The organism is Bacillus sp. FSL W8-0640 (assembly GCF_038007725.1).
In the GTDB taxonomy this organism is placed as follows: Bacteria; Bacillota; Bacilli; order Bacillales; family Bacillaceae_G; genus Bacillus_A; species Bacillus_A cereus.
Genome location: NZ_JBBOXT010000001.1, coordinates 422,844 through 480,514 on the forward strand (window position 1 = coordinate 422,844; position 57,671 = coordinate 480,514).

The window sequence follows — 57,671 nt, forward strand, 5'->3', positions numbered from 1 at the left end:
CTCAACCTGATCTGGATAATGCCAGCGTAGGGAGTTACTTAAAGTGATGTAGCATATGTTATTCTGTAATAACTTGCATACAAGGCTTTCCTACGCAGTAGGAAAGCCTTTTCTTATTTTTGAAATTTAATTTTATAAGGGGGATTTTATTATGTCACAACAAGTTACAATGTCATTTTCAGTAGTACCACAAGCGAAAACGAAAGATGTATATTCTGTTGTCGATAAAGCAATTGAAGTTGTGCAACAATCGGGAGTTCGTTATGAAGTAGGGGCAATGGAAACAACTTTGGAAGGAGAATTAGATGTACTTCTTGATGTCGTTAAACGTGCGCAACAAGCTTGCGTCGATGCTGGAGCAGAAGAAGTGATTACTTCTATTAAAATCCATTATCGTCCAAGCACTGGTGTAACGATAGATGAAAAGGTTTGGAAGTACCGTGATGAATATGCAAAACCAGAAGCAATCTAAACTTATTACAACTATTTGGCTTATCCTTCTCATTGCGATATGGGAAGGATCTGTTTCATTATTTAAAATCGAACCGTGGATTTTACCAAAGCCTTCTGCCATTGTTCAAGAATTAATTGGGATGAAAGATTTACTATTACCAAATACGATGCAAACACTGCAGGAAGTTATAATTGGACTATTCTTTGCAATTTTATTGGGGACGAGCATCGCAATTATTATGGATGTTATACCGTTATTTCGTATTTTAATAAATCCATTGCTCGTTATTTCGCAAACAATTCCAATTGTTGTACTTGCACCGCTATTTATTATTTGGTTTGGATATGGGATGTTGCCGAAAGTAATGGTCGTAATACTCGTTTGTTTCTTCCCAATTGCGCTTAGTATTTTAGAAGGTTTTCAAACAGTAGATAAAAATATGCTGAAACTGTTACAAACAATGAAGGCGACGAAATGGCAAGTTTACCAGAAGGTAAAATTTCCAGCAGTGCTCCCATACTTTTTCTCAGGTTTAAAAATTGCAGTTACATATAGCGTAATGGGGGCAATTATCGGAGAATGGCTCGGTGCAAGTGAAGGATTAGGCGTTATGCTTACGAGGGCTACAAAATCCTTTTTGACTGCCCGAGTATTTGGTGTTGCAGCAATCATCGTTATGGTGACATTATGCCTGTATTTTATCGTAGAGTTTATGGCAAGAATAACAGCACCATGGATATATAGAAAGGACGGCAGAAAATGAAAAAAGGTTTGAAAGTTATGTTAGCTGCCTTAGTAGCGGTAGGTGTGGCTGGATGTAATCCGGCGAAGAAAGAAGAAAGTGCAAGTAAAGATCAAAAAGTAAAAGTAGTATTAGATTGGTTTCCAAATACGAATCATACTGGCTTGTATGTAGCGAAAACGAAAGATTATTACAAAAAGCAAGGATTAGATGTAGAAATTATTCAACCAGGTGACAATGTAACAGCAGAGCAAATGATAGCATCAGGAAAAGCAGACTTCGCAATAAGTGCACAAGAAAATGTAACGTTAGCTCGTGTAGAAGGAATTCCTGTTGTATCTGTAGGAGCGATTATTCAGCATAACACTTCAGCGTTTGCATCGCTTAAGAAAGACAATATGACGTCACCGAAAGATTTTGAAGGTAAACGTTACGGCGGCTGGGGAGGACCAGCAGAAGAAGCGACATTAAAGACGATTATGGATAAACATCAAGCTGATTTTAATAAAGTTGAAAAAATCATCTTAGGACAAACAGATTTCTTTAAATCAATTGGCCGTGATGCAGATTTCGAATGGATTTATTACGGTTGGGATGGTATTGAAGCGAAGCGTCAAGGAAAAGAGTTAAATACGATTATGGTGAAGGACTTAGATCCAGCGCTTGATTTCTATAGTCCTGTTATTATTACGAGTGAAAAACATACGAAGCAAGATAAAGACTTTGTGAAAAAGTTTATGAGTGCAACGACAGAAGGTTATAATTTTGCAATTAAGGAACCGAAAGAGGCTGCTGATATTTTAATTAAAGCTGTTCCAGATGTGAATAAAGATTTAGTTCAAGAAAGCCAAAAATGGTTAAGTACGAAGTATCAAGATGATGCTAAAGCATGGGGAGTACAGAAGGAAGAAATTTGGACGAATTACATGAATTTCTTATATGACAACAAAGTTATTAAAAAGAAAATCGATGTAAAAGATGCTTTTACAAATGAATTCCTTCCAAGTGAAAAATGAGCGGATTACAAATAAAAAATATAGTGAAATCTTTCGACGGAAAGAATGTATTAGAGAATATTAGTGCCTCTATACAAGAGGGAGAGTTTGTTTCCTTTGTAGGACCGAGTGGTTGCGGGAAAAGCACATTATTAAACATGATTGCAAATGTTGAAAAACCAACAAGCGGGAACGTAACGTATAACGATAAGCAAGTACAAGAGCAAGATGTTGTTAGTTATATGCCACAACAAGATTTATTACTACCGTGGCGATCAGCTTTGCAAAATATCGTTCTTCCGTTAGAAATTGAAGGAAAGCCGAAAAAACAAAGGCTGACAGAAGGAATGGAAGCATTAAAGCAGTTCGAACTAGATGAATATGCAAACCATTATCCAGATGAATTGTCTGGTGGTATGCGTCAAAGAATTAGTTTTCTGCGCACATATTTATGTGAAAAGCCAATTATGCTGCTTGATGAGCCTTTTGGTAAATTAGATGCATTTACAAAAATGGAAGTACATAGCTGGCTTTTAAACTCTTGGCATCAAGAGAAGCAAACAATCGTTATGGTTACACATGACTTAGATGAGGCAATCTTGCTTTCAGATCGCGTATTTATTTTATCTCAAAGACCAGCGTCAATAGTTGGCGAGGTACAAGTGAAATTACCTAGGCCGAGAACGATGGATATGTTAACATCACTCGAATTAAAAAAGGATAAAGAAGAGATTTTAAGTGTGTTAGCTCCTTATATGAAAAAATAGAAAAAGCTGATGTTTTAATTTTAGACGAACGGACTAATCATTTGGATGTAGAAACTAAGATGGCTTTACAGGAAGCGTTACAACAATACAAAGGAACGGTTTTAATTGTCTCACATGAACCTTCTTTCTATGAATCGTAGATAACAAAATTATGAAATATAGAAGAATGGAATACTCAACAATATGAATAAAGAAAAGGCATTAGCTTTTATGAGCTAATGCCTTTTCTTTGTGATTAACATGATTTTCGAGAACTCTTACATGAGAATTGTATGAAGAAGCACTCTTATGGTGCGCTTATAAGCGTGCTTTTTCTTTTGTTATATTTATAATACGAAAGCCTTTCCCTAACAGGTGACTATCTTTCTTTATATATATAGATAGTTCAAAATGGAATAAAAATAATTCCTTTATGTAAAGGATAATATGGATATTATAGGAAGACAATAGAAATTAAAGGAAATTCATGTAAAATTCAAATGAACTTCATATAAACTTCATATTAGAAATTAAATATAATTATAATAGGTTATTGTGATATTTTTGATTTTTCATAAAATTAAAAGTTTGAATTTAGGAGGTATTGCTCAAACCTAAATTCAAACTTTATTGAAGTAATTAATGGATATTACGTCTAGTTTTCGCTAATGACGGCATTTAAAAGTTCGGCAGGATTACCTGTTCCTGCACCGCCAATTGTAATAGATCCACCAGGAGGAATTTCACCATTCCATCCTGCGTTCGTAATTACATAATGATTATTTGTTTTACTACTAATTTTAGAATCCCAAACTTGTGTTAAATTGCCGCTATAATCAAATTCTAATTTCCAATTTTTAATAGGAGTCGTTCCATTATTTTTGATTATAATCGAGAAGTTATAACCGCTGCCCCAATTCGAAGTGACTGAAAATGTAGCAGTACCATTTCCATCAGGAGGTGTCGTATTAGCTTCATCCGTTTTGACAGTAAGAGCGGTAGGTTGTGATTTATTTCCAGCAGCATCTTTGGCAATTACCGAAAATTTGTATTCCGTATTAGGTTTTAAGTTTTTAATTGTAATGCTATTTGTTGTTGTACTCCATTTCTCTTCTCCAGCAGTAATTTCATATTCCGTAACTCCTACGTTATCAGTAGATACAGTCCAGTTTAATTGAACTGAGTTTGAATTTTTATTCGTAACTACAATGTTTTTAACATTCGTTGGTGGCTCAGTATCTTTTTGACTAATAGGTCCACCAAGTAATTCTTTTACTAGCGTATCAAGTAATTTTGGACCACTGCAACTATATTTTGGACTTGTACGGCAATCTCCGCTTAGTTCCCAAAACATTGCTCCACTTAAACCTTTCGTCTTTATATAGTCTGTTTTGTATTTCATAGATTCATTGTCATCGTAGCTAATAAATGTGCCTGTAGTTGCATTATATAAGTAAGGTACTTTAGCTGTGTCATTCCAGTAGCGTACAAAACCATTTTTATTAACGTAATTGGCTGCTAAATCACCGTAATCATACACACCTGTGTCACCGGTAGAGTAATCATCCCAAGTACCTTTAGAAGCAAGTTTCCCATCACTACCTGGTTTGCAAGGTTGATATTGTCCGTTATTTTCTTTGCCACAACTTTTCCAGCCACGTCCGTAAAAGGGTACGCCTAATACTAGTTTATCGACTGGAACACCTTCATTTGTATAAACATTTATAGCACCATCTACGTAAAAATTCGTATTTGCTGCTGGGTCATTTGGATCCTTATATAGAGCTGCATTATGATTAGAAGTAGCTTCCCATCCGCCGTGGAAATCATATGTCATAATATTAATCCAATCGAGTATTTGAGAAATTTTCTTTAGTTCTGTATGATCAGCGTAGCGTTGACTTGCACCTGAAGCGATTGTTAGTAAATATTGTTTGCCATCTTCAGCACCTGCTTTATTCAAAGCATTTCGGACGTCTTGAAGAAGGAGAGTGAAATTTTGTTTATCTTCAGGACGATAACTACCACCAGGAATCGTTTCAACGCCCGGATATTCCCAGTCTAAATCTACGCCATCAAACCCATATGCGCGAAGAAAAGCTACTGTAGATTCAGCAAATACTTTTCTTGTTTTTTCATCAGCGGCCATATCAGAAAAGCGGTTAGACCAAGTCCAGCCACCAACGGAAATAATTGTTTTTAAGTGAGGATATTTAGCTTTTAATCGTTTTAGTTCCCCGAAATTTCCGCAACGGGCATATTTATCGCAATCTTCCCAAGTTGTCCCTGAGCCAGGATACGATTTGGTAACATCAGCCCATGGTTCACCGAGTACAAGAGTACCATTAGGAACCTCTTTATTTTGCAATGGTACACCAGATTCTTTACAGTTCCACGTTTGTTTATTTGGATTATCAGGATGAGTAGAAGGGTTTCCATGTTTTCCATTCCAACAAATATCCGCGAAAGCATAGTTAAGGTGAGTAAGTTTTGATGCATCAATGTCAGCAACTTGATAATTACGTCCGTAAACGCCCCACGAAGGAAAGTACCCAACAATTTTTTGACTTTGCTTTGGTGAATCTGCTAATGCGAGATTTGGAGTAATAAAATTTGTGAGAAAAAGAGGTAAGAAAAGTAGTAGGGATAGTAATAGCAGTGTGAATTTTTGAGACCTCATAGCCATTTCTCCTTTCAAAATAAAAGATATATTTAAAGGCATACGCCAATAAATCAAAATGAATCTAGACGTGTGAAACGTCTAGATAAAATGATCAGACATCACGAAGTCTATACAAGGGAGCTGGGGGTGATTAAATCGTAACAAATGTAAGATTTAGTGTAAACGCTTTATTAAGTTAAAAAAGACTTTCTCAATACAAAAAGGCTTGAATACAAACTATATATGAAAACGAAAGATTGGTATGGGAGGAAAAAGCTTATTATAAATAAATTTGAGAAAAAATTGTATGGAGCCAATTATTAAAGACGTAGAAAGATAAGGAAATATCATGTAAAATAATAGTAAAAATATGTAAAGGAGGGAATGGTGTGGATGTGTTTTTGAACATTGCTGAAGAAAAAATTCGACAAGCAATACGGAATGGTGATCTTGATTATCTTCCGGGAAAAGGAAAACCACTACAATTAGAAGATCTTTCAATGGTACCTCCAGAACTTAGAATGAGTTATAAAATTTTAAAAAATGCGGGAATGATTCCACCAGAAATGGAACTACAAAAAGATATATTAAAAATAGAGGATCTAATTGCTTGCTGTTATGATGAAGAAGAGAGAAAGAGATTACGAGAAGAGTTAACAGCAAAAACGCTTCGTTTTCAGCAGGTAATGGAAAAGAGAAAGATTAAAGATAGTTCAGCTTTTCGTATGTATCAAGACAAAGTATTTCGTAAATTACGCTAAGAGGGATAAGATGACTACATTTAAAACGATAGAAGAATTAGCGACCTATATCGAAGAACAACAATTGGTACTTCTGTTTATTAAAACGGAAAATTGTGGTGTTTGTGATGTTATGCTAAGAAAAGTAAATTGCGTATTAGAGAATTATGATTACGTAGAGAAAATAGAGATATTACTACAAGACATGCAGGAGATTGCGGGGCGATATGGAGTATTTACAGGGCCAACAATTTTATTATTTCATAATGGAAAAGAAATTCTTCGTGAATCACGCTTCATTTCACTTGAAAATTTAGAGAGAACCATTCAATTATTCGAGGAATAAGGGAGGCTTTTAAATGGAATTTATTATTGTCATACTATTATTTGTTGTAGTTGGAACAATCGTAACAGCAGTTCGATCGAACAAAAAGAAGGTAAATCTTACAAAACAAAATAACATTCATAATTCATCTAACAGCTCATCACCATTATTTTTCTTTGCTGGATCTGATAATGATAGCTCGCATGATGGCGGCTCACATGATTGTGGAGGATCTTTTGGGGGAGATAGCGGAGGAAGCTGTGGTGGCGGTGGTGATTGATAAAAATGCGCCTTATATAGGCGTATTTCTTTTTAAACAAACGTTTGATTAGTCGGCTTACATATGCATAAACACAGTTAAACAAACGTTTGTTTAATATTTTTAACATACTAAGGGGAATGGAAATGAAAAGGGAACCGAAAGTGAAAAATAAGGGGAAAGTAGTGTTATTTTTATTAGCTGCAGGAGGCGTATTTCTTGTTAAATTAGCATTTAAATTTGGAACCATACATATGATTCGAACTTGGTTTGAAAGTACGTTTTCTTAAATAAGGAATATAGCCTCTTGCGATAGAGGTTTTTGATTTGTTATTATTAGACTGAACGGTCGGTTTAAAGAGGTGTGAATATGAGAAGAAGCGCAGAAGAGATAAAGAAAGAAATTGCATATAAAGCAGAAAGTCTATTTTCACAGAAGGGCTACGCAGCTACATCTATGGAAGAGATTTGTGAAATTACAGAGCGAAGTAAAGGAAGTATTTATTATCACTTTAAAAGTAAAGAAGAATTATTTTTATTTGTAGTGAAACAGCATACGTATGATTGGATTGAAAAATGGAATGAAAAAGAGAAGTTGTATAGCACTAGTACTGAAAAACTATATGGTCTCGCGGAATATCATGTAGAGGACATACAGCAACCAATTTCAAATGCAATAGAGGAATTCTCTATGAGCCAAGTTGTAAGTAAAGAGATTCTGGATGAACTGTTAGCTTTAACTAGAGAATCATATGTTATGTTTGAGAAATTAATTGAAGTAGGTATACAGTCTGGAGAGTTCCGTGAAGATAATACTCGTGATCTTATGTATATTGTAAACGGATTATTATCAGGACTTGGAGTGCTTTACTACGAATTAGATTATAAAGAGCTGAAACGTATTTATAAAAAGGCAATAGATGTATTGTTAAAAGGAATGGCAGCTGAATAATAGGTCAGTTGCTTTTCTTACAAAATAAATTAGACCGAACGGTCGGTTTATGAAAGGGGAATGAAAATGAACGCTTTATTTAAAAACCGAGCATTTATGCTCGTTATGGCGTCTGATATTTTACAACAATTTGCAATTTGGATCAGAAATATGGCTCTTTTGTATTTTATAATGGAGCGAACGAATAATGATCCAGTTTCTGTTTCGTTGTTATCAGTTATGGAATATGCACCTATTTTTATTTTCTCGTTTATCGGTGGTGCGCTAGCTGATCGCTGGAATCCGAAAAGAACAATGGTCGCTGGAGATGTATTAAGTGTACTGTCTATTATAGGAATTGTCTTGTTGTTAAAGCTGGATTATTGGCAGGCTATATTTTTTGCAACACTCATTTCCGCGATTGTAGGTCAGTTTTCTCAGCCCTCATCTTCGCGTATATTTAAGCGCTATGTAAAAGAAGGAGAGGTAGCAAATGCGATTGCATTTAACCAAACATTACAGTCATTATTTCTGATTTTTGGACCAGTGGTGGGATCGCTTGTGTATACACAACTTGGTTTATTTACATCACTATATAGCTTAATCATTTTATTTTTGTTATCTGCTATCGCCCTTTCATTCTTACCAAAATGGGTTGAAAAAGAGCAGGTGGCGAGAGACTCATTAAAAAATGATATAAAAGAAGGTTGGAAGTATGTTCTTCATACGAAAAATTTACGTATGATTACGATCACTTTTACAATTATGGGTTTAGCTGTTGGATTAACGAATCCATTAGAAGTATTCCTTGTAATTGAACGTTTAGGTATGGAAAAAGAAGCTGTTCAATATTTAGCGGCAGCTGACGGAATAGGTATGTTACTCGGTGGTATTGTTGCTGCAGTTTTCGCTTCAAAAGTGAATCCGAAAAAGATGTTTGTATTCGGTATGGGTATATTAGCCCTTTCATTTTTAGTAGAAGGGCTATCTACATCATTTTGGATTACTAGTTTCATGAGATTTGGAACAGGTATTTGTTTAGCTTGTGTTAATATTGTTGTCGGTACGCTTATGATTCAACTTGTACCAGAAAATATGGTTGGAAGAGTAAATGGAACGATTTTACCACTGTTTATGGGGGCAATGCTAATTGGAACTTCATTAGCTGGAGGATTAAAGGAACTAACTTCACTAGTTACTGTGTTTTGTATAGCGATGGCACTTATTTTATTAGCGATAGGGCCAGTTGTACGTATGCAAATAAAGAAAGAAGATATCGCTAACAAAGAGGCACTAACAAATTCATTAGCTTCAAAATAACTATTGTAAGGGAGCAATATTGCTCCTTTTTTCTTTGAGGAACTTTTGACAACTATATGAGCCAATTATATACTGATGTTGTAAAAACGATTTTACAGGTTAGGAGCAATGGTGTGAAAAATCAAATCTATGAATTACGCACTGAAAATAATATTTCACAAGGCGCATTAGCTGATAAATGTAAGGTTTCTAGACAAACGATAAATGCAATTGAGAATAATAAATATGATCCAAGCTTAGCGTTAGCGTTCCGTTTAGCTGAAGTATTAGGAACAACTGTTGATAAATTATTTTTGTACAAGCAGTAGAGTCGTTCATTATAAGGCGCACCTTTAAAAATAAAAAAGATCCTCTTCTTATGAGAAGAGGATCTTTTCTTATAGCGTTTTAGTCTTTGGACTAGGTGGTGTAACGGATGTATTATTTTCTGGAACTCTAGTTAGTAAGAATCCTCCGATAATAAATAGAACAATAATACTAAGAACACCAGCGTTTGTTTTTCCTGTTAATTGCGTTGTAACACCGACTAATACCGGACCCATAATTGCGGCAAACTTCCCAAATATATTATAAAATCCGAAGAATTCATTAGCAGATTCTTTTGGTACTAGTTTTGCAAAGTATGAACGACTTAGTGCTTGAATACCACCTTGAGATGTAGCAACTAACATTGCTAAAATCCAAAAATCAAGTGTCGTTTTTAAAAAATAAGCATATGTGCAAATAATGATATAAATAATGATACCGACATATAGCATTTTTTTGCCAGTAAATGTTTCAGATAATTTTCCGTATAGTAAAGCAAATGGACAAGCGACAATTTGTGTTACAAATAATATGATTAATAGATTCGTTGCACTAATACCGAGATCGGTTCCGTAAGCGGTAGACATAGTAATAATTGTATCGACTCCGTCAATATAGAAAAAGTAAGCGATTAGAAACATAAATACAGTTTTATATTCTTTAATATTTTTAAAAGTATCAGCAAGACGTTTGAAGCTCATTCTAATAGGTCTTGGATGACGCTCAATATAGTGTGTTTGCTCTACGTTTTTTAGCATTGGAATTGTAAATAACCCCCACCAAAGAGCTGTTATTGCAAAGGAAATTTGACTAGCAATGCCGACCGATAAGGGAATAGTTCCTTTTTGAGAAAGAATAATAAGAGCGATACAACCGATAAAAGGAATTGTACTCCCGATATAACCTAATGCAAATCCTCTTGTAGAAATTCGGTCCATTCTATCTTCAGAAGTGACGTCTACTAAAAATGCATCATAGAAAATGTTTGCTCCAGCAAAGCCGATTAAGGCGAGCATATAGCACCCTAGCAATAAGTACCACTGAGAGGTTGGAACGACTGCTAACATACTTGTAAATACGATACCGAGTCCAAAGAAGAATGTGAAAAAACGTTTTTTAAATCCTTTATAATCAGCAACTGTGCCAAGAATAGGAGCAAGTATAGAAATTAAAAGTGTTGCGAATGAGTTTGCATATCCCCAATATGCTGTTGAAGTTGCCCCAGATAGTCCAGCTTCTTTTGCAGCTGCTTTAAAGTAAATTGGAAATAATGCAGTTGTAATGACGAGCGAGTATACAGAGTTCGCCCAATCGTATAATATCCAGCTTTTTTCTTGTCTGGACATTTTTTTCATATAATGTTCCCCCTTAAATTTGTTTTACTAACAGTGTACAAAAATAAAAATTATAAAAAGAGAAACAGTGATGAATTTTACATAACTTTTACATATATACACAGTTCTTTACAATTGGAGTAAATCCTCTACAATTGCTCCGTCTGTTTCACCTAAGTGTAAACCGAGTAGTCTAGCGATAGTTGGACCTTCATCAATAAGTCTCATATACGGGACGGTAAAGCCACTTTTTATTCCTTTCCCAGCAGCGATAAAAATTGTTTCATAGTTAGGTTTTGTTGGAGAGTATCCATGCGTACCAAATGTATATTTTTTACTAGGCGTAACATCTTTTTCAGTAATTTCTTTTATAAAATCTCCTGTATAGTTTTCAGTGAAATAATACCCTTCTCGTGCTTCTAACATGAATAAACAATTACCGTCTGCACCGCAGTCTTTGGCAGCTTCATCATGAAGTATAAATTCAATTCCGTTTTGTTTATTTTGAAGTAGTTCTTCAAGGAGTAGTTGTACCTCCCGGATTGTATCCATATCATTTTTGTCCTTTACATATACATAGGCAGAGCCGTCGCAACTTTGGCAATAGGCTTTCCAGTCTACTAATTTTCCTTTTTTATTAAGAGATATAAGTCCTCTTTGATGGAATAGCACATTTAATTGGATGGATTTGTTTTCACTTAAAGCGCTATGATCACCAAGGGCAATAATTGTACTTTCTTCGTATAGGTTACTTTCTTTTAGTGCTTGAATAATTTTCCCTAGACGTTTGTCGTGTCTCTGGATAGCAGCTGTTGTTTCGTTAGATTCAAAGCCGTGATAGTGTCTTTGTGTGTCTAGATCGGTGAAATGTACGAACATGACATTAGGCTTTTTCGTCTGGATTGTATGCACAGCAGAGGCGAGGACGAAATCATCCAGCTCTGGTTGTGATAAACCATTTCTTATATGGCCGAAACGACGATTTAAATCTAATTGGTATAGTGGGCTACCGCTAAATAAGGAAACTAACACTTGATTTTGCCAAGGTCTATTGGGGGAAATTTCTGGTAAATTGTAATCGATGTTCGCTCTTCCAGTAACAGGCCATAGAAGGGCAGCTGTCGTTAAATTTGCTTTGCGCGCTTCATCATACAATGTTGTTCCTTTTATTGATTTTCGGTACCAATGCCAATCAGGTGATTCACGCCCTGGTTGAAGTAACGTATTGCTAACAACACCGTGCTTGTTAGGGTAATTACCAGTTACGATTGTTGAGTGGCTTGGATATGTTACAGAAGGATAAATTGGTTCTACTTTTTCGACAACCGTGCCCTTTTTTATTAGAGATTGGAAATGAGGTAGTTTTTGTAGTATAGGAAAATCTAAAGCTGATAAACAGTCGAATGATAAAATGATGACGTGGTTTGTTAATGCTTTATCCATAAAGTTCCCTCCTGATTATATAAAACCTATTATTATATATTACTATTAACACCTAGTAATAAATATATATTTTTAGGTGAAAGTTTATTATTTATTTTCAGAAAAATTAAACATATAATTAAGTATAAGGGAATCTATGGAGGGAGGGAACACTATGGATTGGTTAGATGGATTTGGTATTTTTTACATCATTGGCGGAATCACGATTATCCTTGTATTTGCTATTTCATATTTACTAAAGAAACGGTTTCCAGACAAACAGTTTGATATTATATTTGCACTTAGTTTAATACTTCTTTGCTTAGCGTCCTTTCCCGTTACAATGATGGTTATTGGTGGGTGGGAAGGAATGGGATATGGATTTATTGGTTTCTTTGTCCTACTTGGTACACTTATCGGTATGATTGCACATCAACTTGTGAAAATTACGCGGAAAAGCTACGTATAAAACTGCAAAAAATGAAAAGGATATATAAAAATAAGAAAATTAGCTATTGTTTTAAAAAAGAATTTGTATTATGATAATCAACAAATTTATTTCGTTATAACGATGAAAAAGGACTAGTACATGTTCAACCTTTTTAGCAGAGAGAGAATCCGTCAGGCTGAAAGATTCTTAAAAAGGCAATATGGAACCTGCCTTTGAGTTCTGCATATGCAGCGGGAATTTCCCGTTATCAAAAAGAGAGCATGCGCAATTTTTGTGCATGAATCAGGGTGGTAACGCCGGCAAAGCTCGGTCCCTATTTAGGGACGCGGGCTTTTTTGTATTTTCTAGAAGGAGGAAGACTGACTATGGCAAAAGAACAAGTGCAAGCCATTACGAAGATGGAAGAGGACTTTGCGCAGTGGTATACCGATATTGTAAAAAAAGCCGAACTTGTTGATTATTCAAGTGTAAAAGGGTGCATGATTTTACGTCCGTATGGTTATGCCTTATGGGAGAATATGCAGAAGGTGATGGATGAGAAGTTAAAAGGAACTGGCCATGAAAATGTATATATGCCAATGTTTATCCCAGAGAGTTTATTGCAAAAAGAGAAGGATCATGTTGAAGGATTTGCTCCTGAAGTAGCATGGGTTACGCATGGTGGAGATGAAAAGTTAGCGGAAAGACTTTGTGTACGTCCTACATCTGAAACTTTGTTCTGTGAGCACTTTTCAAAAATTGTGCAATCCTATAATGATTTGCCAAAGTTATATAATCAGTGGTGTTCAGTAGTTCGTTGGGAGAAGACAACTAGGCCATTCCTTCGTACGACTGAATTTTTATGGCAAGAGGGTCATACAATCCATGAAACGGCAGAAGAATCGCAGGCTGAAACATTAAATATTTTAAACTTATATGCTTCTTTCTGTGAGGATTATTTAGCAATACCAGTTATTAAAGGACAAAAAACAGAAAAAGAGAAGTTTGCTGGAGCAAAGGCAACTTATACAATTGAAAGTTTAATGCATGATGGAAAAGCACTTCAAACAGGAACCTCTCATAACTTTGGGACGAATTTCTCAGAAGCATTTGATATTAAGTTTTTAGATCGTAACGGTAAGTGGCAATATGTGCACCAAACATCTTGGGGTGTATCAACAAGAATGATAGGCGGGCTAATAATGGTTCATAGTGATAATAATGGACTTGTAATGCCACCAAAAGTCGCTCCAGTGCAAGTTGTTATTGTACCAATTGCTCAGCATAAAGAAGGAGTTTTAGCAAAAGCAACAGAGTTACAAGGACATATTCAAAAGGTTGCACGAGTAAAAATAGATGCTAGTAATAAAACACCAGGCTGGAAATTTAATGAGTATGAAATGAAGGGGATTCCAATTCGATTAGAAGTTGGCCCTAAAGATATTGAAAAGAATCAAGTTGTACTTGTAAGAAGAGACACGAAGGAAAAAGAGTTTGTATCAATGGATCAATTAGAAGAACGTATTCCAGCATTACTTGAAGAAATTCATATTGCTTTATTTGATAAAGCAAAAGCATTTCGCGATGAGAATACGTATGTTGCGACAAATTTCGAAGAGATGAAAAAAATAGCTGACGAAAAGCAAGGCTTTATTAAGGCAATGTGGTGCGGGGAATTAGCTTGTGAAGAAAAACTAAAAGAAGAAGTTGGAGTATCTTCACGTTGTATGCCTTTTGAGCAAGAGCATTTAGCTGATGAATGTATTTGTTGTGGTAAAGAAGCTAAACAAATGGTGTATTGGGGAAAAGCGTATTAATACTTTTTCTGATAGGTGATAAAAGGACTTTGGGCTGCATAATAAAATGCAATCCAAAGTCCTTTTTAGTTTTATAAAGTATTTCATGTATTCTTTAGATGGAAGTATGTTGCTCTTATTTTACGTTTTTACGACGAATAAACAGTAACATACCAATTAGGAATATTGAAAGACCCATTAAAATAGATATAGGGTAATGCGTTGCGGTATTCGGTAATTTATCACCTTGTTTTTTCGTATTATCTTTTACATTACCCCCTTGAGAACCGTTGCCCTCCTGAGAATTGCTATCGCCTTTAACACGATTGCCACCTTGAGAGCCATTACCGCCGTGTGAGCCACTGCCACCAGAACCATCGCCACCAGAACGGTTACCACCAGAGCCGTTGCTACCAGAACCGTTACCGCCAGAACCGCTGCCACCAGAGCCGTTGCTACCAGAACTGTTACCGCCAGAACCACTGCCACCAGAGTCATTGCCACCAGAGTCATTGCCACCAGAACCGTTACCGCCGGAACCACTGCCACCAGAACCGTTACCGCCGGAACCACTGCCACCGGAACCGTTACCGCCAGAACCACTGCCACCGGAACCATTACCGCCGGAACCACTGCCGCTAGAACCGTTGCCACCAGAACCGTTATCGCCGGAACCATTGCCGCCAGAGCCACTGCCATCAGAACCGTTACCGCCGGAACCGTTGCCGCCATCGCCACCAGAACCGTTTTCACCAGAGCCGCTGCCACCGGAACCACTATCGTCCTGAGAACCGTTATTTCCTGGAGGTTTATTATTATCCTTTGAGTTTCCTTCTGCAAAATGATCGCTATTTTGTACAATAGCGTTTGTTAATGGTTGGAAGTTTTCAGTTGCAGCATTACCGATATTTAAACCGCTAAAAAAAGATAGAGAGAGTGTTGATGCTAAAATGAAGATTTTCGTCATGGTTTTCCTCCTAAGAAATGAATGTTCCATCTAAAATACATCCCTTTGTAATATTTCTTAGGAAAAAGAGTTTTATGCAAAAAAAACTATATATAGAAAAAGGTGGTATATTTGTCAAAGCAGAAAAGAGTTAATGTAGATTTCCTACAAATAATAGAGGTGGAGAATTTACATTCATAACGGTAGAGGAAGTGGCAGTAGATGAAAGAGTATATAGCGTTTGATATTGGCGGTACGCAAATTAAGTATGGCATTATTTCAGAAGCAGGGAGAGTATTAAAGCGTAAAACAGTTGCAACAGAAATTCACTTAGGCGGAGAACAAATTATTCAAAAACTCATTCTTTTATCAAAAAAATTAATGAATGAACATACTATTGCCGGAATTGGTATTAGCACTGCGGGAATTGTTGATATTAATAAGGGAATTGTGACGGGAGGCGCGGATCATATTCCGGGATATAGTACTATTCCTATTATTGATAGATTGCAAGAGATATTAAAAGTTCCGGTATCGATTGACAATGATGTGAATTGTGCAGCGTTTGGAGAAAAGTGGAATGGTAGTGTAAGAGAGAAAGAGAACTTTATTATGCTCACCATTGGAACAGGAGTTGGGGGAGCAATTTTTATAGATGGAGAATTGTACCGAGGACATTCATTTAGTGCTGGTGAATGGGGGAATATGCTAATAGAAGGAAAAACGTTTGAAGAGGTTGCTTCGATTTCAGGATTAATTCGGCTTGTAAGAAAATATAAAGGCAAAGGCGAGTGGAATGGGAGAACAATTTTTGAGTTGTATGATAAAGGAGATAGAGAAGTTGCTCAAGCAGTTGGGATTTTCTTTAAACATTTGGCAATCGGAATTAGTAATCTTGCTTATATTTTTAATCCAGAAACAATTATTATTGGGGGAGGAATTACCGATAGAGGAAATGAGTTTTTAAAAGAAGTAAAAGAAGAGGTCAGTAAATACTTAAATCAAGAGATTTATAATAATTGTGAGATTGAACTTGCACAAAACGGTAATTGTGCAGGAATGATTGGTGCTATTTACCACTTATTACATCATCGTAAGTAAATTATATGAATGTTTTCATATAACTGAGAATTTATCCTTTTTATCAATAGGTAAATAATGCTACAATATAAGAGAAGAATACAATATTTTCCGATATGGAAAATGCTTTGTAGAAAGGGAGAAACTTCATGCCTATTATTTTAGAAAAAGGTCAAAAGATCGATTTAACGAAAGGACAACCAAAAGTAGCAAAACTACAGGTTGGCTTAGGCTGGGATCCAATTGGGCAATCAGGTGGATTTCTGTCTTCATTATTTGGAAGTAAACCAAATATAGATTGTGATGCATCTGTTGTTATGTTAGAAGGAGATCGTTTTTTAAACAAAAATGATTTAGTTTACTTCGGAAACAAACTTTCTACTTGTGGTAGTATTATTCATTCAGGAGATAATTTAACAGGTGAAGGCGAAGGTGACGATGAAACAATCTTTGTAGAATTACATAAAGTCCCAAGTCGTATTAACCGTTTAGTATTCGTTGTAAATATTTATGACTGTGTAAACAGACGTCAAGACTTTGGTATGATTCGTAACGCTTATATTCGTATTCAAAATCCTCATACAGGTGAGGAATTAGCACGTTATAATTTATCAGAAAACTATGCTAGTAAAACAACTTTAATTGCAGGAGAAATGTATCGCTACGAAAATGAGTGGAAGTTTTCAGCAGTTGGAGAAGGCACGCAAGATAAAAACTTAAGTGAGATTGTATCACGTTATCAATAGGATAAACTAAGGAGGAATTTTTAAATGGCATCTATTTCTTTAAAAAAGGGACAAAAGGTAGATTTAACAAAAACAAATCCAGGTTTATCAAAGGTACTTGTAGGGCTTGGCTGGGATACAAATCGTTATGATGGACAAGCTGATTTCGATTTAGATGTTAGTATCTTTTTAGTAGGTGCGAACGGTAAAGTTTCAGGAGCAGAAGATTTCGTTTTCTATAATAATCCCAAAGGTGCGAATGGTGCTGTAGAGCATTTAGGAGATAACCGAACTGGTGAAGGCGAAGGCGATGATGAAGCGATTAAAATCGATTTAAAAAATGTTCCTGCTCACATCGAACGTATTTGTTTCACAATTACAATTTATGATGGAGAAGGCCGCAGCCAAAACTTTGGTCAAGTTTCTAACTCATTCGTACGTATTCTCGATGAAGAAAAGAATGCAGAGTTAATTCGTTACGATTTAGGAGAAGATTTCTCTATTGAAACAGCGGTAGTAGTAGGTGAATTATACCGCCATGCAGGTGATTGGAAGTTCAATGCAATCGGAAGTGGATTCCAAGGTGGATTAGCGTCTCTATGTAATAACTTTGGTTTAGATGTAGAGTAATAGATTCAATTTATATATCCATTGGTGAAATGCATGTTTACTGATGGGTATATTTTTAAAGATAAAAATATAGAGGTGAATATAAATGGCTATTCAGTTACAAAAAGGACAGAAGATTGATTTAGGTAAGACGAGTCCTGGTTTAACAAAAGCAGTAATTGGTCTTGGATGGGATATTAAATCTTATGATGGCGGAGACGATTTCGATTTAGATGCATCTGCTTTTTTATTAGATGCGAACGGGAAATGTACGAAGGAAACTGATTTTATCTTCTATAATAATTTAAAGTCTCCTTGTGGATCAGTTTTACATACTGGCGATAACAGAACAGGTGAAGGCGAAGGCGACGATGAGCAACTTGTTGTAGATTTGAAAAAGGTTCCAGCAGACGTTCATAAAATTGCTATTACAGTTACAATTTATGATGCGGAAGGCCGTAATCAAAACTTTGGACAAGTAGGAAACGCATTCGTTCGTTTAGCGAATGAAGAGACGAACGAAGAAGTTCTTCGTTTTGATTTAGGGGAAGACTTCTCTATCGAAACAGCAGTTGTCTTTTGTGAATTATACCGTCATAATGGACAGTGGAAGTTTAATGCAGTAGGAAGTGGATTCCAAGGTGGTTTAGGTGCGCTTGTAAGAGCGTATGGCTTGGATGCATAGAAAGGAAACGATATTCGTTTCCTTTTTTTGACCTTTCTATAAATCTAGCAAAGAATAGGGGATAAAGGTAAGATGAGTATTTTGCAAGGAATCCTTGATACGTATGCTCAGTTTTTCGACTTGGACATGTGGATTAAAGTGTTGCAAGATCCAGTATCTTGGGGATTAATTGGTACACTTGTTGTACTTGAAGGGTTGTTATCTGCTGATAACGCACTTGTGTTAGCGGTAATGGTAAAACACCTTCCTGAAGAGAAACGTAAAAAAGCATTATTCTATGGACTTATTGGAGCTTATATATTCCGCTTTATTGCAATTGGAATCGGAATGTTCTTGATTAAATTATGGTGGGTAAAACTTCTTGGTGCACTTTACCTTGCTTGGTTATCAGTAAAATACTTTATTGATAAGCGTAAAGGTGCAGGTGAAGAAGAGGAAGCTCATGGTATGAACCAAAACAGTATTTTCTTCAGAATGTTCGGTGTCTTCTGGGGAACAGTTGCAATGGTCGAATTAATGGATATCGCATTCTCTGTAGATAGTGTACTTGCTGCATTTGGTGTATCTAATGAAGTTTGGATTTTATTATTAGGCGGAATGCTAGGTATTTTAATGATGCGTGGTATTGCCGGTGTATTCTTGAAATTATTAGAGCGTATTCCAGAGCTTGAAACGACAGCATACATTTTAATCTTAATTATTGCATCGAAAATGTTACTGTCTTTAATCGAGATTGAGATTAGTCATACACTATTCTTTATTATTTTAGTTGTAGCATTTGGAGCAACATTTATAATTCACTACATGAAGAATTCTGGACAAGCTAAAGAAGAAGTTGCAGCTACTAAAGAAGATAATAAATAATTGAAATGGGTTTGCTCGTTTTGCGAGCGCCCATTTTTTATAACAAAAAATAGTTTATAATAGAAGAAGGACTTAGAAAAAACGTAACTGTTTTTGGAGGTGAACTGTTGTGTTTTCACGTTTTACACTTCAACCATATGCATTAAAAGATGAATCAGATTTAAAGCAATTTGAAACGCTTTTAGAAAAACGTCCACAATATGAACTGACAGAGAATGAGATGAAATTTAGTTATATAGCATGTCGAATCCTTGGCGTTCCTAATGATGTAGATGAATATTTTAATGAACTGTTTGATTATAGTGAAGCGAAAGAAATCGAAGTTTTACACGAACAAAATTTAAACAAAGTGATTGATTCGGAAAAGCTTCGTCATATTCAAGAAGTGTTCGGATTACATCAAGAAGCACCAAATGGTCTGACAGTAAATAGGTTAGTTGCACACTTATCTGGGAAACAACTTTTACCGAAAGTAGACAATCCTGATTTACAGCATTACATACATACGACGTTTATTTCACTATTGAAATTATATGAGAAACAACATAATCAGTCGTTAAAGACAGAAGGCTTCCGTCGTTTCTTAATCGACATAATTAAACTAAGCGAAAATTATGTAGCGAAGTGGTTTTCTACGATTAATTATAAGAAACAGATGCCGCGTATCGTTTGGTATGGTGATGCACAGGAAAGCCGTATATATTTCTTATACTTTCTTATTATGCTCGGTTGTGATGTGCTTTATTATCACCCAGAAGGAAAAGATGGATTTGAGAATGTTGATGAAGAGGGAAGGACCTTTATTGTGTCTCATCCAGGCCGTATTTCTCTTGAACCATTTCCAGATCGCCGCCGCGAGCGTGTGGCAACAGTAGCGTATCAAGCTTCAAAAGAAATTGAGCAAGTACTTCACCACGATAATTCACTGCTGTACAAGCCGTGGCAATTCCGTTCCTATACGCCTGTAGCTCGTACACTAAAAACAACATATGATGAGCTCTTTTTAATTACGAAAGAAAAGGCGTTTGTACGCCCGACATTCTTTGTTGAAAATAAACATATTTATATCCCTTCTTTATTTGCGAAAATATCAGGCGTTTCAAAGAATGATAAAGAGTATTTTCAACGATTAAAGGCTGTTACATCATTTGATAACAGTATACTAGTTAATACATTCCCATTTACGAAAGAGCAAAAAGCAAACTTCCAATATCATTATCGAGATGCATTAGACCGTGGGGGGAAATTACATCCTGATCTAATTATGAATAGCCATTGGTGGCCGCATAAGCGTTTACCGGAAGGTTTACAACATGGGATTGCAGAAGCGATTATCCATACGTGTGAAAGTGAAATGTGCAAACCAATTGCGAAAGAGACAAAACAAGATGTAGCGCTATATGTTTTCGCGCAACTTTCTCAAATACCACCGAATATTTTAGAACAGCTTGAGAAATTTGATTATTCACAAGATGTGCCGAAAATTGTTATATTTAATAATGAGAAGAGTGGAGAGTTAACTCGTTCTGATGCTGTTTTATTACTATTTTTAAATCAAATTGGAGTAGATGTATTCCATTTCAATCCAACGGGAAGAAACGATATTGAACCGTATATTGAAGCGGGGGCATTTGATTCCCATTGGCTTGAAGAGGTTAATTTCGATCTTGAGTTTCATGGTTCATCAGCCTATAAAAATTTATCACAAACAATAAAAGGACTATTTCGTCCATTTTTATAAGGAAAGGGAGAATACCATATGAATAACCCAGTCGTACTAGATCCGAAAACAGAATTAAATGAGCAAACAGCACAAGATGTTCGCTTGCAACTTAGACAAGATGCGGATGTACAACGTATTTATAATGCGGTAGATATTAAAGATCAATTAGAATTAATTGAACTTGGAAAAGAACCTTCTATGGAAATTTCACGTTTTGCTGATCAAATTTTACATACAATGTCATTATCAAAGATAGAAGATTCTGGTGAATTATTAAAACAGCTTGGTAAAATTATGGACAGATTTGATAGCAAAGACTTTGCGGAAGAGAAAAGTGGTTTCTTCTCACGTATGTTCAAAAAAGCGGATAAAATGATTGAACAAATCTTTAGCAAGTATCAAACGATGGGCCGTGAAATTGATAAAGTGTATGTGGAAATTACGAAGTACCAAGATGAGATGAAAAAATCAATTGGTACGTTAGATGGCTTGTATGAGCAAAACTTAAAATATTATTTAGACTTAGAGAAGTACGTAGTAGCAGGAGAAATGCTATTAGAGCGTTTAAATACAGAATTAGTTCCGATGTATGAAGAGCGTGTGCGTAATAATGATCAATTAGCAGGTATTGAATTAGAGTCGCTTAAAAACTCGGTTGAAATTTTAGAGCAACGTATTGATGATTTAGAAAAAGCGCGTATGGTTGCACTACTTACAGCACCACAAATTCGTATGATTCAACGTGGTAATAATAAATTAATTGGTAAAATTAATACAGCATTTATTACAACGATTCCGATCTTTAAAAATGGTATCATTCAAGCGGTAAATGCGAAGCGTCAAAAGCTTGTTGCAGATTCTATGGCTGAACTGGATCGCCGTACAAATGAATTACTTAAGAAAAATGCACAAAATATCGCAACGCAAAGTGTAGAAGTAGCGAGATTATCAGGTTCTTCTAGTATTAAGATGGAAACACTTGAGGAAACTTGGAACATTATTTCAAGAGGTATGCAAGAAACACAACAAATTGAAGAACAAAACAAACGTGAGCGTGAAGAAAGCCGCAAGCGTATGGCTACATTAACTGAAAACATTAAAAAAGAATTACAAGGATAAAGTGAAACTTTAATCAGTGGGGTTTTGTTCATCCCCACCGATTATTAGCCTTCACCAATTGGACATTTATGGGCAGTTAATCTACCACCTAACTTCTTTGCTCAAACTGAATTTTGAGGTGGGAGTTTTACTGCACGGAAAATAGTAGGGTAAATGAAAAGGCAATGAGGAATAGTCCTCATTGCCTTTTAGTTTCTCTTCACTAATTTAATAATCTCATTCACAATAAGTGGAATGATACTTAATAAGAGAACAAATCCCCAATCTCGCATCGTTAATGCATGTACACCGAATATATTTGCAAGGGGCGGGATGGAGATGATACAAACTTGCATAAGAACACCGATAAGAAGGGAGAAGACTAAATATTTATTGGTAAAGATCCCAATTGAAAAAATTGATTTCGTTCTTGAACGCAAGTTAAATGAATGAACAAGCTGAGAAAAACTAAGAACGACAAATGCCATCGTTTGAGCGTGTAATAGAGCATCGTCATCAATTCGTTCTGGGAAAAGAGGGAATAAATTTGTATCTCCAGTATAGAATTTTGCTCCGGCGATAAAAGCTATTAGCGTTAACAGTCCAATGATAACCCCATTGAAAATCAGAAAAGGAATGCTACCACTAAATAAACTTTCTTTCGCATGTCGTGGTTTTTCCTTCATCACATCTGGATCTTCAGGATCAACCCCAAGTGATAATGCAGGAAGTGTATCTGTAATTAAATTCACCCACAAAATGTGAATAGGTCGTAGAGGTGTTGCCCAGCCAAGTAAAATGGCTAAAAATAAAGCGATAATTTCTCCGAAGTTACAAGAGAGTAGGAAGAGGATTGATTTTTTTATGTTACGATAAATATTTCTACCTTCCTCAACAGCCTTCACAATAGATGAGAAATTATCATCTGTTAACACGACATCTGCTGCCCCTTTTGCAACGTCTGTTCCTGTAATGCCCATCGCTACGCCAACATCCGCTTGCTTTAAAGATGGAGCGTCATTGACACCATCACCAGTCATAGAAACGATATTTCCCTTTGCACGCAATGCCTTTACAATTTTTACTTTATGTTCTGGAGAGACTCTGGCGAATACATTTAAATGATTAATTTTGCTTGCTAGCTCTGTATCTGAAATGTTATCTAATTCAGTTCCGATCATAATTTCAGATATTTCTTCAGCAATACCAAGTTCTTTGGCAATTGCAAAGGCGGTATCTTTATGGTCACCAGTAATCATAACTGTGCGAATACCGGCTTTTTTACATTCTTTAATTGAATCTTTCACTTCAGTTCGCGGTGGATCAATCATACCGACAAGACCAATAAAGATAAGGTTTTCTTCAAGATGATTTATATCCACATCGTTTGAATCGTATTGTTTAAATGCGAATGAAAGTACTCTTAAAGCTTCTTGAGACATTGATCCGGCAGCTTCTAATATTTGATTTTTATCAGAATCAGTTAAAATCTCGATTTTGCCGTTTTTAAAAATATGGGTACATCGAGGTAAGAGCTTATCAATAGCGCCTTTCGTCATGCTATAGTAGCTTCCATCGTATGTATGTACGGTTGACATCATTTTACGATCTGAATCGAAAGGTACTTCGTTAACACGTTCATGTATTTTTTCTAAATAATCTTTTTGCATGTTAAAAGTGGTTCCAGCAACGAGAAGTGCAATTTCAGTCGGGTCTCCCGTTTGTGATTCGTTATTGTAAGACGCATCATTACATAGCACCATATTTTCTAACAATAGACGTTGCGCATTATTATTTACATTTAAACTTTCTAAGCGATCGTATGTGTTATCACTATAAAAGTGAGTAACGGTCATTTTATTTTGCGTTAACGTACCTGTTTTATCTGAACAAATAATTGTGACAGAACCGAGGGCTTCAACAGCTGGTAGTTTCCGAATGATAACGTTTTGTTTAATCATACGTTGCACACCAATTGCAAGAACGATGGAAACGATAGCTGGCAAGCCTTCTGGAATAGCTGCAACGGCTAAACTAATAGCAGTCATAAACATTTCTAACGTATCCCGGCCTTGTAAAAAACCGATGAGGAACATAATGATACAAATAGCTACAGCGACAAAGCCTAAATATTTTCCGACTTGTGCTAAGCTTTTTTGAAGTGGTGTCATATCATCGTCTGCTTCATGTAAAAGGGTAGCAATCTTACCAATTTGTGAGTTCATTCCAGTTTCAACAGCAACACCGACGCCTCTTCCGTATGTTACAAGAGTAGACATAAAGGCCATGTTTTTTTGATCGCCGAGTGGTACTTGTTCATCGCTTTGCATGGAAGGGTGGTAGATTGCATCTTTATCAACAGGGACAGATTCACCAGTTAGAGCAGATTCTTCAACTTTTAAATTTGCGGTTTCAATAAGGCGTAAATCGCATGGGATATATCGTCCGGCATCGAGCATAACGATATCCCCTGGAACGACGTGTTCAGATGGAATTTCTTTTAGTTCACCATGTCTCTTGACGATAGCTTTAGGTGTTGCCATCTTTTTTAGTGCCTCTAAAGCTTGTTCTGCTTTAGATTCTTGGACAACACCGATAACAGCATTTAAAACTACAACAAGCGCGATAATACTGGCATCCGCCCATTCACCTACAAAGGCAGAAATAAGGGCAGCAATAATAAGGACATATACGAGGACGTCATTAATTTGGGCGAAAATACGCTGCCATAAAGTGCGTTTTTGTTTTGTAGCTAATTCATTAGAACCGTATTGCTTTAAACGTTCACTTACAATTTCATCTGTTAAACCGTGTTGTTCGTTTGTTTCTAGGTCAATTAATGTTTGATCTTTCGTCTTACTGTACCAATTGCTCATAAGTAAGCACCTCCAGTAAAAACAGTTAGCAATGGTAGTGTTGCTATTATTTGTGAGTAGTATGTATGGAGAAAAAATCTAAGATGAGGTTCTACTTCTATTGTACAATATTTTACAGTTGGTTGAGGGAAAGAGATGAGTTGTCATGAATTTGTTGGAAATAAAAAAGAGCCTCATATAAGAGAGGCTTTTTTACTTTTTAATTAATGTACCTAATTCTTCTGTAATAGCTTGCATTTCACTAATGCTGAATGTTTCACGTTTCATAACATGATCATAAATGTCACGTAAATCTTCGTACATTTCTTCGTTAAAACTAGCAGCTCTCATCGCTCCAGCATTAACCATACGTAATTTTTCTTTAATAGCTTCGACCATATATTCAACGTTTTCTTCTGACTTTACGGATAAATCCACCGAAGTGTCCCCCTTTAAAATAACATAAGGCTATCTTAACATTTTTTATCATTTTCGTTAATGAATCTTTTCAATCCCATTAAATTAGTAGGGATTTCCTTTATATTTAATAATTGGTTGTTTATACTATAAGTATATATTAAGAAATGCACCAAGAAGGGAAGAAACAAAAGTATGGTTCAAGTATTGTTTGTTTGTCTTGGGAACATTTGCCGTTCTCCGATGGCAGAAGCGATTTTTCGAAATCTTGTCGTAAAAGAGGGACTTGAAGAGAAAATTGTCATTGATTCTGCAGGAACTGGAGATTGGCATGTTGGCCATCCGCCACATAAAGGAACACAAAAAATTTTAAAAGAAAATGCAGTCACTTTTGAAGGAATTAAAGCAAGGCAAGTAGAAAAAGAAGACTTAACAAAGTTTGATTATATTATTGCCATGGACAACAAGAATATAGCAGATTTAAAAAGTTTAGGTAAAACTGGAGGCTATATTGGTAGGCTGTCCGACTTTGTTCCAGACGGTGGCTGGACAGACGTTCCTGACCCTTACTATACAGGGAATTTCCAAGAAGTATATGACCTTGTAACAGAAGGGTGTGCAAAGCTATTAGCTTTCATTCGAAATGAACAAGGAATATGAGGAAGCTTAGAAAGAAATACTTTCTAACATAAGAAATGAAAGGGTGAAGGAATATGGCAAAGAAAAATAATATTGCTCGAAACATTGCGATTGGTGTAGCGGCAGGTGTAGCTGTATCCATGTTAAAGAAAGAAAACCGTGAAAAAGTAAAAAATACAGCAGAAAAAGCAAAAACAAAGATGATTGAAATTGGTGAAAATGCAAAGATCAAAGAAAAAGTGCAAACTGTTACAGATAAAGGACGCGAACTTGCTGATTTCAATGTGGTAAAAGCGAAAGTAGCAGAAATTAAAAAATTAACGCCATCTGTTGTAGAGACGTTAAAAGAAACGAAAGAAATTTTTAGTAAGAAAAAAGTTGAGCCAGAAGAAAAGCCAGAAACGATTGAAATTCAAGCTGTATCTCCAAAGGTAGATGAGCTGAAAGCAGAAGAAGAGCCAGTAGTTGCTGAAGATGGTGGTATGAAAGAAGCGCGTGAATTATTTATGAAAGACTCAAATGCAGTGGAAAAAAAAACTGAAGCGTACATTGAGTTAAAGCAAGATAAAGAAGAGAAGAAAAGCGTTTAAACATATATGAGAAAAATTTTAGAAAAGGTGAGAAGAAATCGTACTTATTCGTTTGGTAAAGATTTATATGACCGGACGATGCGCGATGATGTAGCGGGCTTGGCAGCACAGCTCGCTTATTTCTTCTTGCTTGCAATTTTTCCTGGGCTCGTTTTCTTAATTACGCTTCTTGGATTTATTCCCATTCAAACAGAGGATGTGCTTAGTTTATTAGAGGTTTATGTACCAGATGATGCAATGAACTTAATTGAGGTAAATGTAGATAAAGTTGTAAACCAGCAAAATGGTGGTTTATTATCATTTGGTTTATTATCCATGTTATGGTTTGCCTCAAATGGTGTTAATGCGGTTATGAATGCTTTTAACCGCGCTTATGACGTGAAGGAAACACGTTCTTTTATTACAACAAGAGCGTTATCAATTGTGTTTACATTAGCTATTATTTTTATGATTGTCTTTGCGTTAATTGTTCCGGTATTCGGACAAGTTATTGGAGCAGCAGTGTTTAAAGCACTCGGTTTATCAGATAGTTTTTCTTTCGTGTGGAGCATTACACGATTAGTAGCGAGTTTCTTCGTGCTATTTGCTTTGTTTAGTTTCTTATATACATTTGCCCCAGATCGAAAGTTAAAAAGAAGAGAAGTTATTTCAGGGGCGTTATTTGCTACTGTAGGATGGATTGTGGTATCGTACTCATTTGCTTATTATGTAGATAAGTTTGCGAATTACGCCAATACATATGGTGGTCTCGGTGGTATCATTATTTTAATGTTATGGTTTTACTTAACTGGATGGGTAATTTTACTTGGCGGTGAAATTAATGGTTTACTCCACCATTATAGAACCGGTGACAATAATTCCCGTAATGAATAATGAGCTCTTGTTCCATAATAAAAAGGAACAGGGGGGATATTTCATGAGTAATAATAAAAAGAACCATAATAATAAAAGTAATAATAAACAAAAGAGCAGTTCGCATCCAAAGCATAAAACGAGTAGCAGTGCGAACGGTCATAATAGCTATCATTAAAAAAAACGGGTCCTCTATGAGGGACCCGTTTTATTTGCTGCCTTTTAATAATCGTAAGCCATTCAAAATGACAAGAATCGTACTTCCTTCATGGCCAATAACACCGAATGGAAGAGCTAAAAATTGCAAGAAGTTTGAACAAATTAGCATGGCAATAACGGCTAGCGAAAAGATTACGTTTTGCTTCACAATACGGTTCATTCGTTTTGATAAACGAATTGCTTGGGAAAGACGAGATAGTTCGTTCTTCATCAGTACAACATCCGCAGTTTCTAAAGCTACATCTGTTCCTTCTCCCATTGCGACACCAATGCTAGCAGTAGCTAGTGCAGGTGCATCATTTATACCGTCTCCGACCATTGCTACTGTACCGTATTTTTCTTTTAACTTTTTAATCGTTTCAACTTTTGTTTCTGGTAAACATGATGCGTAATATTCCTTTATATTACTTTCAGAGGCAATTGCTTTTGCCGTTTCTTCATTATCTCCAGTAATCATAATTGCTTCGACACCAATGCTTTGTAATTCACGAATAGCAGCTATTGTTTCTTGGCGAAGCGTATCTTTTAAAGCGATAAGTCCAAGAATGCCTCCCTCATCACTAATATAAACGACAGTTTTACCTTCCTTTTCAAGTGAGGCAGAAATACCATTATGAAATGTTTTTGTTTCTTCACCGATAAAATCAGCTTTACCTATTTTATAAGCGTTGTTTTCGAATATTCCTTTTAGCCCAAAACCAGTTACATCTTCAACCTTTTCAGGTTTTTTTAATGTAATGTCGTACGCATGTTGTGCATATTTAACAATAGATGCAGCCAAAGGATGTGTAGAGTGACTTTCAATGGATGCTGTAATAGAAAGTACTTCTTTTTCTGTCATATTTTCTCGAACATATACATCTGTTACGGTAGGTTTTCCTTCTGTTAATGTTCCTGTTTTATCAAAGGCGATTGCTTTTACTGAAGCGAGGCGTTCTAAATGTATGCCACCTTTAAAGAGAATTCCATTTCTTGCTCCATTAGAAATTGCAGATAACGTTGCTGGTGTAATGGCAGCAACGAGTGCACAAGGAGATGCGACTACAAGTAAGATCATAGCGCGATAAAACGTTTCATTCCAGCTCCAGTCAAGTAAGAAATGAGGAACGAACATCATAAGCGCAACAACGAGTAGTACACCTTTTACGTATGTTCCTTCAAACTTTTCGATGAATAGTTGTGATGGTGATTTTTCACTTTGTGCACTTTGGACGAGACGGATAATTTTTTGGAATAATGTTTGATCGCTTGGCTTCGTAATTTTAACTTCGATAGCACCACGTAAATTTACAGTACCTGCAAATACTTCATCGCCATGTCTTTTCTCATTTGGAATAGGTTCTCCCGTGATTGCTGCTTCATCAATATTTGTTTCACCGTTATGAATCGTACCGTCAGCGGGAACACGTTCACCTGGTTTAATTAAAATAATGTCGTTAATTTGTAACTCTCCAACAGGAACACGTTCCTCCGTTCCGTTGGAAATGCGTAATGCTTCTTCGGGTTGTAAGTCAAGAAGAGCGGAAATTTCTTTTTGGCTCTTACTTAATGTATAAGATTCCATAGCACCGCTGAGCGCAAAGATAAAGATTAAGATAGCCCCTTCTGCCCAGTAGCCAATAATTGCAGCACCAATAGCTGCAAAGAGCATTAGCATTTCAACATTTAGCTCTTTTTCTTCAATCGTATCTTCAATGCCTTCTTTCGCTTTTGCATATCCACCAACTATATAAGCAAGGATATAGCAAGTAATACCTACATTCATTACATCGTTCTTTGTGAATAACCAGCCAACTAAAATAAAAATACCAGATGCTACTGCAAATACAAGTTCATAATGTTTTTTTAATGTGTCCCATAAAGAGGGATGAGAAATTGTTTCTTTTGACTGTAACGTTTTTACTTCTGAGTTCATTACTACCCGCTCCTTCCGCATTCTTATTGAGAAAAATAATCAAAATCGAAACCCCTATAAAACGACGAAAGCTGCCATCCATAATGGATAGCAGCATTTCTGTTGAATCTGTTTTTAATAGTTCTTATGTTGTAATTATTCTATAGTATATCATATGTTTTTATGAGATGGTACGGTTTTGTTTCAAGTATAAACGGAAAACTTGTGTTTTCGCAACTCCTCTGGTATATATGAATATTGTTCATAAAAAGATCGGAAAGGAAGACAACAAGTGAAGACAGAGAAAATTTTTACCCATCCGATTGGCGTATTTATTGCTGCAATAGTAGCAACTTTTTTATGGGGAAGCGCATTTCCTTTTATTAAATTAAGTTATGTTGAACTTGGAATTCAACCACAAGAAGTTGGAGAGCAAATATTATTTGCCGGTTATCGTTTCTTTTTATCTGGAGTCATGCTCTTATTATTCTTTAAAGTGTTAGGAAAAGATATGAGCTTCAAAAAAGGAACAGGGAAACAGTTAATACAAATTGGTTTATTCCAAACGTTTCTTCAATATATCTGTTTTTACATTGGAATGAGTTATAGTTCAGGAATTGAAGGAGCTATCATTTCAGGAACATCATCATTCTTTCAAATTTTACTCGCCCATTTTTTATATAAAGATGATGCTCTCAATATGAGAAAATTAATTGGGGTATCTATTGGTTTTTGTGGCGTCATTTTAGTAAATGTGCCGAGTGATGGTAGCTTATCATTTCATTTTGGGATTGGAAGCTTATTACTTCTTAGTGCAGCAATGCTGTATTCATATGGAAACATATTAGCAAAAGAAGGTAGTAAAACATTAGATGTTGGCTATATGACAGCATACCAAATGATTTTTGGTTCTATAGGATTATTATGTATAGGGGCTTTACAAGTTGGATTCATGCCATTTACATTTAGTCTACATGCACTACTTATGCTAATTTATTTATCTTTCTTATCTGCAGCTGGTTTTTGCATTTGGAATACAATTATGAAGTATAACAAGGTTGGAAAAGTATCTATGTATATGTTCTTTATACCCGTATTTGGTGTGTTATTATCGAGCATGATTTTAGGTGAAGCAATTCATTCATTTGTGCTACTCGGTTTAGCATGTGTAGCCGCGGGAATCATTGTGGTAAATAGGACACCAGCTAAGCAAAAAATGGAGCAAGAAAAACAAGTAGCATAGAGAGCAGAAAAGCGATTACAATGGAAGAACAGTACTGTTCTTCTTTTTTCATAGAAAAAGGATAATAGACTAAGTGTAACGAAAAAAGATACAAAAAGCATTTATTGAGGAGAAAATATTATGAATCTACTTTACGTGGTGTTAATTGGGCAAATATTTCTTTTTTTTATTGGTGCAATTTATGCAATGGGGCAGACAAAAAGAACGAAAGATAATATGCCGTTACCTTTAGCAATTCGTCTTATTCTTAGTTTTTCTTTAACAGGTAGTGCAATTTGCATATGGTTACAAGATCCATCTGTAGAGTATAGTACGTGGGTTGCACTTGGTATGACTTTATCGACTGTGGGAGATTTGTTTATGGCTGGGCTGATTCCAATTGGTCATCGATTAATTGGAGGGATGGTTACTTTCGCTCTTGCTCATTGTTTTTATGTAAAAGCATTTTTGCAAACAGGAATTTCATGGAATGGTTTTTGGATTGGCTTACTCGTATATGGGCTCTTTCTAATTGTAGGATGGTTCTTCTTTATCCGAAATGATAAACAGGATAAGTTGTTTACGATAGGAGCTCTAATTTACGGATTGTGGGTTGGAGGAATGGCTTGCTTTGCATTCGCCTTATATTATGAAAATACAGGGATATGGTGGATACCAGCGTTTGGTGGCTTACTGTTTGTAATTTCTGATTTCATTATTGGCGTGACAGATATCGGAGGACGTAAATTGAAGTATGAGCCACTTTGGATTTGGCTTACATATGTAGCTGCTCAAATGTGTATTGTATATGTGGGATTATAAAAAGATACTCTCAAAAATAGTGGATAGACTATTTTGAGAGTATCTTTTTTGCTTGTTAATTTGATCAGTATTTTTATTTTTAAATTTCTAATATTATAATTTTATAATTCAGAATTTTGTAGAAAATCACCGGTCGTATTATTTATAATAAAAGTAAAAAGATGATGAGTTGGTGAAATGATGCAAAAGAAAAAACGTTGGCGTGAATTCTTTGGAACTATTGCAATTGCATGTTTATTGGTGTTTTTGGCGAAAATTTTTGTGTTTTTTCCGACGACTGTAAAAGGAGCATCTATGAGGCCAACGTTGCAAGATGGAGATAGGGTGATTGTTAATAAGTTAGCAAAACAATTTGAAAGCTATGGGAGAGAAGATATTATTGTTGTGAAAACAGATAATTTTTATGTCAAAAGAGTGATTGGATTGCCTGGAGATATAATTGAGATGAGAAATGATCAATTATATGTAAATTCTGAAGTGAAAGATGAAGAGTATTTGGATAGTAATAAAAAACAAGCAGAAAAAAAACTTATGAATTTAACAGAGGACTTTGGACCGATTACAGTTCCTAAAAATAAGATTTTTGTTATGGGAGATAATCGCTTAATAAGTAAAGATAGTAGAAATGGTTTAGGTTTTATTGATAGAGAAGATGTGTTAGGAAAGTTAGCAGGCATTTATTATCCGTTTGAACATATGAAAATAATAAAGTAAAAAAAACCAAGCAAATTTTAGTTTGCTTGGTTTTTTTGTTAAACAGTAGGAGATTCGTTTGATACAGAGATATCTTCATGTTTCTTTGTAGTACTTAAAACAAATTTATGTTGTAGTAATTGTAGTTTAAATAACGCCAAAGGATCATGATATGTTTCTGGATTGCTTCTTAGCGTCGCTAATGTTTGCTCGTCTTCCTGTATCTCAAGTTGAGCTGCATCTACATTTTGTTTCAATATATTAAGTGGATCTTTGAAGAACATCATGATATCACGTTCTAATGCACCTTCAAATACTTCAAATTGAAGGAAGAATTGTTTGGAAATTGTGTGAGCAATTTCTGTATAGTCTTCTGTTTCAATATATTGTTTATATTTGTTGGCGAGCATAGATTGGTTTTTTTGCATATTACCAAATAATTTTCCGGCACTTTTTAAGAAAAACTGTGTCGGTGTAAAGCGTAATAAAATATTGATGTTCGTTACTGTAATTCGATTTGTCATTCGTGCAACATCTCGATTCCAATCATCTAATAATTTGAAATCGCAAGGAAGTTTCATACGTTCTTCTTTATATAATTTATTAAACGTTTCACTCATTTCATCTAAATAAGCTTGAGCTTGAATAAATTCATTATGTGCTGTTTCAATCCATTCTTGAATAGACCCAGTAAATTTAGGAAGAAGTACCTGTTGTACATGCTTTTGAACACGTTCATTCATTGCAGCATTTAATTCTTCATGAACTAGTTTGAAATCACTATCTTCTTGAACAAGATCAGAGCAACTCTGTAATAATTCAGGAATTTGAGAATGTATATCTCGTGTAATTTCTTCTTTCGTTAAAAGATAGGATTCGGTAATAGAGCGAATTTTATCTTTTTCAAGAGCAGTAAGGTTATTAATAAATCCAGTAAGTTTCACTGAGATGTGTTTATTCCAGCGTACGGATTTTACTAATGTATTTTCTAATTCCACACGTTCATTTATGAGATAAGCAATTGTCTTTTGTGTAAACCATATTAGCTTTTCTATACGTTCTTTTTCTATATCGCGTTTTGCAAGATTAGAGAGAATAGATTCTGTTACATCTCCAAGTTGCTGGCTACTCTCTTGCGAAGGAGAGTATGGGAAGAATTGTGCATCTGGAAAATGTACTTTAAGTTTACTAATTAGTTTTTCATTAGTAGTCGTATTATTTGTGTGTAATACGAAGTGAATTTGTAAGTTTGGTACTTGTTCACGTAAATAAATTAATGTATCAATTTCTTTACTATGCAATGGTGAAGAAGAATTTAATACGTAAACAAGACTATCTGCTGCTTGTAAGTATTCAAAGTATGCATTGTTTTTATCCAATTGCTCTTGAATGGATGGTGTAAGAAGAAATGTAAACTTATTTTTTCTTAAAAACCTACTTGGTAGCTTAATTTCTATACATTTTTTCTCAAGTTCTGACTGAGCAGATGTAGCCGTTATTTGATGGAATTCATCAAGGTTAGGGATATTTCGTATATCTAACTCGGTAAATTCTGTTATTTCAGTTTGACTAGCGTCTTTAAATAGAATAGGAGTTGTTAAAGTTTCAGTTAAGATGTTCTCTCCCAATATTGAATTAACAAATGATGTTTTATCATGGTCACTAGTTCCAGCTATTAGTAGTGGTGTGACATTTAAATCACATAGTTCATGGACTAGTAGCGTAAATTGATGACTTAAATCTACATCATTTTTCTCAGCCCATACAGCGATTGTTTCGAATAAATGAGAAACTGTTTCCATATTTACATCTGCTTCAGCTGATGTATTAGAAAGTAAGGATCCAGCACTTTTTACGAGTAATGATTCTAAAGTTGTAGGTGAGACTTCATTCCATGCTAACACTGCTGCAGAGACAACTAGAGAATCTTTTGCTTTCGTTAAACTAAACCAATTTGTTAATAAATTTGGTACAAGTCCGTTTAATTCATGCATAAAATGATTTCCGGTAATTAATGCAAAGTATGTTTCTTGATAGCGAGTAGAAATTTCATTCCAATCGTCATTATTGTCTGTTTCAATATGCAAGAATAAATGATTAATACTTTGAATCCAAGGAAGGTATAAGGATTCATGTTGATAGCTATTCCAAAGAGCAATAACAAGCTCTTTAAATTGAGCTTGATCAACAGCATATAGAGCTTTTAAAGACTCATAGAAATATTCAGGCTTAATATTTTTTGTAAATCCTTTGTTTATGTAATTTATTAACGTATCAAACCAGTGTAAAGATTGTGTTCGAATACCTTCTTGAACAGCTAGTTCGATAGCGTTGTTCCAATCTTCTTGTTTTTCATAGAAAGAACGTGCAATTGCAGTAATATTTGGATAATCCGGTTGGAATGCAACAGCTTCACTAATCGTCTTAAAAGCGAGTCCTAAACGATCTTGTTCGATATAAAGAGAAAGAAGTTGTAAGGAAACCTCCATCGTAAGAGTTGTATCTTCCGTTTGAATAGATTGATAAATTTCTTCTGCCTTTGGTAAGAATCCTAGTTCAAAATAAGCATCTGCAATATTTTTTGTCGCCCAAAGTGCAAGAGCATTATTTACTTTTTCCCATTTAAATATAGCTGCTTCAAAATCTTTATTTTGATAATAAAATTCACCTTGAGCAAATCGAATATTAGAAATGTTGGAGAATTCATTTTTAGATTCATTTATATATGCTTCACCGAGTACTTCCGATGCAGGAGTAGAAGTTTCTTCTGTTAAAAATGTTTTATAGTAAACTTTTTGAATAAATTGATTTTCAATGGTCATGTTCGTTCCCCCCTGTATAATTTAGAAAAATGATGTCGTATGTAAAAGGGTGTATGTTCTTTTAATAGGTAGAAGTTGCATTATATAGACCAAACTATGTTTTTGCTAGATATATCATTTTTCTTGAGAGTTAAACCGTTGCGAAAAGTAACTTTCCTTTATTGTAACAAAAAAACACGCATATGAATTTTTATTTTTTATCGGGTTATTTGCGGGCAGTAAGAATCTAATCTCAAAATTGTTGAATGTAAGTAAGTTATGTGGGAGTCGGGATGTCTGTAGAAGCAAGATTGGCATAGGTTAATAATTAGTAGAGGATGAACAAAACTCCCACTGATTAAAGTTTCACTTTATCTCTGTTAAAGGAAAGAATAGAAGTAGAGTTCATTATAAAAACAATGTATAGTGAATATGTATACCATGTTTGCCTTAAAGATAGAAAGGGTACAATGTGGAATAACGATCGTGCATAGGATGTGTCTTCCGAATGGAACAACATATTGGCGAGTTAATCGCGCATTATGGCTATTTTGGAATTGTTATAGCTTTGGCTGGTGGTATTGTCGGATTACCGATACCAGACGAGTTTTTATTGACCTTTGTTGGTTATAATGTTTCAAAAGGAGTTATGTCAGGAACTGCTGCTTTTTTAAGTGGGATGGCTGGTGCGATGTTAGGGATCACGTTAAGCTACATATTAGGTTTAAAACTTGGGCTCCCTGTTTTAAAGAAATATGGGCCGAAAATTAGAATTAAAGAACATCACATTGAAAAAACACATATTTTATTTGAAAAATATGGGCCATTTCTTTTAATGATTGGTTATTTTATACCGGGAGTACGTCATTTAACGGCATATTTTGCTGGGGTATCAAATTTGACACTTTGGCGTTTTTGTTTGTACGCTTACGGTGGTGCGCTCATTTGGATAAGTGTTTTTATTGGGCTTGGCTGGAAGTTAGGCGAGAAGTGGCGCTTCGTTGAGTATAGTTTACATCATTATGGAATATGGATTTTATTAATTTCAGCAGTTGTTACATGTGTTGTATGGTTGTACATAAAGAAAAAGAAAAACCGCTAATAGCGGTTTTTTTAGCTGAAAGCAATAAATAATACACCAGCTGTAATAAAGACTACACCAACACCGGTCATAAAGTTTAACTTTTCACCGAGGATAATCATAGCGAGAATGATAGAAAATACGACGCTTAATTTATCGACAGGAGCTACTTGTGAAACCTTTCCTGTTTTGAGGGCAAGAAAATAAAATAGCCATGACGAAGCACCTGCAACCCCACTTAATGTGATAAATAGCAGTGCTTTTTTATTTAGCAGTACGTCGCCGATATTTTGAAATTTACCTTGTATGATAATAACGCCTATCATAAATAATGCCATAATAATAGATCGAATTGTTGTTGCAACGTTTGCATCGATGCCGTCTAAACCAAACTTTCCAAAAATAGATACAAGGGCAGCAGCAATTGCTGATAATAGTGCAAATAAGAGCCACGAACTCATAGTAAAATTCCTCCAATCTTACAGTATTATACATGAAAATGATTCTCATGTATAAAGTTGAAGCAATTGAGCTTTATAGAAAGCGCGACTTCAACTTAACTTCTTGCTCCACCTGAATTTTAAGGTGGGAGTTTTACTGCCTGTAAATAGTGGGCTAAATAACGAAATAATCCCCACCTTATATTTTTAATAAGGTGGGGATTATTATACTACTCTGCAATTTCCTCATATAAAAAGTACGTTACATTATAAATATGTTCTACTTCATCGTCTGTCATAAACAGTAATTCGTCACGCTCAATCCCTTTTTTCTTTTCAATAAACTCAATCATATTTTTGCGTTCTTCTCTCTTCATCAATTTTATTTCTCCTCTCATTCTGTTTTAATACAGTTTATTTAAGTTACTGCTATTATATAACAGGATCTTTAGAAAGTTCCACCTATTTTATTATTTTTTTTTAAAGAACTTTTCGACAAAACAAGCCCACCTAAGGGGGGGCTTGTTTTATTTTATAGTCGTAAAAACTCAGGCTCCGTCGTACCCGCACCATCAATGTAATAAATTGTGTCGGGATTGATTTTGATCAATACGTAATTAGGATCTTCAGGACCGAGTAACCAACGTTTTAAGCTATTATTCCAAAACTTGTTTTTTAATGTTGAGTCTTCCTCGATTGAAGCTAACCCTTCAACTTCAATATAATCTTCATCTAATTTTTTTCCTTCTCGTCCGAGTAGTACATGGACATTAGGATTTTGTTCAATATCTGTTATCTTTTTTGATTGTCGATCTGTTGCAACATATAGTACAAAATCTTCATGGAAAAACATCATAAAGGCGCTATGAGGTTTCTCATTTCGTACTGTAGATAATACACCAGTACGTTGACCTTGAATAATAGTTGCGATTTTTTCTTTTAAGTGCATAATTTTAACCCCTTTTCACAATTTATAATTCTGTCTGTTTAAACAAGATAATTTAAATATCTTTCATACTGTTTTCTTCAATCCGATTTTTTAAACGTAATTGTGATGAAATCGGACAAGTTAGGAGAAGAATAATAATAATATTGAGGAGAAATACATACGATGGAAGGATGAAAAGCATGTTTAATAAAATATTTCTTATAGTAGCGCTTATAGGTGTACCACTATCTGTACTTGGAAAAACACTTCATTGGCCAGAAACAATTATGTTCGCTGTGTATTGTATTACGATTATCGCATTAGCTGGTTTTATGGGGAGAGCAACAGAGAGTCTAGCAATTGTTTCTGGTCCTAGAATAGGCGGATTATTAAATGCTACTTTCGGTAATGCTGTTGAACTTATCATTTCAATTTTTGCACTTCAAGCAGGGTTAATTGAAGTGGTGTTAGCTTCTTTAACCGGTTCTGTACTTGGAAATTTATTATTGGTAGGAGGGTTATCTTTCTTTGTTGGAGGTCTTAAATACAAAAGACAAAGTTTTAATGTATATGATGCAAGGCATAATTCAGCTTTATTAATATTTGCTGTTGTTGTGGCCTTTGTTATTCCAGAGATCTTTTCAATGAAGATGGACGCTGGCAAGACGTATCAATTAAGTATAGGTGTTTCTATTATTATGATTATCATGTACCTTGCTGCATTACTATTTAAGTTAGTTACGCACCGTGGTGTATATCAACATAAAAGTGACGAAGTAGCGCATGAAGAAGAGCCAGAGTGGTCAAAAGGGAAGGCGCTCCTTATTTTAGCGATAGCAACACTGGCAGTAGCTTATGTGTCAGAGGCACTCGTACATACTTTTGAAACTGTTGCAAAGTCATTTGGTTGGTCAGAGTTATTTATAGGGGTTATTATCGTTGCAATTGTTGGGAATGCAGCGGAACATGCGTCTGCAATTATTATGGCTTATAAAAATAAAGTAAATATTGCAGTCGAAATTGCAATAGGCTCTACATTACAAATCGCCATGTTTGTTGCTCCTGTATTAGTATTGCTATCTATGTTCTTCGCGCAAAGGATGCCTTTAGTATTTACCATACCAGAACTTGTGTCTATGATTACAGCCGTTTTCTTAACGATTGCGATTTCCAATGATGGAGATACAAACTGGTTTGAAGGTGGCACTTTACTAGCGGCGTATGTCATTATGGGAATTGGTTTTTATTTATTATGAAAAATAGGCATAACAATTGCGCTCAGAGAAAACAATAAACGAAGTAGTATATATACCTACATAGGAAGGAGCCAGACAGGTGAAACGAGTATACAGCATATGTCTTTCAACTATGGTCTCGTTTATTTTATTATTTCCTAACATGAGTTTTGCAAAGACAACAGTAGGAACAAAAATGCCTTCATCTGTTTTAAATATTTCAAAAGACAATACATTTCCAAATGATGCGCAAGATTTGCCACGTTTACAACCAAGTAAATTTGCTCAAGAGCTATTGAAAACGGCTAATATTAAAATTGAAAATCCAGACTTAATTCGGATGTTTAATGAAACGACAATTTCAAATGCTCCCCTTGCAGTAGGGTATCGGGCAAAAATTTATTTAGGTCAATGGGCTTTACATTATGAATCAGTAGACACATCGATTAATTGGGAATATAAACAAGTGAATCGAAATGTGTATGATAATCGCGGAGGAGACCGTTTGTATCCACTTCGCTATAAGCAAGAAACACAAAAGACGGTTGAAGGCGATTTAACAGCAGATATGAAAGATGCTGCAGATGTGAAAAAAATGATGCTTCTCAAAGCGCTTGAAAAAGTACAATTGCCCCTTTCGTTTAAAACAACTATTGGTTATGGTACTGGACATGAGCGTGTGTATAATATTAGTCCGAGTCAACTCGGATATTTATACGCTTATACACCAGCAGTAAATGAAAAGGGAAAAGTAACATTTGGAGAAGTGTATCTTGTATTAAAGGGAAATCAAAAAAGACTTGTTGTGAAAAATATTACTTCTCAAGGAATTGGAGCGGCGATTCCAATTCATGATTATTTATTTTTTAAATTCATTTCTTCTTCCCACTCGCAATAACATGAAAAAACGTCAGCTTATAAGCTGACGTTTTTTTATAATGTAATGTTTGCTGTTTTTGATAAGAAATCTTCTGTCGGATAGTAGCTGTTTTTTACAAGAACATTTGGTCCAAGACATTTTACTGCAGGACAGTGACAGCTTAATGATTTTGCTGTTTTTGAAGCGCTCCATTTTTCATACGCTTCTTGTAATGTGTTTGTTTGTATGTTTCCTAGAAGTGGAACATCACCAAAATCAGTAACGATAATATTGCCATCAAAAATATTTACATTTAAGCGTGAACGACCATCTGGATCGTTACGAACAGTTACATTTTTGCTCTCTTGTAACTTTTTAAATGTGGCAATGTCTCGCTCGTCATCGCTACAAGCATAGAAAGGTAAAGTTCCAAATAACATCCATACATTTTCATCGCGAATTTCTAGTAAATGCTCAATCGCATCACGAATTTCAGTTTTTGTTAAAATCTCTAGATTACTCGCGAAGTCACTTGGATACATTGGATGAACTTCATGACGTTTACAGCCCATCTCTTCGACGATTTGGCGGTGAATATGTTCAATATGTGGTAGAGTTCTTTTGTTTAACATTGTTTCGGCAGATACAAGTACACCTGCATCTGATAGAGCCTTACTATTTGTAATCATTCTTTCGAATAATTTTGCACGTTGTTCGTAAGTAGGCTTACGCTCCATCATTGCAAATCCGCCTTCAACGAAGTCATCAATTGTTCCCCAGTTATGAGAGATATGCAATACGTCTAAATAAGGAATAATCTGTTCGTAACGTGCTAAATCTATAGTTAAGTTAGAGTTGATTTGAGTGCGAACGCCTCGTTCATGGGCATATTTTAAGAGTGGTGTTACATAGTTGTCGACGGATTTTTTTGAAAGCATAGGTTCTCCGCCAGTAATACTTAAAGAACGTAAATGAGGAATCTCATCTAATCGTTTTAATAAAAGATCCATCGGAAGCGGATTTGGGTCTTTCGGCTGTAACGTGTAACCAACAGCGCAATGCTCACAGCGCATATTGCATAACGTCGTCGTTGTAAATTCAACATTTGTTAATAGTAGTTTGCCGTACTCTTCAAGGTCCATATACGCTTCCCATGGATCGTAAGAAGGAGTAATCGGCTTCATTTTTTGTGATATCGTCATATGAAATACTCCTTTGACTATTGAAATAACAATTTGTCCATTCTCTATAATAGAAGAATATGTGCTTTTTATAAAGTGAAACTTTTTAGCATGAAAAGAGAGAGGGCTTACATTATAGTGGATGACTGTGAAAAAATTGATGAAATTTCATGCCCATAGCAATCGTTTTTGCGGTATAATAAAAGCAACTCGAATTAAAAGGAGAGTGCCTTCATGGGAAAAGCAATTCAAGATAAAGATACACAATTAGTATATTTAAAAGAACGTTTAAATATGTTCATTGAAGTAATTGATACAATTGAACCCGAAGAAGTAGAATTAGAAGATGTAGATCGTCTTCTTGCAATGTTAGATGAATTAGAATTAAAATGTGAGCAATTTAAAAAAGACGAATAATATATTAAAAAGGCTACCAATTCCAATTTGGTAGCCTTTTTCTGTTCGGGTAATAGAAGGACGATAGAAAAAGAGGTATAATCAAGTTGTGAAAAATTTCATTTATGCTCTAATAGCGTGAAATAAATAGCTAAAGAGCATAACAATTGAATTTTCAGCTCATAACGTTTTGGTAGCGTTCACAATTGAGGGGGAAGTAACAATGGAAAAGCTTCAAGAAAGCATGTATCAACTAATTGTTGAAACGTCAACGAACTTACCGAAAGATGTTCGTCGTGCGATTCAACAAGCGAAAGAGCGAGAAAATGCAGGGACTCGTTCTGCGATGGCACTTGGCACAATTACAAATAATATTAAAATGGCTGATGATAACATCTCGCCGATTTGCCAAGATACAGGGATGCCAACGTTTAAAATTTATACACCAGTTGGTGTGAATCAATTAAAGTTGAAGGAAGCTATCTATAATGCGCTTGAGCGGGCGACAAAAGATGGTAAACTTCGTCCCAATTCTGTTGATTCTCTTTTTGGAGATAATAGTGGAAATAATTTAGGACCAGGTACGCCGGTGATTAAGTTTGAACAATGGGAAAAAGATTATATTGATGCACGTTTAATCCTAAAAGGTGGTGGCTGTGAGAATAAAAATATTCAATATAGCTTACCGTGTGAACTAGAAGGACTTGGACGAGCTGGCCGTGATTTAGAAGGGATTCGTAAATGCCTTCTTCATGCAGTATATCAAGCACAAGGGCAAGGATGTAGCGCTGGTGTAATTGGTGTTGGTATCGGGGGAGACCGCACATCAGGTTATGAATTAGCAAAAAATCAATTATTCCGTACATTAGATGATGTCAATCCAGTACCAGAGTTACAACATCTTGAAGAGTACGTATTAGAAAATGCGAACAAGCTTGGCATTGGTACGATGGGATTTGGCGGAGAAACAACTTTACTTGGTTGTAAAATTGGCGTCTATAATCGTTTGCCAGCTAGTTTCTATGTATCTGTTGCGTATAATTGCTGGGCATATCGTCGCCTTGGTGTGAAAATCCATCCTGAAACAGGAGACATTATGGATTGGCTATATCAAGAAGGGGAAGATACACTTCAGCATGAAGTACAAGAAAAAACAGAGCAACGTGAGATTGTATTAGAAGCACCAATTACAGAAGAGCAAATTCGTGAACTTCGCGTTGGTGATGTTGTAACAATTAATGGCATGATGTATACAGGTCGTGACGCAATCCATAAGCATTTAATGGATAATGATTGTCCAGTAGATTTAAATGGACAAATTATTTACCACTGTGGTCCAGTTGTTGTGAAAGATGACAATGACAATTGGCAAATTAAAGCGGCAGGTCCAACGACAAGTATTCGTGAAGAACCGTACCAAGGCGATATTATGAAGAAATTCGGTATTCGCGCTGTCATTGGAAAAGGCGGTATGGGTGCGAAAACATTAGCGGCTTTAGAAGAACATGGCGGTGTATATTTAAACGCAATCGGTGGTGCAGCGCAATATTATGCTAAATGTATTAAAGAAGTGAAAGATGTTGATTTCTTACAATTTGGTATTCCAGAAGCAATGTGGCATTTACGTATCGACGGTTTTAAAGCAGTTGTAACGATGGACTCTCATGGTAATAGCTTACATGCAGATGTTGATAAAACATCACTTGAAAAATTAGCTAGCTTTAAAGAGCCAGTATTTAAGTAAATAAAAAATGCATCTCGAATGATTCGAGATGCATTTTTTTGGTATATATAGAAAAACATGTTCAGCATGAAAGAATGCGTTGCAACAGAAACTACAAGTACGATTATATATGGAAAGGAGACTATTTATGAAATATAAATGGTTATATATCGGTCTCATTTTTTCAATTATGATGGCACTTGTTCCAGTTTCAGCACTGGCTTATACAAATACTCCACATAACTGGGGAATCCCGCGTCCTAAAAATGAAACAGTACCAGATGCAGGAAAGTTATATACAGATTTACTACAAAAAAATGGCGGGTTTTATTTAGGAGATACGAAGAAAAAAGATATTTATTTAACATTTGATAATGGATATGAGAATGGATACACAGGGAAAATATTAGATGTATTAAAAGAGAAAAAAGTACCAGCAACTTTCTTTGTAACGGGGCATTACATTAAAACACAAAAAGATTTATTGTTAAGAATGAAGGATGAAGGACACATTATTGGAAACCATTCTTGGAGTCATCCTGATTTTACAGCGGTAAATGATGAGAAACTTCGTGAAGAATTAACGAGTGTAACGGAAGAAATTAAAAAAGTAACTGGGCAAAAAGAAGTGAAATATGTACGTCCTCCGCGCGGTGTATTTAGTGAAAGAACGTTAGCTCTTACGAAAGAAATGGGCTATTATAATGTATTTTGGTCACTTGCATTTTTGGATTGGAAAGTGGATCAGCAAAGAGGATGGCAATATGCGCATAATAATGTTATGACGATGATTCATCCAGGATCTATTTTATTACTTCATGCAATATCAAAAGATAATGCAGAAGCACTTGCAAAAATCATTGATGATTTGCGCGAGAAAGGGTATCATTTTAAAAGTCTAGATGACTTAGTAAAAGGCAATCAACCGTAAGCATGTATGCTTACGGTTTTCTCATGCTATAATGATGTGTAAAAAGGATGGGGAAACGTATGTGGAGCGAGCATGTTACGTTAGAGTATCCGTATCATTTTGAAGAAGTATTAAAACGTTTATCTTTTGATCCTCTTAACGTCATTCAATTAGATGAGAAAGTTATTTATATCCCGCTTTGTATCGACGAGGAACAGGTTGTTGTTCGCTTACAAGGGATTGGTACTGTTCAAAATCCACAGTTTTGGATTTCTAGTCAGACAGGAGATCCAGAGAAAGTCATGAAACGAATGAGAGCCATTTTTCATTGGAATGAACCGTTTCAAGATATACAAAATCATTTTTTAAACACATCATTACGTCCACTATTTGAAACATATGCTTATACTCCAATTATTTTAGAATTTGATTATTTTGCTTGTCTGCTTCGCTGTATCATTCACCAACAAATAAATTTGAAATTTGCTACTGTGTTAACAGAACAATTTGTGAAACGGTATGGAACAGAGAAGAACGGTGTATTCTTTTTCCCCACTCCGGAAATAGTAGCAAATATTTCAATAGAAGAATTGAGAGAGCAGAAGTTGAGTCAGCGAAAGGCTGAATATATAGTAGGATTAGGTCGAAGTATTGTCAGTGGTACATTAAATTTAGCGAGTATAGAAAATGGGACGGAAGAAGACATTTCAGCACAATTGTTGCCAATTAGGGGAATTGGTGCATGGACAGTGCAAAACTTTTTAATGTTTGGGCTTGGACGGAAAAATATGTTCCCGAAAGCGGACATTGGGATTCAGCGTGCAGTGCAAGGTATATTTCAATTAGATGATAAACCTGATGATGCATTTTTAGAAAAATTGAAACAAGAGTGTGAACCATACTGCAGTTATGCAGCGTTATATTTATGGAAAAGTATAGAGTAGAGGTGTAATAATGATACAAAAGCAACATGAGAGTAAGTTGGAAGTTGGTCAAACGTTTCCTGTGACAATTAAACGTCTTGGGATTAACGGAGAAGGCGTTGGTTATTTTAAGAGACAAGTTGTTTTCATTCCAGGGGCATTACCAGGAGAAGAAGTTGTTGCAGAAACAACGAAAATTCAGCGTGGCTTCGCTGAAGCGAAAGTGAAAAAAGTTCGTAAAGCTTCACCGCATCGTGTGAAAGCACCGTGTCCAGTATATGAGGAGTGTGGCGGTTGTCAGCTGCAACATTTAGATTATAAAGAACAATTGAATCAAAAGCGTGATATCGTTGTACAAGCATTTGAGAAGTACATGAAAAATAGTATGGAAGAGAAAATTCGTCCAACGCTTGGCATGGAAAATCCATGGCATTATCGTAATAAGAGTCAATTACAAGTGGGGCGTAAAGACGAAAAGGTTATTACAGGGCTATATAAACAAAACTCACATCAGTTAATTGATATCGCTCACTGTATGATTCAACATAAAGCAACGAATGAAGCGACAAAAGTTGTAAGACGTATTTTAGAAAAATTAAATGTTTCTATTTACAATGAGAAAAAACAAAAAGGTTTAGTACGCACAATTGTAACACGTACTGCAGTTCAAACAGGTGAAGTACAAGTTACACTTATTACAACAAAAGAAGAATTACCAAATAAAGAACAATTTATTGCAGAAGTACAAAAACAGATGCCAGCGGTTAAATCAATTATGCAAAATGTAAACTGGCGTAAAACATCTGTTATTTTTGGCGACAAAACATTTAAATTAGCTGGAAAAGAAGTAATTCAAGAAACACTTGGTGATTTATCATTTGAATTATCAGCACGTGCGTTCTTCCAGTTGAATCCAGAGCAAACCGTTGTTTTATATAATGAAGCAAAAAAAGCCGCTGCGTTAACAGGCGATGAGAAAATTGTAGATGCGTATTGTGGCGTTGGTACAATCGGTCTTTGGCTTGCAAATGATGCAGCGGAAGTACGTGGTATGGATGTAATTCCAGAAGCGATTGCAGATGCAAGAAAAAATGCAAAGCGTCACGGATTTACAAATACGAAATATGAAGCAGGTAAAGCTGAACAATGGTTACCGAAATGGGTAAAAGAAGGATGGCGTCCAGATGTAATTGTTGTCGACCCACCACGTACAGGTTGCGATGATAAATTACTGGAAACAATTTTAAAAGTGAAGCCGAAACAAGTTGTGTACGTGTCTTGTAATCCTTCTTCATTAGCACGTGATGTACAAGCATTAATGAAGAGCTATGAAGTGGAGTATGTGCAACCAGTTGATATGTTCCCGCATACAGCTCACGTAGAAAATGTAGTGAAGCTTGTTAGAAAGTAAAGTTTATTAATATTCCCTCATGGTATGAGGGAATATTTTCTATGAAGGAGAATATTATGCATAATTATAAATTAACAATTCAGTACGATGGCGCACGTTTTAAAGGATGGCAACGTCTCGGTAATAACGATAATACAATTCAAGGAAAAATCGAAAGTGTCATATCTGAAATGGTCGGAAAAGAAATTGAAATTATTGGTTGTAGTAGAACAGACGCTGGTGTACATGCTTTGAATCAAGTTGCTAACTTTCAAAGTGATGAGAAGTTAGTGGAACATAAAGTGAAAAAATATTTAAATCAATATTTACCTAATGATATTAGCATTACGAATGTGGAAGAAGTACATGATCGTTTCCATGCTCGTTACAATTCTAAAGCAAAAACATATCTGTATAAAATTTGGAATGAAGAGCATACAAATCCATTTATGCGTAAATACAGCATGCATGTGAATAAAAAATTAAATGTGAAAAGCATGAAAGCAGCTGCGAAACATTTAGTTGGTTCACATGACTTTACTGCTTTTTCAAATGCGAAATCAAAGAAAAAATCTATGGTTCGAGAAGTATATACACTTGATGTGATGGAAGAGGCAGGGTTTGTACAAATTAGAGTAAGTGGTAACGGCTTCCTTCATAATATGGTAAGAAAAATTGTCGGGGCATTAATTGAAGTTGGATTAGGACAATTAGACGCTGAAGCAATTCCAAACATTTTAGAGGAAAAGCAGCGCAATCAAATTAATTGTCTTGCTGAGGCAAGTGGGTTGTATTTAGAGAATGTTGAGTTTTAATGGCAAATAAAAAAATCGGGCTAAGTAGCTCGATTTTTTTTGTATTACGAAGATTTCTCGTTTTTTATACGTAGCTTCAAATTCCAAAAAGCAGCAAGCATAATAGCTGCAAAGGAGCCACTAATTGTTGCTAATAGCTTTGCATAAGGAAAGCTACTCATATCACCATTAATGAATAACATTATACATAGAACAGCAGGGAGAAGGTATAAGTAGTGTAATAACTTTAATTTTTTATCATTACTCATATATATAGCCCTTTCTAGCATGTTATATGTTTATTGTAACATATTTTACCAAGTTATTTTTTGCACTTGGAGACATGTTTATTTCATATGTGTAAATGCAGTTTTTTAATTCGATATTGTAAGTTTTGCCTACTTAATCCTAAAAATTTTGCAGCTTGTGAGATGTTGCCATGATGTTCTTTAAGAATTTGGTTAATGTAGTTCTTTTCCATTTTTTCTATTGTGTGTTTTAAAGTTTTAGGTGCATCAGTATTGTGATTAGTTAGTGCATGTTGCATATTGAATTCTGTTTTTATTCGTTCACGAAAGCGAGTAGGCATATGAAACGCTGTAATGATGGTTTCATCTTCTATCAAGTTCATGGAACCTTCAATTATATGTTCCAACTCCCGTACGTTTCCAGGCCAATTGTATGCATAGAAAAATTCTCTTACATTTACATCTACATCGGTTACATTGAGCCCAAATTGAGTATTATATTTTTCAATAAAGTGCTGAACAAGATCTGGAATATCTTCTTTTCTTTCACGTAAAGGCGGAAGACATAAAGTAACGACGCTTAATCGATAATATAAGTCTTCTCTTAATCGATTATGTGCGATGGCTTCGAAAGGATCTTCATTGATAGTTGCTATAATACGAACATCAATTTCTTTTTCGTGTGTGCCTCCGATTCTTCGTATTGTTTTTTCTTGTATAGCTCGTAGTAACTTCGCTTGAAGTGCTGGACTTAATGAGTTGATTTCATCTAATAACAAAGTTCCTCCGTTCGCTTCTTCGAATAAGCCTGATTTATCTATTGCTCCTGTAAAGGCACCTCGATTTGTGCCAAATAGTAGGCTTTCCATTAAGGTATCAGGTATAGCGGCACAGTTTTGTGAAATAAAGGGTTTGGTTGAACGCTGACTTTCATTATGGATGCTTTGTGCAAATAGTTCTTTACCAGTGCCTGTTTCCCCTACGAGAAGTATGGAGGAAGATGTACGAATTACTCTTTTTCCTTCTGTAATGATTGATTGAATGGCTTCAGAATCACCAATTATGTGATCAAAGGTAAATTTAGTGCTTTGTTTTCGAGAAGGACTTATTTTTATCGTTTGTTTTAAGTTACTAATTTCTTTTGATATTTCAATAGCGCCTTTAATTTTTCCATTTTCTATTATAGGGAAAGTATCGTTAATCGTTGTAATTTCTTGTCCTTTATTGTTAAAATACGTTTGTTTTATATTTTTCTTTGTTTTTCCAAATTTTAATGCCTCTATAAGAGTACTATTTTTATTTTCTTCAAATGCAAATATTTCTAAAGGACTTTTATATAATACATCTAAGCGATCCATTGATTCAATTTCCATCATTTTGCGGTTATAGACAATCGTTTTACTTTCCTCATTAATAATATGAATCCCGATATCGAGTTCATTGAGTAAAGTTTCATATAGCATATTCATTTCAATAATTTGTTTGAAATTAATTTCTTCTGTATGCATGTAACATCTTCTCCTCATTTCACCCTATGAAGACTGACTTTTTATAATTTTATTAAAATTCTTATAAAATCGCAAAAAATTTTTGCTATTTTTCGTTTAAAACTTTTTAAATGATCGAAAAATTTTGCGGTTGTGCACATTTTTTTGTATGAAACTCTCATTTAATACATGAATTAGAGACTTGGTACGTATTTTGCATAAATAATATTCGAAATCTCTAGAGGGGAGAATATGACTTTTTACAGGATATACAACGTTTTGGTGTCAATTAATAAGAGGGAGGAATTTATAAAGTGAAGACAGTTATAGAAGGTGTGTATAGTCCTTGTTATGGAAAAGTAGAGAAGTTATTTGTGACGGAAAGTTCTTACGTATACGAGTGGGAGAAATTAGCATTAATTGAAACAATAGATAAACAGAAAGTAGAAATTAAGATAGGGATCAGTGGTTATATTGAATCATTAGAAGTAGTAGAAGGACAAGCTATTGCTGATCAAAAATTATTAATAACAGTAAGGGATGACCTTTTAGTAACAGGCAGTGATTAATGTAAGTGACGTGTATTTTTGCTCTTTTAAATCATTATTTTTACACTGAATACTTTTAAAAACGCTTACATTAAATGGGTTGGCAAAGTGAAAAGGGGGGATTTATATGATGGATCAAAACCAAGGATTAAAAAGAGAATTGAAAAGTAGGCACATATTTATGATTGCACTCGGTGGAGTTATTGGTACAGGACTTTTTTTAGGGTCAGGTTATACGATTCATGAGGCTGGACCTGGAGGAGCAATTGTAGCGTATCTTGTCGGTGGATTTGTAATGTATTTAACGATGCTCTGTCTTGGAGAATTAGCTGTTGCGATGCCTGACGCAGGGTCTTATCAAACGTATGCGACAAAGCATATTTCCCCTGCAGCAGGTTATGTAGTCGGATGGATGTCGTGGTTAAACTGGTCTGCTACGATAGGTATTGAATTAATTGCAGTTAGTATTTTGATGAAACGTTGGTTTCCTGATGTACCGTCATGGATTTGGTGTGTAGTGTTCGCGGTACTGCTCTTTGCTATTAATGCGTTATCTTCAAGAAGTTTTGCGGAAGTGGAATTTTGGTTTGCAAGTATTAAAGTAATTACAATTATTGCATTTATTATTTTAGGCGGGGCGGCAATGTTTGGTTTTCTAGATATGAAAGGAAATGAACCAGCACCGATGTTCTCTAGCTTTACTGATTACGGGGGACTGTTTCCGAATGGATTATCAGCCATTTTAATTACGATGATTGCAGTTAATTTTTCTTTCCAAGGAACAGAACTAGTTGGTATTGCAGCAGGTGAGAGTGAAAATCCGGAGAAAACGATCCCGAAGGCAATTAACAATACAGTTTGGCGTATACTTGTTTTCTTTGTACTATCTATTTTTATTCTTGCTGGACTATTCCCTTGGCAGCAAGCAGGAGTAATAGAAAGTCCATTTGTAGTTGTATTTGATAAAATTGGTATTCCTTATGCAGCTGATATTATAAATTTCGTTATTATTACAGCAGTTCTATCCGTTGCGAATTCAGGATTATATGCAACTTCTCGTATGCTATGGTCTATGTCTAATCAAGGAATGATTAGTCCGATTTTTGGTAAGTTATCTAAAAACGGTGTTCCTATTTATGCATTGATTGTAAGCACAATTGTAGGTTGTCTCTCATTATTATCAGGTATTTATGCGGAAGATACAGTTTATTTATGGCTGCTTTCTATCGCTGGATTTGGAGCGATACTAGTTTGGGCATCTATTGCTCTATCTAACTTATTAGCTAGAAGGTCATACATAAAGCAGGGCGGGGATGTCAAAGACCTGAAATTTAAAACACCGCTGTATCCATTCGTACCACTGCTTGCGTTAGTATTAAATGTAACAGTAATCGTTGGCATGGCCTTTATTCCAGAACAAAGAATGGCATTGTATTGTGGTATTCCATTTATGATTGTTTGTTTACTGTTTTATCGTGCGACAAGAAATAAGGTACGTAAAGTAGAGCATATTGAAAAGATCAATACAACAAAAGTAGAAAGTTTATAATATTGAGTAATTTGGAGACTGTAAAATTGTAAACAGTCTCTTTTTTTGTGAAAATAAAGCTGGAAACATACTATGTATGCAAAGGGGAATTAGCGATGAATCGAGAAATTTCGCAGTTGTTAAAACAAATAGATTCAAGGAAAGAGGAATTGTTAGAACTTACAAAAACATTAATTCGTTTTGAAACACCAGCACCGCCAGCGAGAAATACAAATGAAGCGCAAGAATTTGTTGCAGAGTTTTTAAGAAAACGAAATTTTAGTATTAATAAATGGGATGTATATCCGAATGATCCGAACGTTGTTGGGGTAAAAAAAGGAATAAAAAGTGACTCATATAAAAGTCTTATTATTAATGGGCATATGGATGTAGCTGAAGTGTCAGCAGATGAGGCGTGGGAAACAGATCCATTTGATCCATTTATAAAAGATGGCTGGTTAGTTGGACGTGGCGCAGCAGATATGAAAGGGGGATTGGCTGGGGCACTATTTGCTATTCAGCTTTTACAAGAAGCTGGCATTGAATTACCTGGAGATGTAATCTTTCAATCCGTAATTGGGGAAGAAGTTGGAGAAGCTGGCACGCTTCAATGCTGCAGGCGAGGTTATGATGCTGATTTTGCAGTCGTAGTGGATACGAGTGATTTACATATGCAAGGACAGGGCGGCGTAATTACTGGATGGATTACTGTGAAAAGCCCGCAAACGTTTCATGATGCAACACGTAGGCAAATGATCCATGCAGGGGGACGTTTATTCGGAGCGAGTGCGATTGAAAAAATGATGAAAATTGTGCAAAGTTTACAAGAATTAGAGCGCCACTGGGCAGTCATGAAAACATATGAAGGCTATCCATCTGGAACAACAACAATTAATCCAGCTGTTATTGAGGGGGGAAGGCATGCGGCGTTTATTGCGGATGAGTGCCAGTTATGGATAACAGTGCACTTCTATCCGAACGAAACACATGAACAAATAATAAAAGAAATTGAAGAATATATTGGAAAGGTAGCAGCTGCCGATCCATGGTTAAGTGAAAATCCGCCACAATTTAAGTGGGGTGGAGAATCAATGATTGTAGATCGTGGTGAAATTTTCCCTTCATTAGAAGTAGATAGGGAACATGCAGCTGTAAAAAAACTTAGCTCAGTACACGAGTCTATTTTATCAAAAAATGCAATTTTAGATATGTCTGCAACGGTAACTGATGGCGGTTGGTTTAGTGAGTTTCACATTCCAGCGATTATATATGGACCAGGTACATTAGAAGAAGCACATTCTGTAAATGAGAAAGTTGAAGTTGAACAGTTAATTGAATTTACAAAAGTAATAACAGCATTTATATATGAATGGTGCCACACGAAAAAATAGATTTGCATAGTAAAATCGTACGAGTATGTATACTTGTACGATTTTTTATTGAACTATTTCAGAGTTGAATATAAACAACTGAAATAGTTCTTTATTTTGCTATGTCTTTCGTTTTATTTCAAGTAATTTCTCTTTTGCTAATTCAACGGCGATCGCATCATCTAAATAGCCAATTGGAAAGAGATAGTCGGGAATAATATCTGTCGATAAAATGAAATAAAGTAATGCGCTCCCAAGAACTGCACGTTCTTCTTTTGAAATGGTTTCATTGCAAAATTGTTGATACATATCTGTTAATTGTTCAATAAAAGGACCAGCACTATCAATTTGCTCTAATTTGCTTGCGAAACTGTTATGAATACGTTTTTCGCCTTCTGTTGTCTGGGCATAGCGTTCGTAATTTTCGAGTTCTTGTTTTACGCGAGTTGTAGTGTAATCGAAATCGAATAAGTTAGAGGATTGCAGCGTTTGCTGAATGGTATCAAGAGATGTGTACATATCTGTTTTTTCTTTATTAATGTGAGGAGAATCAGGGTACATTTCATCAAATAACAATTGGGGTGGAACTTGAAGACATTCTGCAAATTTTTGTAGATGTTTTTGTTTTGGCGGTTGTTTACCATTAATAATTCTTGAGACTGTTGCAGGATCAATATTTGTAAGTATTCCTAGTTGGCGCATAGATAAGGCGCGTTCTTTTAAAAGTTTTTTTATTAATTTGCCAAGCCGATCATTCGGGTTTTCATTAGCCATAGTGTAGGCACTCCTTTTTTAGTGTTGAAAAAATATTGAGCATTTATTACAAGTATATGAAACAGACAGGCACAGTTGCTCAACATTTTCATAATATGCATTGAAAAGTGAGAAAAAGGGGTGACTATTTATGAGTACGGTAGGCTTATTTTCAATTTTTTTAATCGGGATCGCTTCTAATTTAGATAATGCAGGTGTTGGAATTGCATATGGCATTCGTAAAATTCGTATTTCGTGGTTTAACAATTTTATCATCGCATTCTTTGGATTTTTATTTACTTTACTAGCTGGATTTTTTGGAAACTGGATTGCGTTATTTATTTCAGAGTTTACAGCAAATCTGATTGGAGCAATCGTTTTAGGGATAATCGGTGTGTTTATTTTATGTCAGCCTTTCTTGGGCCAAAAAAATACTGCAGGTTCTAAAGATGATAATGTACTTATGGGAATTTTACGTGATCCGGAAAAAGCAGATTTTGATGGTTCTAAAACAATTAGTTTCTCAGAAGCAATTGTTTTAGGAGTTGCGTTGTCTATTAATAATATTGCAGGTGGATTTGATGCAGGGGTAACAAATTTAAATCTTTGGCTTACAGCGACTATTTCTGGGGTGTTTAGTTTTATTTGTATTAGTGGTTTTGCGTATGTAGGAAAACGATTTTTAGCAGAATACTTAGGGAAATGGGCGACAGTTATCGCAGGAGTGTTATTAATTCTTATTGGGATCGATCAGTTGTTGTAAGGAGAGTAGAAAACAAGGTTCGAGTATTTCCTTGGAAATACAGCAAGAGATTGCATATATCGACGTACTTTTCTCCATACTAATACGGATTTCTTTTAAGAAAGGGGGATTTGTATGGGACGCGGGAAAGCATTTGATCATAAGAAAAAAGGGCATGATCATCAACCACCTAAAGGTGCGTTCATTCATAAAGATGTAAATGAACATACTTTGGAAGAGGAAGAGCTACCAGTAAATATTGAGGCGTATAAAAATAGTTTAAAAAAACATTAAAAGCACCTACATAGGTGCTTTTTTACCGTATATCTTCAATTAATTGTTCGGATTCTTCATGCATACTGTACTCACTTAATACTTGAATGCAAAGCCACTTTAATTCCTCAATCGTATGCTCAAGTTCTTCAGGAAGCACATGATAAATGTCTTCAAGTCCCATCCCGAAATGAATAAGTTCAAGTACTTGATCATCGATGTTCCGATCCATTAATAATTCAAGTACTTCTAAATTGAATATGTATCGGTGAGCTTCGTCGAGTGAAACAACTTTTAACTTCAAGCTTTCTACAATACTCAATATAAAAAGAAGGATTGTTTTTTCAAGAACAGGTTGTTTTCCCATTTGAAATATTAGTTTCATCTTTCACACCTCCACATATAGCGCTAGGTTGTACTATATTATTCAGGAGGGGGGAACAAATATGCATGATATAGAGAAACTTTCAGCACTGTTTTTGTAAGAGGATTGATAACTGACAAAAGTGAGGTTTTGGCGAAATAAAAAATCCTGCTAGTATAGCAGGATAACTCGCGATTAAAAAATGCTCCAACCTTCTTGAGCAGAAAGAAGTTCAAGGATTTTAAAACCGGCAATACTATTTCCGTTTGCATCTAAAGCTGGTCCGAAAATACCGATTCCCATGTCTCCTTTTACGCAGCCAAAAATACCACCGGCTACACCACTTTTTGCAGGAATACCAACACGAATTGCAAATTCACCAGATTCGTTATACATACCACATGTGACCATAAATGTTTTGCAAATTTTTGTAATATGCTTAGGGATAATTTGTTTTTTCTTATATGGATCATATCCATCCATTGCAAAAATTAAGCCGATACGTGCTAAATCGATGCAGTTTACTTCAACTGCGCATTGACGAGTATATAAATCCATAAGTTCTTCAATATCACAATCGATAATTCCGTTTTGTTTCATATAATAACAAAGTGAACGGTTTAGGTAAGCTGTCTCTAGTTCTGAATCGGCAACTTTAGAGGAATAATTAATAGTAGGATTATCTGTTATTTCACGTACAAAATGAAGAATACGTTCCATTTTTTCCTCGTTATCTTTTCCTGCTAACATGCTTGTAATAGCTAAAGCTCCTGCATTTATCATTGGATTAAGGGGTTTGGACGGACTTGTCGTTTCTAACTTAATAATAGAATTAAATGGGTCACCCGTTGGTTCCATTCCAACTTTAGAAAATACATATTCTTCACCACGGTCTAAAAGGGCAAGGGCAAGTGTAATTACTTTGGAAATACTTTGAAGAGTAAATAGTGTTTGTGAGTTGCCTGCATGGATATATTCTGTTTCTTTATGGAAAATGGCAATCCCTAAATCGTCTGGATTTGCATTTCCTAGTTCGGGGATATAAGTAGCAAGTTTTCCTTTTTTCGTATATGGTTTTACTTGTTCTAACAACTGTTGTAAGTTGTTTGTTTCAATGCACTGCATAGTACCAACGCTCCTATTTTGAATTAACTAAGTTTACTTTTCCCGATATGCTCGGAAATAAATAATAACATGAAAAAGTGGAATGATAAAACGAAAGTTCAATGTGCTATAATAGGTCTTTCGTTTCGAGTATTCTGTATTTTAAAAAGGAGAATTTTCCTTTTATATAACAGTTTGGAAATAGGAGATTTATCCATAAAAAGTTCAGAAATAAAAACTACACATCTATACAACTATATGTTATTATGGTTATGTAATAGAAAGCGTTTTCTAAAGCGTACTTATAATGATAACGATTTCATAAATTTAATTAGGGGGAATTAAAATGTTGCAGTTTTTACAACGTATTGGTAAAGCTTTAATGCTTCCGATCGCAGTACTACCAGCAGCAGGATTATTGCTTCGTTTAGGGCAACCAGATGTATTTGATATTCCTGTTATGGCACAGGCCGGCGCAGCAGTTTTTGATAACTTAGCACTTATTTTTGCAATTGGTATTGCAATCGGTCTTTCAGTGGATGGTAGTGGTGCAGCAGGTCTTGCAGGTGCAATTGGTTATCTTGTTATGAAAAATAGTATTGATGCACTTAGCAAAGGGTATTCAACTGCTGAATTACAAGGTAAATTAAGTAAAGTCCAAGATTTAATAGGTAATAGCGCAAATGTAGATCCATCTAAGCTTGCGGATACAATGACACAAGTATCTAAGGCTGCTGAATTATCGACTAAAGTAGATATGAAAGTCTTAGGTGGTATTATTGTTGGTGTTATAGCAGGACTTCTTTATAATAAATTCCATAAGATTAAACTTCCAGAATGGTTAGGTTTCTTTGCTGGAAAACGTTTCGTTCCAATTGTTACATCAGTCGTGATGCTGATATTAGGAATTCTATTTGCACAAATTTGGCCAACAATTCAAAATGGTATTGATGCATTAGCTCATGGAATTGTTAATTTAGGTGCAATTGGTTCAGGATTATTTGGTTTATTAAACCGTTTATTAATCCCAATTGGTTTACACCACGTAATGAACACATACTTCTGGTTTGTATTTGGGGACTTTACAAATGCAGCAGGTAATGTTGTTAATGGTGATATTGCTCGTTTCCTTGCAGGTGACAAAACAGCAGGTATGTTTATGACTGGTTTCTTCCCAGTTATGATGTTCGGTTTACCAGCAGCATGTTTCGCAATGATTGCAGCTGCTAAACCAGAAAAGCGTAAAGCAGTTACTGGTATGTTAGCTGGTCTAGCATTAACTTCATTCTTAACTGGTATTACAGAGCCTATTGAATTCTCATTCATGTTCTTATCACCAGTATTATATGGTATTCATGCTGTATTAACAGGTCTTTCTTTATTCATTACAACATCGCTTGGCATTCATGATGGTTTCTCATTTAGTGCCGGTGCAATCGATTACGCTTTAAACTTCGGTATTGCAACAAAACCAGTCTTACTAGCAGGTATCGGTTTAATTTACGCAGCAATTTATTTCATAGTATTCTACTTCTTAATTAAGAAGTTCGATTTAAAAACTCCTGGTCGTGAAGATGACGATGAGTTAGTTGAAGATGGTGAGGCACCAGTTGCAGGTTCAATCGGTGAAACTTACGTAGCAGCTTTAGGCGGAAAAGAAAACTTAACAGTTATTGATAACTGTGCAACACGTCTACGCTTACAAGTAAAAGATGCTGGTCAAGTAAATGAAGCAGCATTAAAACGTGCTGGTGCAAAAGGTGTTATGAAATTAAGTAATACAAGTGTACAAGTTATCGTAGGTACAAATGTTGAATCTGTTGCCGATGATATGAAAAAACACGTATAAATAATGAGATAAGAGGATGTCCAAAAAGATTGATAAAATCAATTTTTTAGAGGATATCCTCTTTTTTTTGTTAATAATTTAACGGGAATCTTACTTTTGTAAATTTTCTTTTTCTTTTTTGTACATATAGGTTGGTAATATGTGCAGTGCGTGATAAAGTAGGGATGATATAGAATGGATTATCCATAATCTACTAAAATAAATCTTTAATAGAGGAATTAAATTATTGGTGAGTAAGGGGAAAAAAGCAATTATGGATCAGGAAAAAAATAATGCGAATGGGAAAGTACGTCGGCCGATTGTATACATAAAAAGAACAATCATTCTCGTCTTACTATTATCACTTGTA

Annotated in this window: 59 protein-coding genes, 1 pseudogene, 1 riboswitch and 1 other annotated feature (2 of these 62 cut by a window edge); of the genes and pseudogenes, 43 read left to right on the forward strand and 17 right to left on the reverse strand. The window is 35.3% G+C overall.

The window, feature by feature from the left end:
* Window positions 1-50: riboswitch (TPP riboswitch) on the forward strand; it begins 52 nt to the left of the window's first position.
* Window positions 51-151: 101 nt separating this feature from the next.
* Genes N2V80_RS02195 through N2V80_RS02210 form a run of 4 tightly spaced genes read left to right on the forward strand, consistent with a single transcriptional unit; the run spans window position 152 to window position 2,958 of the window.
* Complete coding sequence (locus N2V80_RS02195) at window positions 152-472, forward strand: MTH1187 family thiamine-binding protein (RefSeq protein WP_000082906.1); 321 nt, start codon at window positions 152-154, stop codon at window positions 470-472.
* Window positions 444-1,217 carry an ABC transporter permease gene (locus N2V80_RS02200; protein WP_001057166.1) on the forward strand — a complete coding sequence of 258 codons (774 nt, stop codon included), beginning with the start codon at window positions 444-446 and terminating at the stop codon, window positions 1,215-1,217. The genes N2V80_RS02195 and N2V80_RS02200 overlap by 29 nt, the downstream gene beginning before the upstream one ends.
* On the forward strand, window positions 1,214-2,212 hold the full coding sequence (locus N2V80_RS02205) for an ABC transporter substrate-binding protein (RefSeq protein WP_000715568.1): 999 nt from the start codon (window positions 1,214-1,216) through the stop codon (window positions 2,210-2,212). Before N2V80_RS02200 ends, N2V80_RS02205 begins: the two co-directional genes overlap by 4 nt.
* A complete protein-coding gene (locus tag N2V80_RS02210) occupies window positions 2,209-2,958 on the forward strand; it encodes an ABC transporter ATP-binding protein (RefSeq protein ID WP_000016085.1) in 750 nt (249 codons plus the stop codon). The genes N2V80_RS02205 and N2V80_RS02210 overlap by 4 nt, the downstream gene beginning before the upstream one ends.
* 634 nt (window positions 2,959-3,592) lie before the next feature.
* Here the strand turns inward: N2V80_RS02210 and N2V80_RS02215 are convergent.
* A complete protein-coding gene (locus N2V80_RS02215; protein ID WP_001257486.1) occupies window positions 3,593-5,617 on the reverse strand; it encodes a glycosyl hydrolase family 18 protein in 2,025 nt (674 codons plus the stop codon).
* A gap of 371 nt (window positions 5,618-5,988) precedes the next feature.
* Here N2V80_RS02215 and N2V80_RS02220 point away from each other — a divergent pair, with 371 nt between their 5' ends.
* From N2V80_RS02220 to N2V80_RS02250, 7 genes are all read left to right on the forward strand, one after another.
* Window positions 5,989-6,360 (forward strand): DnaJ family domain-containing protein, encoded by a 372-nt coding sequence (locus tag N2V80_RS02220; RefSeq protein WP_000382380.1) that lies wholly within the window; start codon window positions 5,989-5,991, stop codon window positions 6,358-6,360.
* Window positions 6,361-6,370: 10 nt separating this feature from the next.
* Window positions 6,371-6,685 (forward strand): thioredoxin family protein, encoded by a 315-nt coding sequence (locus tag N2V80_RS02225; protein WP_000206517.1) that lies wholly within the window; start codon window positions 6,371-6,373, stop codon window positions 6,683-6,685.
* Between the two features lie 13 nt (window positions 6,686-6,698).
* Window positions 6,699-6,944, forward strand: a complete 246-nt coding sequence (locus N2V80_RS02230) for a hypothetical protein (protein WP_000394369.1) — start codon at window positions 6,699-6,701, stop codon at window positions 6,942-6,944.
* A gap of 125 nt (window positions 6,945-7,069) precedes the next feature.
* The gene (locus N2V80_RS02235; RefSeq protein WP_000817981.1) at window positions 7,070-7,213 is read left to right on the forward strand and encodes a hypothetical protein; all 144 of its coding nucleotides are present in this window, start codon (window positions 7,070-7,072) and stop codon (window positions 7,211-7,213) included.
* An 80-nt stretch (window positions 7,214-7,293) separates the two neighbouring features.
* Window positions 7,294-7,875 (forward strand): TetR/AcrR family transcriptional regulator, encoded by a 582-nt coding sequence (locus N2V80_RS02240; RefSeq protein WP_001254434.1) that lies wholly within the window; start codon window positions 7,294-7,296, stop codon window positions 7,873-7,875.
* Between the two features lie 66 nt (window positions 7,876-7,941).
* Window positions 7,942-9,174 (forward strand): MFS transporter, encoded by a 1,233-nt coding sequence (locus N2V80_RS02245; RefSeq protein ID WP_000992568.1) that lies wholly within the window; start codon window positions 7,942-7,944, stop codon window positions 9,172-9,174.
* A 56-nt stretch (window positions 9,175-9,230) separates the two neighbouring features.
* Window positions 9,231-9,482 carry a helix-turn-helix transcriptional regulator gene (locus N2V80_RS02250; RefSeq protein WP_002023181.1) on the forward strand — a complete coding sequence of 84 codons (252 nt, stop codon included), beginning with the start codon at window positions 9,231-9,233 and terminating at the stop codon, window positions 9,480-9,482.
* Between the two features lie 69 nt (window positions 9,483-9,551).
* On the opposite strand, the gene N2V80_RS02255 is transcribed toward N2V80_RS02250, so the two are convergent.
* Together N2V80_RS02255 and N2V80_RS02260 are read right to left on the reverse strand one after the other, a co-directional pair.
* Window positions 9,552-10,835, reverse strand: coding sequence for an MFS transporter (locus tag N2V80_RS02255; RefSeq protein ID WP_000738812.1), 1,284 nt, complete (start codon window positions 10,833-10,835; stop codon window positions 9,552-9,554).
* A 108-nt stretch (window positions 10,836-10,943) separates the two neighbouring features.
* Window positions 10,944-12,257, reverse strand: coding sequence for an alkaline phosphatase family protein (locus tag N2V80_RS02260; protein WP_061655985.1), 1,314 nt, complete (start codon window positions 12,255-12,257; stop codon window positions 10,944-10,946).
* A 154-nt stretch (window positions 12,258-12,411) separates the two neighbouring features.
* Between N2V80_RS02260 and N2V80_RS02265 the strand changes: the two genes are divergently transcribed.
* A complete protein-coding gene (locus N2V80_RS02265; RefSeq protein WP_000383853.1) occupies window positions 12,412-12,705 on the forward strand; it encodes a YesK-like family protein in 294 nt (97 codons plus the stop codon).
* Between the two features lie 93 nt (window positions 12,706-12,798).
* Window positions 12,799-13,005: a binding site (T-box leader), on the forward strand.
* A 47-nt stretch (window positions 13,006-13,052) separates the two neighbouring features.
* Window positions 13,053-14,483, forward strand: a complete 1,431-nt coding sequence (gene proS, locus N2V80_RS02270) for a proline--tRNA ligase (RefSeq protein ID WP_001040994.1) — start codon at window positions 13,053-13,055, stop codon at window positions 14,481-14,483.
* A gap of 115 nt (window positions 14,484-14,598) precedes the next feature.
* On the opposite strand, the gene N2V80_RS02275 is transcribed toward proS, so the two are convergent.
* Window positions 14,599-15,429, reverse strand: a complete 831-nt coding sequence (locus N2V80_RS02275) for an LPXTG cell wall anchor domain-containing protein (RefSeq protein WP_061655986.1) — start codon at window positions 15,427-15,429, stop codon at window positions 14,599-14,601.
* A 201-nt stretch (window positions 15,430-15,630) separates the two neighbouring features.
* Here N2V80_RS02275 and N2V80_RS02280 point away from each other — a divergent pair, with 201 nt between their 5' ends.
* The 7 genes from N2V80_RS02280 to N2V80_RS02310 all read left to right on the forward strand — a co-directional run bounded on the left by N2V80_RS02280 (window position 15,631) and on the right by N2V80_RS02310 (window position 22,213).
* The gene (locus tag N2V80_RS02280) at window positions 15,631-16,509 is read left to right on the forward strand and encodes an ROK family protein (protein WP_061655987.1); all 879 of its coding nucleotides are present in this window, start codon (window positions 15,631-15,633) and stop codon (window positions 16,507-16,509) included.
* 128 nt (window positions 16,510-16,637) lie between these two features.
* Window positions 16,638-17,234, forward strand: coding sequence for a TerD family protein (locus N2V80_RS02285; RefSeq protein ID WP_001121578.1), 597 nt, complete (start codon window positions 16,638-16,640; stop codon window positions 17,232-17,234).
* Window positions 17,235-17,258: 24 nt separating this feature from the next.
* Window positions 17,259-17,843, forward strand: coding sequence for a TerD family protein (locus N2V80_RS02290; protein ID WP_000146720.1), 585 nt, complete (start codon window positions 17,259-17,261; stop codon window positions 17,841-17,843).
* Window positions 17,844-17,928: 85 nt separating this feature from the next.
* Window positions 17,929-18,507, forward strand: coding sequence for a TerD family protein (locus tag N2V80_RS02295; RefSeq protein ID WP_001007532.1), 579 nt, complete (start codon window positions 17,929-17,931; stop codon window positions 18,505-18,507).
* Window positions 18,508-18,579: 72 nt separating this feature from the next.
* Window positions 18,580-19,371 (forward strand): TerC family protein, encoded by a 792-nt coding sequence (locus tag N2V80_RS02300; protein ID WP_000025688.1) that lies wholly within the window; start codon window positions 18,580-18,582, stop codon window positions 19,369-19,371.
* Between the two features lie 109 nt (window positions 19,372-19,480).
* Window positions 19,481-21,112 carry a YceG family protein gene (locus tag N2V80_RS02305; protein ID WP_061655988.1) on the forward strand — a complete coding sequence of 544 codons (1,632 nt, stop codon included), beginning with the start codon at window positions 19,481-19,483 and terminating at the stop codon, window positions 21,110-21,112.
* 18 nt (window positions 21,113-21,130) lie between these two features.
* Window positions 21,131-22,213, forward strand: coding sequence for a toxic anion resistance protein (locus N2V80_RS02310; RefSeq protein WP_001064409.1), 1,083 nt, complete (start codon window positions 21,131-21,133; stop codon window positions 22,211-22,213).
* Between the two features lie 188 nt (window positions 22,214-22,401).
* Here N2V80_RS02310 and N2V80_RS02315 read toward each other — a convergent pair whose 3' ends face one another.
* Window positions 22,402-25,068 carry a cation-translocating P-type ATPase gene (locus N2V80_RS02315; RefSeq protein ID WP_061655989.1) on the reverse strand — a complete coding sequence of 889 codons (2,667 nt, stop codon included), beginning with the start codon at window positions 25,066-25,068 and terminating at the stop codon, window positions 22,402-22,404.
* Window positions 25,069-25,260: 192 nt separating this feature from the next.
* Window positions 25,261-25,485 (reverse strand): DUF1128 domain-containing protein, encoded by a 225-nt coding sequence (locus N2V80_RS02320; RefSeq protein WP_000366196.1) that lies wholly within the window; start codon window positions 25,483-25,485, stop codon window positions 25,261-25,263.
* A gap of 174 nt (window positions 25,486-25,659) precedes the next feature.
* On the opposite strand from N2V80_RS02320, the gene N2V80_RS02325 reads away from it, so the two are divergent.
* The 3 genes from N2V80_RS02325 to N2V80_RS02335 are packed head-to-tail and all read left to right on the forward strand — an operon-like array spanning window position 25,660 to window position 27,566.
* Window positions 25,660-26,124: a low molecular weight protein-tyrosine-phosphatase gene (locus N2V80_RS02325; protein WP_000250916.1), complete on the forward strand. Its 465-nt coding sequence runs from the start codon at window positions 25,660-25,662 to the stop codon at window positions 26,122-26,124.
* 53 nt (window positions 26,125-26,177) lie between these two features.
* Complete coding sequence (locus tag N2V80_RS02330; protein WP_001085388.1) at window positions 26,178-26,693, forward strand: DUF4075 domain-containing protein; 516 nt, start codon at window positions 26,178-26,180, stop codon at window positions 26,691-26,693.
* A gap of 6 nt (window positions 26,694-26,699) precedes the next feature.
* Complete coding sequence (locus N2V80_RS02335) at window positions 26,700-27,566, forward strand: YihY/virulence factor BrkB family protein (RefSeq protein WP_001226536.1); 867 nt, start codon at window positions 26,700-26,702, stop codon at window positions 27,564-27,566.
* Between the two features lie 187 nt (window positions 27,567-27,753).
* Here N2V80_RS02335 and N2V80_RS02340 read toward each other — a convergent pair whose 3' ends face one another.
* On the reverse strand, window positions 27,754-29,679 hold the full coding sequence (locus N2V80_RS02340; protein ID WP_001083773.1) for a heavy metal translocating P-type ATPase: 1,926 nt from the start codon (window positions 29,677-29,679) through the stop codon (window positions 27,754-27,756).
* Window positions 29,680-29,950: 271 nt separating this feature from the next.
* Between N2V80_RS02340 and N2V80_RS02345 the strand changes: the two genes are divergently transcribed.
* The 3 genes from N2V80_RS02345 to lepB all read left to right on the forward strand — a co-directional run bounded on the left by N2V80_RS02345 (window position 29,951) and on the right by lepB (window position 32,416).
* Complete coding sequence (locus N2V80_RS02345; protein WP_061655990.1) at window positions 29,951-30,901, forward strand: DMT family transporter; 951 nt, start codon at window positions 29,951-29,953, stop codon at window positions 30,899-30,901.
* Window positions 30,902-31,021: 120 nt separating this feature from the next.
* The gene (locus N2V80_RS02350) at window positions 31,022-31,702 is read left to right on the forward strand and encodes a lysoplasmalogenase (protein ID WP_001051071.1); all 681 of its coding nucleotides are present in this window, start codon (window positions 31,022-31,024) and stop codon (window positions 31,700-31,702) included.
* A gap of 177 nt (window positions 31,703-31,879) precedes the next feature.
* Entirely contained in the window at window positions 31,880-32,416 is a 537-nt protein-coding gene (lepB, locus tag N2V80_RS02355) for a signal peptidase I (RefSeq protein WP_053512346.1), read from the forward strand.
* Window positions 32,417-32,454: 38 nt separating this feature from the next.
* Here lepB and N2V80_RS02360 read toward each other — a convergent pair whose 3' ends face one another.
* A complete protein-coding gene (locus N2V80_RS02360) occupies window positions 32,455-35,217 on the reverse strand; it encodes a tetratricopeptide repeat protein (RefSeq protein WP_061655991.1) in 2,763 nt (920 codons plus the stop codon).
* Window positions 35,218-35,704: 487 nt separating this feature from the next.
* Here N2V80_RS02360 and N2V80_RS02365 point away from each other — a divergent pair, with 487 nt between their 5' ends.
* Window positions 35,705-36,298 carry a DedA family protein gene (locus tag N2V80_RS02365; protein WP_000434878.1) on the forward strand — a complete coding sequence of 198 codons (594 nt, stop codon included), beginning with the start codon at window positions 35,705-35,707 and terminating at the stop codon, window positions 36,296-36,298.
* Window positions 36,299-36,309: 11 nt separating this feature from the next.
* Here the strand turns inward: N2V80_RS02365 and N2V80_RS02370 are convergent, their stop codons facing one another.
* The 3 genes from N2V80_RS02370 to N2V80_RS02380 all read right to left on the reverse strand — a co-directional run bounded on the left by N2V80_RS02370 (window position 36,310) and on the right by N2V80_RS02380 (window position 37,666).
* Window positions 36,310-36,738 (reverse strand): EamA family transporter, encoded by a 429-nt coding sequence (locus N2V80_RS02370; protein ID WP_000100296.1) that lies wholly within the window; start codon window positions 36,736-36,738, stop codon window positions 36,310-36,312.
* Between the two features lie 209 nt (window positions 36,739-36,947).
* A complete protein-coding gene (locus tag N2V80_RS02375) occupies window positions 36,948-37,094 on the reverse strand; it encodes a BH0509 family protein (RefSeq protein WP_000817786.1) in 147 nt (48 codons plus the stop codon).
* Window positions 37,095-37,249: 155 nt separating this feature from the next.
* Window positions 37,250-37,666, reverse strand: coding sequence for a pyridoxamine 5'-phosphate oxidase family protein (locus N2V80_RS02380; protein ID WP_000550220.1), 417 nt, complete (start codon window positions 37,664-37,666; stop codon window positions 37,250-37,252).
* 179 nt (window positions 37,667-37,845) lie between these two features.
* On the opposite strand from N2V80_RS02380, the gene cax reads away from it, so the two are divergent.
* Together cax and N2V80_RS02390 are read left to right on the forward strand one after the other, a co-directional pair.
* Window positions 37,846-38,901, forward strand: coding sequence for a calcium/proton exchanger (gene cax / locus N2V80_RS02385; protein ID WP_000482133.1), 1,056 nt, complete (start codon window positions 37,846-37,848; stop codon window positions 38,899-38,901).
* A gap of 79 nt (window positions 38,902-38,980) precedes the next feature.
* Window positions 38,981-39,778, forward strand: coding sequence for a YfkD famly protein (locus N2V80_RS02390; protein ID WP_002098868.1), 798 nt, complete (start codon window positions 38,981-38,983; stop codon window positions 39,776-39,778).
* Window positions 39,779-39,813: 35 nt separating this feature from the next.
* Here N2V80_RS02390 and yfkAB read toward each other — a convergent pair whose 3' ends face one another.
* A complete protein-coding gene (gene yfkAB / locus N2V80_RS02395) occupies window positions 39,814-40,941 on the reverse strand; it encodes a radical SAM/CxCxxxxC motif protein YfkAB (RefSeq protein WP_061655992.1) in 1,128 nt (375 codons plus the stop codon).
* A gap of 213 nt (window positions 40,942-41,154) precedes the next feature.
* Here yfkAB and N2V80_RS02400 point away from each other — a divergent pair, with 213 nt between their 5' ends.
* From N2V80_RS02400 to truA, 6 genes are all read left to right on the forward strand, one after another.
* Window positions 41,155-41,337 (forward strand): SE1561 family protein, encoded by a 183-nt coding sequence (locus tag N2V80_RS02400; RefSeq protein WP_000513558.1) that lies wholly within the window; start codon window positions 41,155-41,157, stop codon window positions 41,335-41,337.
* A 202-nt stretch (window positions 41,338-41,539) separates the two neighbouring features.
* A complete protein-coding gene (gene fumA / locus N2V80_RS02405; RefSeq protein WP_061655993.1) occupies window positions 41,540-43,060 on the forward strand; it encodes a class I fumarate hydratase in 1,521 nt (506 codons plus the stop codon).
* Window positions 43,061-43,187: 127 nt separating this feature from the next.
* Complete coding sequence (pdaA, locus tag N2V80_RS02410) at window positions 43,188-43,970, forward strand: delta-lactam-biosynthetic de-N-acetylase (protein ID WP_000875956.1); 783 nt, start codon at window positions 43,188-43,190, stop codon at window positions 43,968-43,970.
* Between the two features lie 59 nt (window positions 43,971-44,029).
* Window positions 44,030-44,893, forward strand: a complete 864-nt coding sequence (locus N2V80_RS02415; RefSeq protein WP_061655994.1) for a DNA-3-methyladenine glycosylase family protein — start codon at window positions 44,030-44,032, stop codon at window positions 44,891-44,893.
* Window positions 44,894-44,903: 10 nt separating this feature from the next.
* Window positions 44,904-46,283: a 23S rRNA (uracil(1939)-C(5))-methyltransferase RlmD gene (gene rlmD / locus N2V80_RS02420; protein ID WP_000615200.1), complete on the forward strand. Its 1,380-nt coding sequence runs from the start codon at window positions 44,904-44,906 to the stop codon at window positions 46,281-46,283.
* A gap of 56 nt (window positions 46,284-46,339) precedes the next feature.
* Window positions 46,340-47,077: a tRNA pseudouridine(38-40) synthase TruA gene (gene truA, locus N2V80_RS02425; protein ID WP_000553118.1), complete on the forward strand. Its 738-nt coding sequence runs from the start codon at window positions 46,340-46,342 to the stop codon at window positions 47,075-47,077.
* A gap of 44 nt (window positions 47,078-47,121) precedes the next feature.
* Here the strand turns inward: truA and N2V80_RS02430 are convergent, their stop codons facing one another.
* Window positions 47,122-47,325: a hypothetical protein gene (locus N2V80_RS02430; protein ID WP_000063853.1), complete on the reverse strand. Its 204-nt coding sequence runs from the start codon at window positions 47,323-47,325 to the stop codon at window positions 47,122-47,124.
* Window positions 47,326-47,408: 83 nt separating this feature from the next.
* Window positions 47,409-48,812, reverse strand: a complete 1,404-nt coding sequence (locus tag N2V80_RS02435; RefSeq protein WP_061655995.1) for a sigma-54 interaction domain-containing protein — start codon at window positions 48,810-48,812, stop codon at window positions 47,409-47,411.
* A gap of 293 nt (window positions 48,813-49,105) precedes the next feature.
* Here N2V80_RS02435 and N2V80_RS02440 point away from each other — a divergent pair, with 293 nt between their 5' ends.
* The 3 genes from N2V80_RS02440 to N2V80_RS02450 all read left to right on the forward strand — a co-directional run bounded on the left by N2V80_RS02440 (window position 49,106) and on the right by N2V80_RS02450 (window position 52,258).
* A complete protein-coding gene (locus N2V80_RS02440) occupies window positions 49,106-49,360 on the forward strand; it encodes a biotin/lipoyl-containing protein (protein ID WP_000859489.1) in 255 nt (84 codons plus the stop codon).
* 106 nt (window positions 49,361-49,466) lie between these two features.
* Window positions 49,467-50,888 carry an amino acid permease gene (locus N2V80_RS02445; RefSeq protein WP_000969251.1) on the forward strand — a complete coding sequence of 474 codons (1,422 nt, stop codon included), beginning with the start codon at window positions 49,467-49,469 and terminating at the stop codon, window positions 50,886-50,888.
* 95 nt (window positions 50,889-50,983) lie between these two features.
* Window positions 50,984-52,258: an acetylornithine deacetylase gene (locus N2V80_RS02450; RefSeq protein WP_061655996.1), complete on the forward strand. Its 1,275-nt coding sequence runs from the start codon at window positions 50,984-50,986 to the stop codon at window positions 52,256-52,258.
* Window positions 52,259-52,357: 99 nt separating this feature from the next.
* On the opposite strand, the gene N2V80_RS02455 is transcribed toward N2V80_RS02450, so the two are convergent.
* Window positions 52,358-53,011 (reverse strand): DUF1232 domain-containing protein, encoded by a 654-nt coding sequence (locus N2V80_RS02455; protein WP_001262775.1) that lies wholly within the window; start codon window positions 53,009-53,011, stop codon window positions 52,358-52,360.
* Between the two features lie 130 nt (window positions 53,012-53,141).
* Here N2V80_RS02455 and ytaF point away from each other — a divergent pair, with 130 nt between their 5' ends.
* Both ytaF and N2V80_RS02465 read left to right on the forward strand, forming a co-directional pair.
* A complete protein-coding gene (ytaF, locus tag N2V80_RS02460; RefSeq protein ID WP_000108728.1) occupies window positions 53,142-53,753 on the forward strand; it encodes a sporulation membrane protein YtaF in 612 nt (203 codons plus the stop codon).
* Between the two features lie 114 nt (window positions 53,754-53,867).
* The gene (locus tag N2V80_RS02465; protein ID WP_000532409.1) at window positions 53,868-54,026 is read left to right on the forward strand and encodes a hypothetical protein; all 159 of its coding nucleotides are present in this window, start codon (window positions 53,868-53,870) and stop codon (window positions 54,024-54,026) included.
* A gap of 22 nt (window positions 54,027-54,048) precedes the next feature.
* On the opposite strand, the gene N2V80_RS02470 is transcribed toward N2V80_RS02465, so the two are convergent.
* Together N2V80_RS02470 and glsA are read right to left on the reverse strand one after the other, a co-directional pair.
* Window positions 54,049-54,390 (reverse strand): DUF3969 family protein, encoded by a 342-nt coding sequence (locus N2V80_RS02470; RefSeq protein ID WP_000766604.1) that lies wholly within the window; start codon window positions 54,388-54,390, stop codon window positions 54,049-54,051.
* 174 nt (window positions 54,391-54,564) lie between these two features.
* The gene (glsA, locus tag N2V80_RS02475; protein ID WP_001149850.1) at window positions 54,565-55,494 is read right to left on the reverse strand and encodes a glutaminase A; all 930 of its coding nucleotides are present in this window, start codon (window positions 55,492-55,494) and stop codon (window positions 54,565-54,567) included.
* A gap of 69 nt (window positions 55,495-55,563) precedes the next feature.
* Here glsA and N2V80_RS02480 point away from each other — a divergent pair.
* The 3 genes and pseudogenes from N2V80_RS02480 to N2V80_RS02490 all read left to right on the forward strand — a co-directional run.
* Window positions 55,564-55,678: pseudogene (locus N2V80_RS02480) on the forward strand (transcriptional regulator).
* A 141-nt stretch (window positions 55,679-55,819) separates the two neighbouring features.
* Complete coding sequence (gene nagE / locus N2V80_RS02485) at window positions 55,820-57,322, forward strand: N-acetylglucosamine-specific PTS transporter subunit IIBC (RefSeq protein WP_000938903.1); 1,503 nt, start codon at window positions 55,820-55,822, stop codon at window positions 57,320-57,322.
* Between the two features lie 253 nt (window positions 57,323-57,575).
* Window positions 57,576-57,671 carry the beginning of a serine hydrolase domain-containing protein gene (locus N2V80_RS02490; RefSeq protein ID WP_000371841.1) on the forward strand. 1,152 nt of this gene lie beyond the right edge of the window, so only the first 96 of its 1,248 coding nucleotides appear in the window; its start codon is at window positions 57,576-57,578; its stop codon lies beyond the right edge, outside the window.

Coding starts and splice junctions, on each gene's coding strand:
- N2V80_RS02265 (WP_000383853.1), top strand. CDS start 12,412: ATGGATTGGTTAGATGGATTTGGTATTTTTTACATCATTGGCGGAATC.
- N2V80_RS02295 (WP_001007532.1), top strand. CDS start 17,929: ATGGCTATTCAGTTACAAAAAGGACAGAAGATTGATTTAGGTAAGACG.
- N2V80_RS02435 (WP_061655995.1), bottom strand. CDS start 48,812: ATGCATACAGAAGAAATTAATTTCAAACAAATTATTGAAATGAATATG.
- N2V80_RS02470 (WP_000766604.1), bottom strand. CDS start 54,390: ATGAAACTAATATTTCAAATGGGAAAACAACCTGTTCTTGAAAAAACA.
- N2V80_RS02210 (WP_000016085.1), top strand. CDS start 2,209: ATGAGCGGATTACAAATAAAAAATATAGTGAAATCTTTCGACGGAAAG.
- N2V80_RS02230 (WP_000394369.1), top strand. CDS start 6,699: ATGGAATTTATTATTGTCATACTATTATTTGTTGTAGTTGGAACAATC.
- pdaA (WP_000875956.1), top strand. CDS start 43,188: ATGAAATATAAATGGTTATATATCGGTCTCATTTTTTCAATTATGATG.
- N2V80_RS02370 (WP_000100296.1), bottom strand. CDS start 36,738: ATGAGTTCGTGGCTCTTATTTGCACTATTATCAGCAATTGCTGCTGCC.
- cax (WP_000482133.1), top strand. CDS start 37,846: ATGTTTAATAAAATATTTCTTATAGTAGCGCTTATAGGTGTACCACTA.
- glsA (WP_001149850.1), bottom strand. CDS start 55,494: ATGCAGTGCATTGAAACAAACAACTTACAACAGTTGTTAGAACAAGTA.
- N2V80_RS02365 (WP_000434878.1), top strand. CDS start 35,705: ATGGAACAACATATTGGCGAGTTAATCGCGCATTATGGCTATTTTGGA.
- proS (WP_001040994.1), top strand. CDS start 13,053: ATGGCAAAAGAACAAGTGCAAGCCATTACGAAGATGGAAGAGGACTTT.
- N2V80_RS02445 (WP_000969251.1), top strand. CDS start 49,467: ATGATGGATCAAAACCAAGGATTAAAAAGAGAATTGAAAAGTAGGCAC.
- nagE (WP_000938903.1), top strand. CDS start 55,820: ATGTTGCAGTTTTTACAACGTATTGGTAAAGCTTTAATGCTTCCGATC.
- N2V80_RS02255 (WP_000738812.1), bottom strand. CDS start 10,835: ATGAAAAAAATGTCCAGACAAGAAAAAAGCTGGATATTATACGATTGG.
- N2V80_RS02250 (WP_002023181.1), top strand. CDS start 9,231: ATGAGCCAATTATATACTGATGTTGTAAAAACGATTTTACAGGTTAGG.
- N2V80_RS02450 (WP_061655996.1), top strand. CDS start 50,984: ATGAATCGAGAAATTTCGCAGTTGTTAAAACAAATAGATTCAAGGAAA.
- N2V80_RS02465 (WP_000532409.1), top strand. CDS start 53,868: ATGGGACGCGGGAAAGCATTTGATCATAAGAAAAAAGGGCATGATCAT.
- N2V80_RS02315 (WP_061655989.1), bottom strand. CDS start 25,068: ATGAGCAATTGGTACAGTAAGACGAAAGATCAAACATTAATTGACCTA.
- N2V80_RS02375 (WP_000817786.1), bottom strand. CDS start 37,094: ATGAAGAGAGAAGAACGCAAAAATATGATTGAGTTTATTGAAAAGAAA.
- fumA (WP_061655993.1), top strand. CDS start 41,540: ATGGAAAAGCTTCAAGAAAGCATGTATCAACTAATTGTTGAAACGTCA.
- lepB (WP_053512346.1), top strand. CDS start 31,880: ATGATGCAAAAGAAAAAACGTTGGCGTGAATTCTTTGGAACTATTGCA.
- N2V80_RS02215 (WP_001257486.1), bottom strand. CDS start 5,617: ATGAGGTCTCAAAAATTCACACTGCTATTACTATCCCTACTACTTTTC.
- N2V80_RS02430 (WP_000063853.1), bottom strand. CDS start 47,325: ATGAGTAATGATAAAAAATTAAAGTTATTACACTACTTATACCTTCTC.
- N2V80_RS02310 (WP_001064409.1), top strand. CDS start 21,131: ATGAATAACCCAGTCGTACTAGATCCGAAAACAGAATTAAATGAGCAA.
- N2V80_RS02415 (WP_061655994.1), top strand. CDS start 44,030: ATGTGGAGCGAGCATGTTACGTTAGAGTATCCGTATCATTTTGAAGAA.
- N2V80_RS02335 (WP_001226536.1), top strand. CDS start 26,700: ATGAGAAAAATTTTAGAAAAGGTGAGAAGAAATCGTACTTATTCGTTT.
- N2V80_RS02330 (WP_001085388.1), top strand. CDS start 26,178: ATGGCAAAGAAAAATAATATTGCTCGAAACATTGCGATTGGTGTAGCG.
- N2V80_RS02200 (WP_001057166.1), top strand. CDS start 444: ATGAATATGCAAAACCAGAAGCAATCTAAACTTATTACAACTATTTGG.
- N2V80_RS02275 (WP_061655986.1), bottom strand. CDS start 15,429: ATGACGAAAATCTTCATTTTAGCATCAACACTCTCTCTATCTTTTTTT.
- N2V80_RS02205 (WP_000715568.1), top strand. CDS start 1,214: ATGAAAAAAGGTTTGAAAGTTATGTTAGCTGCCTTAGTAGCGGTAGGT.
- truA (WP_000553118.1), top strand. CDS start 46,340: ATGCATAATTATAAATTAACAATTCAGTACGATGGCGCACGTTTTAAA.
- N2V80_RS02350 (WP_001051071.1), top strand. CDS start 31,022: ATGAATCTACTTTACGTGGTGTTAATTGGGCAAATATTTCTTTTTTTT.
- N2V80_RS02340 (WP_001083773.1), bottom strand. CDS start 29,679: ATGAACTCAGAAGTAAAAACGTTACAGTCAAAAGAAACAATTTCTCAT.
- N2V80_RS02245 (WP_000992568.1), top strand. CDS start 7,942: ATGAACGCTTTATTTAAAAACCGAGCATTTATGCTCGTTATGGCGTCT.
- N2V80_RS02260 (WP_061655985.1), bottom strand. CDS start 12,257: ATGGATAAAGCATTAACAAACCACGTCATCATTTTATCATTCGACTGT.
- N2V80_RS02225 (WP_000206517.1), top strand. CDS start 6,371: ATGACTACATTTAAAACGATAGAAGAATTAGCGACCTATATCGAAGAA.
- N2V80_RS02290 (WP_000146720.1), top strand. CDS start 17,259: ATGGCATCTATTTCTTTAAAAAAGGGACAAAAGGTAGATTTAACAAAA.
- N2V80_RS02235 (WP_000817981.1), top strand. CDS start 7,070: ATGAAAAGGGAACCGAAAGTGAAAAATAAGGGGAAAGTAGTGTTATTT.
- N2V80_RS02280 (WP_061655987.1), top strand. CDS start 15,631: ATGAAAGAGTATATAGCGTTTGATATTGGCGGTACGCAAATTAAGTAT.
- N2V80_RS02300 (WP_000025688.1), top strand. CDS start 18,580: ATGAGTATTTTGCAAGGAATCCTTGATACGTATGCTCAGTTTTTCGAC.
- N2V80_RS02455 (WP_001262775.1), bottom strand. CDS start 53,011: ATGGCTAATGAAAACCCGAATGATCGGCTTGGCAAATTAATAAAAAAA.
- ytaF (WP_000108728.1), top strand. CDS start 53,142: ATGAGTACGGTAGGCTTATTTTCAATTTTTTTAATCGGGATCGCTTCT.
- N2V80_RS02360 (WP_061655991.1), bottom strand. CDS start 35,217: ATGACCATTGAAAATCAATTTATTCAAAAAGTTTACTATAAAACATTT.
- rlmD (WP_000615200.1), top strand. CDS start 44,904: ATGATACAAAAGCAACATGAGAGTAAGTTGGAAGTTGGTCAAACGTTT.
- N2V80_RS02240 (WP_001254434.1), top strand. CDS start 7,294: ATGAGAAGAAGCGCAGAAGAGATAAAGAAAGAAATTGCATATAAAGCA.
- N2V80_RS02285 (WP_001121578.1), top strand. CDS start 16,638: ATGCCTATTATTTTAGAAAAAGGTCAAAAGATCGATTTAACGAAAGGA.
- N2V80_RS02400 (WP_000513558.1), top strand. CDS start 41,155: ATGGGAAAAGCAATTCAAGATAAAGATACACAATTAGTATATTTAAAA.
- N2V80_RS02325 (WP_000250916.1), top strand. CDS start 25,660: ATGGTTCAAGTATTGTTTGTTTGTCTTGGGAACATTTGCCGTTCTCCG.
- N2V80_RS02380 (WP_000550220.1), bottom strand. CDS start 37,666: ATGCACTTAAAAGAAAAAATCGCAACTATTATTCAAGGTCAACGTACT.
- yfkAB (WP_061655992.1), bottom strand. CDS start 40,941: ATGACGATATCACAAAAAATGAAGCCGATTACTCCTTCTTACGATCCA.
- N2V80_RS02195 (WP_000082906.1), top strand. CDS start 152: ATGTCACAACAAGTTACAATGTCATTTTCAGTAGTACCACAAGCGAAA.